This window comes from Dietzia sp. KRD202 (assembly GCF_017168155.1).
In the GTDB taxonomy this organism is placed as follows: domain Bacteria; phylum Actinomycetota; class Actinomycetes; order Mycobacteriales; family Mycobacteriaceae; genus Dietzia; species Dietzia kunjamensis.
Window position 1 is genome coordinate 192,548 of sequence record NZ_JABFAN010000019.1, and the last position, 47,952, is coordinate 240,499.

At 68.9% G+C, this 47,952-nt stretch carries 53 protein-coding genes and 4 pseudogenes; 50 read left to right on the forward strand and 7 right to left on the reverse strand.

Translation table 11 applies throughout. The features are described from left to right. Positions 1 to 121: pseudogene (locus tag J1M64_RS16525) on the forward strand (TetR/AcrR family transcriptional regulator); the annotation flags it as partial. Between the two features lie 39 nt (positions 122 to 160). On the opposite strand, the gene J1M64_RS16530 reads toward J1M64_RS16525, so the two are convergent. Next, positions 161 to 1,708 carry a long-chain fatty acid--CoA ligase gene (locus J1M64_RS16530; protein ID WP_119193391.1) on the reverse strand — a complete coding sequence of 516 codons (1,548 nt, stop codon included), beginning with the start codon at positions 1,706 to 1,708 and terminating at the stop codon, positions 161 to 163. 309 nt (positions 1,709 to 2,017) lie between these two features. On the opposite strand from J1M64_RS16530, the gene J1M64_RS16535 reads away from it, so the two are divergent. The 3 genes and pseudogenes from J1M64_RS16535 to J1M64_RS16545 all read left to right on the forward strand — a co-directional run. Then, positions 2,018 to 2,545, forward strand: coding sequence for an enoyl-CoA hydratase-related protein (locus tag J1M64_RS16535; RefSeq protein WP_228549152.1), 528 nt, complete (start codon positions 2,018 to 2,020; stop codon positions 2,543 to 2,545). A gap of 67 nt (positions 2,546 to 2,612) precedes the next feature. Beyond that, on the forward strand, positions 2,613 to 3,746 hold the full coding sequence (locus J1M64_RS16540; protein ID WP_095719419.1) for an NDMA-dependent alcohol dehydrogenase: 1,134 nt from the start codon (positions 2,613 to 2,615) through the stop codon (positions 3,744 to 3,746). A gap of 11 nt (positions 3,747 to 3,757) precedes the next feature. Continuing rightward, positions 3,758 to 4,015, forward strand: a pseudogene (locus J1M64_RS16545) (TetR family transcriptional regulator); the annotation flags it as partial. A 535-nt stretch (positions 4,016 to 4,550) separates the two neighbouring features. On the opposite strand, the pseudogene J1M64_RS16550 reads toward J1M64_RS16545, so the two are convergent. Then, a pseudogene (locus J1M64_RS16550) lies at positions 4,551 to 5,501 on the reverse strand (NAD(P)/FAD-dependent oxidoreductase); the annotation flags it as partial. A gap of 129 nt (positions 5,502 to 5,630) precedes the next feature. Between J1M64_RS16550 and J1M64_RS16555 the strand changes: the two are divergent. The 13 genes from J1M64_RS16555 to tuf all read left to right on the forward strand — a co-directional run bounded on the left by J1M64_RS16555 (position 5,631) and on the right by tuf (position 21,670). Further along, positions 5,631 to 6,449 carry a TIGR03084 family metal-binding protein gene (locus J1M64_RS16555; protein WP_206474877.1) on the forward strand — a complete coding sequence of 273 codons (819 nt, stop codon included), beginning with the start codon at positions 5,631 to 5,633 and terminating at the stop codon, positions 6,447 to 6,449. Beyond that, the gene (locus J1M64_RS16560; RefSeq protein ID WP_206474878.1) at positions 6,446 to 8,254 is read left to right on the forward strand and encodes an acyclic terpene utilization AtuA family protein; all 1,809 of its coding nucleotides are present in this window, start codon (positions 6,446 to 6,448) and stop codon (positions 8,252 to 8,254) included. Before J1M64_RS16555 ends, J1M64_RS16560 begins: the two co-directional genes overlap by 4 nt. Continuing rightward, complete coding sequence (locus tag J1M64_RS16565; protein WP_120284067.1) at positions 8,251 to 9,429, forward strand: acyl-CoA dehydrogenase family protein; 1,179 nt, start codon at positions 8,251 to 8,253, stop codon at positions 9,427 to 9,429. Before J1M64_RS16560 ends, J1M64_RS16565 begins: the two co-directional genes overlap by 4 nt. After that, a complete protein-coding gene (locus J1M64_RS16570; RefSeq protein WP_206474879.1) occupies positions 9,426 to 11,024 on the forward strand; it encodes an acyl-CoA carboxylase subunit beta in 1,599 nt (532 codons plus the stop codon). The genes J1M64_RS16565 and J1M64_RS16570 overlap by 4 nt, the downstream gene beginning before the upstream one ends. A gap of 11 nt (positions 11,025 to 11,035) precedes the next feature. Continuing rightward, positions 11,036 to 13,093, forward strand: coding sequence for a biotin carboxylase N-terminal domain-containing protein (locus J1M64_RS16575; RefSeq protein WP_206474880.1), 2,058 nt, complete (start codon positions 11,036 to 11,038; stop codon positions 13,091 to 13,093). Positions 13,094 to 13,098: 5 nt separating this feature from the next. Next, the gene (locus J1M64_RS16580; protein ID WP_206474881.1) at positions 13,099 to 14,280 is read left to right on the forward strand and encodes an acyl-CoA dehydrogenase family protein; all 1,182 of its coding nucleotides are present in this window, start codon (positions 13,099 to 13,101) and stop codon (positions 14,278 to 14,280) included. Positions 14,281 to 14,290: 10 nt separating this feature from the next. After that, on the forward strand, positions 14,291 to 15,094 hold the full coding sequence (locus tag J1M64_RS16585; protein ID WP_374220865.1) for an enoyl-CoA hydratase family protein: 804 nt from the start codon (positions 14,291 to 14,293) through the stop codon (positions 15,092 to 15,094). A gap of 65 nt (positions 15,095 to 15,159) precedes the next feature. After that, the gene (locus J1M64_RS16590) at positions 15,160 to 16,293 is read left to right on the forward strand and encodes an NDMA-dependent alcohol dehydrogenase (RefSeq protein ID WP_067716701.1); all 1,134 of its coding nucleotides are present in this window, start codon (positions 15,160 to 15,162) and stop codon (positions 16,291 to 16,293) included. An 11-nt stretch (positions 16,294 to 16,304) separates the two neighbouring features. Beyond that, positions 16,305 to 16,955, forward strand: coding sequence for a TetR/AcrR family transcriptional regulator (locus J1M64_RS16595; protein ID WP_206474883.1), 651 nt, complete (start codon positions 16,305 to 16,307; stop codon positions 16,953 to 16,955). Positions 16,956 to 17,155: 200 nt separating this feature from the next. Then, positions 17,156 to 17,527 (forward strand): 30S ribosomal protein S12, encoded by a 372-nt coding sequence (gene rpsL, locus J1M64_RS16600; protein WP_010541164.1) that lies wholly within the window; start codon positions 17,156 to 17,158, stop codon positions 17,525 to 17,527. Then, the gene (gene rpsG / locus J1M64_RS16605) at positions 17,527 to 17,997 is read left to right on the forward strand and encodes a 30S ribosomal protein S7 (protein WP_067716696.1); all 471 of its coding nucleotides are present in this window, start codon (positions 17,527 to 17,529) and stop codon (positions 17,995 to 17,997) included. Before rpsL ends, rpsG begins: the two co-directional genes overlap by 1 nt. Positions 17,998 to 18,192: 195 nt before the next feature. Next, positions 18,193 to 20,304 carry an elongation factor G gene (gene fusA, locus J1M64_RS16610; RefSeq protein ID WP_206474884.1) on the forward strand — a complete coding sequence of 704 codons (2,112 nt, stop codon included), beginning with the start codon at positions 18,193 to 18,195 and terminating at the stop codon, positions 20,302 to 20,304. Positions 20,305 to 20,479: 175 nt separating this feature from the next. After that, entirely contained in the window at positions 20,480 to 21,670 is a 1,191-nt protein-coding gene (gene tuf, locus J1M64_RS16615) for an elongation factor Tu (RefSeq protein WP_067716691.1), read from the forward strand. Between the two features lie 143 nt (positions 21,671 to 21,813). Here the strand turns inward: tuf and J1M64_RS16620 are convergent, their stop codons facing one another. Beyond that, entirely contained in the window at positions 21,814 to 22,086 is a 273-nt protein-coding gene (locus tag J1M64_RS16620) for a hypothetical protein (RefSeq protein WP_206474885.1), read from the reverse strand. A 552-nt stretch (positions 22,087 to 22,638) separates the two neighbouring features. Between J1M64_RS16620 and rpsJ the strand changes: the two genes are divergently transcribed. From rpsJ to rplQ, 31 genes are all read left to right on the forward strand, one after another. After that, positions 22,639 to 22,944 (forward strand): 30S ribosomal protein S10, encoded by a 306-nt coding sequence (gene rpsJ / locus J1M64_RS16625; RefSeq protein WP_003938093.1) that lies wholly within the window; start codon positions 22,639 to 22,641, stop codon positions 22,942 to 22,944. Between the two features lie 52 nt (positions 22,945 to 22,996). Beyond that, positions 22,997 to 23,662 carry a 50S ribosomal protein L3 gene (rplC, locus tag J1M64_RS16630; RefSeq protein ID WP_206474886.1) on the forward strand — a complete coding sequence of 222 codons (666 nt, stop codon included), beginning with the start codon at positions 22,997 to 22,999 and terminating at the stop codon, positions 23,660 to 23,662. Then, on the forward strand, positions 23,659 to 24,348 hold the full coding sequence (rplD, locus tag J1M64_RS16635) for a 50S ribosomal protein L4 (protein ID WP_067716681.1): 690 nt from the start codon (positions 23,659 to 23,661) through the stop codon (positions 24,346 to 24,348). Before rplC ends, rplD begins: the two co-directional genes overlap by 4 nt. Next, on the forward strand, positions 24,345 to 24,647 hold the full coding sequence (gene rplW, locus J1M64_RS16640; RefSeq protein WP_067716678.1) for a 50S ribosomal protein L23: 303 nt from the start codon (positions 24,345 to 24,347) through the stop codon (positions 24,645 to 24,647). The genes rplD and rplW overlap by 4 nt, the downstream gene beginning before the upstream one ends. 31 nt (positions 24,648 to 24,678) lie before the next feature. After that, the gene (rplB, locus tag J1M64_RS16645) at positions 24,679 to 25,515 is read left to right on the forward strand and encodes a 50S ribosomal protein L2 (protein ID WP_067716676.1); all 837 of its coding nucleotides are present in this window, start codon (positions 24,679 to 24,681) and stop codon (positions 25,513 to 25,515) included. 14 nt (positions 25,516 to 25,529) lie between these two features. Next, positions 25,530 to 25,811, forward strand: coding sequence for a 30S ribosomal protein S19 (gene rpsS, locus J1M64_RS16650; protein ID WP_007628126.1), 282 nt, complete (start codon positions 25,530 to 25,532; stop codon positions 25,809 to 25,811). Beyond that, positions 25,808 to 26,245, forward strand: a complete 438-nt coding sequence (gene rplV / locus J1M64_RS16655) for a 50S ribosomal protein L22 (protein ID WP_120284053.1) — start codon at positions 25,808 to 25,810, stop codon at positions 26,243 to 26,245. The genes rpsS and rplV overlap by 4 nt, the downstream gene beginning before the upstream one ends. Then, positions 26,246 to 27,079, forward strand: coding sequence for a 30S ribosomal protein S3 (rpsC, locus tag J1M64_RS16660; RefSeq protein ID WP_067716670.1), 834 nt, complete (start codon positions 26,246 to 26,248; stop codon positions 27,077 to 27,079). It begins immediately after the preceding gene. A gap of 2 nt (positions 27,080 to 27,081) precedes the next feature. Then, positions 27,082 to 27,498 (forward strand): 50S ribosomal protein L16, encoded by a 417-nt coding sequence (gene rplP, locus J1M64_RS16665; RefSeq protein WP_010541175.1) that lies wholly within the window; start codon positions 27,082 to 27,084, stop codon positions 27,496 to 27,498. Next, on the forward strand, positions 27,498 to 27,728 hold the full coding sequence (gene rpmC, locus J1M64_RS16670) for a 50S ribosomal protein L29 (protein WP_017838199.1): 231 nt from the start codon (positions 27,498 to 27,500) through the stop codon (positions 27,726 to 27,728). Before rplP ends, rpmC begins: the two co-directional genes overlap by 1 nt. Beyond that, the gene (rpsQ, locus tag J1M64_RS16675) at positions 27,725 to 28,021 is read left to right on the forward strand and encodes a 30S ribosomal protein S17 (RefSeq protein ID WP_172812145.1); all 297 of its coding nucleotides are present in this window, start codon (positions 27,725 to 27,727) and stop codon (positions 28,019 to 28,021) included. Before rpmC ends, rpsQ begins: the two co-directional genes overlap by 4 nt. A gap of 526 nt (positions 28,022 to 28,547) precedes the next feature. Next, entirely contained in the window at positions 28,548 to 29,603 is a 1,056-nt protein-coding gene (locus J1M64_RS16680; protein ID WP_240341252.1) for an alpha/beta hydrolase family protein, read from the forward strand. A 143-nt stretch (positions 29,604 to 29,746) separates the two neighbouring features. Beyond that, positions 29,747 to 30,115: a 50S ribosomal protein L14 gene (rplN, locus tag J1M64_RS16685; protein ID WP_007628112.1), complete on the forward strand. Its 369-nt coding sequence runs from the start codon at positions 29,747 to 29,749 to the stop codon at positions 30,113 to 30,115. 1 nt (position 30,116) lies between these two features. Further along, complete coding sequence (gene rplX, locus J1M64_RS16690) at positions 30,117 to 30,431, forward strand: 50S ribosomal protein L24 (RefSeq protein ID WP_007628110.1); 315 nt, start codon at positions 30,117 to 30,119, stop codon at positions 30,429 to 30,431. Positions 30,432 to 30,433: 2 nt separating this feature from the next. Continuing rightward, positions 30,434 to 31,006, forward strand: a complete 573-nt coding sequence (gene rplE / locus J1M64_RS16695; RefSeq protein WP_067716660.1) for a 50S ribosomal protein L5 — start codon at positions 30,434 to 30,436, stop codon at positions 31,004 to 31,006. 273 nt (positions 31,007 to 31,279) lie between these two features. After that, on the forward strand, positions 31,280 to 31,678 hold the full coding sequence (rpsH, locus tag J1M64_RS16700) for a 30S ribosomal protein S8 (protein WP_067716657.1): 399 nt from the start codon (positions 31,280 to 31,282) through the stop codon (positions 31,676 to 31,678). Positions 31,679 to 31,690: 12 nt separating this feature from the next. Next, positions 31,691 to 32,227, forward strand: coding sequence for a 50S ribosomal protein L6 (gene rplF / locus J1M64_RS16705; protein ID WP_067716654.1), 537 nt, complete (start codon positions 31,691 to 31,693; stop codon positions 32,225 to 32,227). A 2-nt stretch (positions 32,228 to 32,229) separates the two neighbouring features. Next, positions 32,230 to 32,625 carry a 50S ribosomal protein L18 gene (rplR, locus tag J1M64_RS16710; RefSeq protein WP_067716997.1) on the forward strand — a complete coding sequence of 132 codons (396 nt, stop codon included), beginning with the start codon at positions 32,230 to 32,232 and terminating at the stop codon, positions 32,623 to 32,625. 43 nt (positions 32,626 to 32,668) lie between these two features. Further along, positions 32,669 to 33,325: a 30S ribosomal protein S5 gene (gene rpsE / locus J1M64_RS16715; RefSeq protein ID WP_067716652.1), complete on the forward strand. Its 657-nt coding sequence runs from the start codon at positions 32,669 to 32,671 to the stop codon at positions 33,323 to 33,325. Between the two features lie 2 nt (positions 33,326 to 33,327). After that, positions 33,328 to 33,510 (forward strand): 50S ribosomal protein L30, encoded by a 183-nt coding sequence (gene rpmD, locus J1M64_RS16720; RefSeq protein WP_067716649.1) that lies wholly within the window; start codon positions 33,328 to 33,330, stop codon positions 33,508 to 33,510. A 2-nt stretch (positions 33,511 to 33,512) separates the two neighbouring features. Beyond that, positions 33,513 to 33,962 (forward strand): 50S ribosomal protein L15, encoded by a 450-nt coding sequence (gene rplO / locus J1M64_RS16725; protein ID WP_067716646.1) that lies wholly within the window; start codon positions 33,513 to 33,515, stop codon positions 33,960 to 33,962. Between the two features lie 206 nt (positions 33,963 to 34,168). Further along, the gene (secY, locus tag J1M64_RS16730) at positions 34,169 to 35,491 is read left to right on the forward strand and encodes a preprotein translocase subunit SecY (RefSeq protein WP_067716644.1); all 1,323 of its coding nucleotides are present in this window, start codon (positions 34,169 to 34,171) and stop codon (positions 35,489 to 35,491) included. Positions 35,492 to 35,539: 48 nt separating this feature from the next. Next, positions 35,540 to 36,085: an adenylate kinase gene (locus J1M64_RS16735; protein ID WP_206474888.1), complete on the forward strand. Its 546-nt coding sequence runs from the start codon at positions 35,540 to 35,542 to the stop codon at positions 36,083 to 36,085. A gap of 8 nt (positions 36,086 to 36,093) precedes the next feature. Next, positions 36,094 to 36,897 carry a type I methionyl aminopeptidase gene (gene map, locus J1M64_RS16740; protein WP_206474889.1) on the forward strand — a complete coding sequence of 268 codons (804 nt, stop codon included), beginning with the start codon at positions 36,094 to 36,096 and terminating at the stop codon, positions 36,895 to 36,897. Between the two features lie 119 nt (positions 36,898 to 37,016). Next, entirely contained in the window at positions 37,017 to 38,297 is a 1,281-nt protein-coding gene (locus tag J1M64_RS16745; RefSeq protein ID WP_206474890.1) for a lipase family protein, read from the forward strand. A gap of 171 nt (positions 38,298 to 38,468) precedes the next feature. Beyond that, on the forward strand, positions 38,469 to 38,690 hold the full coding sequence (gene infA / locus J1M64_RS16750) for a translation initiation factor IF-1 (protein ID WP_005140011.1): 222 nt from the start codon (positions 38,469 to 38,471) through the stop codon (positions 38,688 to 38,690). A gap of 166 nt (positions 38,691 to 38,856) precedes the next feature. Beyond that, positions 38,857 to 39,225 (forward strand): 30S ribosomal protein S13, encoded by a 369-nt coding sequence (gene rpsM, locus J1M64_RS16755; RefSeq protein ID WP_067716635.1) that lies wholly within the window; start codon positions 38,857 to 38,859, stop codon positions 39,223 to 39,225. Beyond that, a complete protein-coding gene (gene rpsK / locus J1M64_RS16760) occupies positions 39,225 to 39,632 on the forward strand; it encodes a 30S ribosomal protein S11 (RefSeq protein ID WP_067716633.1) in 408 nt (135 codons plus the stop codon). The genes rpsM and rpsK overlap by 1 nt, the downstream gene beginning before the upstream one ends. 22 nt (positions 39,633 to 39,654) lie before the next feature. Continuing rightward, entirely contained in the window at positions 39,655 to 40,260 is a 606-nt protein-coding gene (gene rpsD / locus J1M64_RS16765; RefSeq protein WP_067716630.1) for a 30S ribosomal protein S4, read from the forward strand. Between the two features lie 106 nt (positions 40,261 to 40,366). After that, entirely contained in the window at positions 40,367 to 41,401 is a 1,035-nt protein-coding gene (locus tag J1M64_RS16770; RefSeq protein WP_067716627.1) for a DNA-directed RNA polymerase subunit alpha, read from the forward strand. A 34-nt stretch (positions 41,402 to 41,435) separates the two neighbouring features. Beyond that, positions 41,436 to 42,032 (forward strand): 50S ribosomal protein L17, encoded by a 597-nt coding sequence (gene rplQ, locus J1M64_RS16775; protein WP_067716624.1) that lies wholly within the window; start codon positions 41,436 to 41,438, stop codon positions 42,030 to 42,032. A 124-nt stretch (positions 42,033 to 42,156) separates the two neighbouring features. Here the strand turns inward: rplQ and J1M64_RS16780 are convergent, their stop codons facing one another. Beyond that, positions 42,157 to 43,086 carry an SGNH/GDSL hydrolase family protein gene (locus J1M64_RS16780; protein ID WP_241261661.1) on the reverse strand — a complete coding sequence of 310 codons (930 nt, stop codon included), beginning with the start codon at positions 43,084 to 43,086 and terminating at the stop codon, positions 42,157 to 42,159. A 77-nt stretch (positions 43,087 to 43,163) separates the two neighbouring features. Between J1M64_RS16780 and truA the strand changes: the two genes are divergently transcribed. Further along, the gene (gene truA, locus J1M64_RS16785; protein ID WP_307872472.1) at positions 43,164 to 44,102 is read left to right on the forward strand and encodes a tRNA pseudouridine(38-40) synthase TruA; all 939 of its coding nucleotides are present in this window, start codon (positions 43,164 to 43,166) and stop codon (positions 44,100 to 44,102) included. Here the strand turns inward: truA and J1M64_RS16790 are convergent. Both J1M64_RS16790 and J1M64_RS16795 read right to left on the reverse strand, forming a co-directional pair. Next, positions 44,099 to 44,818: a CPBP family intramembrane glutamic endopeptidase gene (locus J1M64_RS16790; protein WP_241261662.1), complete on the reverse strand. Its 720-nt coding sequence runs from the start codon at positions 44,816 to 44,818 to the stop codon at positions 44,099 to 44,101. The genes truA and J1M64_RS16790 overlap by 4 nt on opposite strands. Continuing rightward, complete coding sequence (locus tag J1M64_RS16795; RefSeq protein ID WP_206474891.1) at positions 44,815 to 45,975, reverse strand: NAD(P)H-binding protein; 1,161 nt, start codon at positions 45,973 to 45,975, stop codon at positions 44,815 to 44,817. Before J1M64_RS16795 ends, J1M64_RS16790 begins: the two co-directional genes overlap by 4 nt. Positions 45,976 to 46,103: 128 nt before the next feature. On the opposite strand from J1M64_RS16795, the gene J1M64_RS16800 reads away from it, so the two are divergent. Continuing rightward, the gene (locus J1M64_RS16800; protein WP_241261663.1) at positions 46,104 to 47,225 is read left to right on the forward strand and encodes a DUF695 domain-containing protein; all 1,122 of its coding nucleotides are present in this window, start codon (positions 46,104 to 46,106) and stop codon (positions 47,223 to 47,225) included. Here the strand turns inward: J1M64_RS16800 and J1M64_RS16805 are convergent. After that, a pseudogene (locus tag J1M64_RS16805) lies at positions 47,179 to 47,952 on the reverse strand (hypothetical protein); the annotation flags it as partial. The gene J1M64_RS16800 and the pseudogene J1M64_RS16805 overlap by 47 nt on opposite strands.

Consider the following 47,952-nt stretch of genomic DNA (forward strand, 5'->3'; position numbering starts at 1 on the left):
CGACGCGGCCGACACCCTGGTGCGCCTGACGGTCAGTCATCTTGCGCTCCCCAAGTGGGACCGAACCGCGACAGCGCGGAAGATCTCCGAGGTCGCCGTCCGGTTCCTCTCACTCGAATAGTGACCTGCGCCGGGCGTCGGGAGCAGTCTGAACTGGGCTTCAGCGGCGCACGGCGTGTTCGTTGCCGCCGTGCTGCTGCCGTAGCACCGTCTTGAGCACCTTGCCGGTCGCTGTGCGGGGCAGCTCGGCTACGAACTCGATCCTGGTGGGGCACTTGAAGTGGGCAAGCCGCTCCCGGGTGTATGCGATGAGTTCCTCGCCGGTCGGCTCGGCGCCGTCCTGGAGCGCCACGGTGGCCACCGGGGTCTCGCCCCAGCGGACGTCGGGGACGCCGACGACGGCCACTTCACGAACGGCCGGGTGCCGGTAGAGCACTTGCTCGACCTCGATCGGGTAGACGTTCTCGCCGCCAGTGATGATCATGTCCTTTTTGCGGTCGACGAGCGTGATGAACCCCTCGGCGTCTATGCGGCCCAGGTCACCGGTGTGGAACCAGCCGCCGCGGAAGGCCTCGGCCGTGGCTTCCGGGAGACCCCAGTAGCCCGCGAACACATTGGGTCCCCGGAGGACGAGCTCTCCGACCTCGTTGGTGCGCGCGTCCTTGTCGGCGTCATCAACGATGCGCGCCTCAACGTGGAACACCGCGCGGCCGATGGATCCGGCCTTCTCCTTGACGTGATCGGCGTCCAAGACGGACACGATCGGAGCGGTCTCGGTCATTCCGAAACCCTCCTGGAAGGGCAGCCCCTTACCCTGATAGAAATCAATGACCGGCAGAGGGCAGGGCGCTCCACCGGAGACGGCGAGCTCCAGCGAGGACAGGTCGAAGTCGTCGAAGCCAGGCTCCGACATGAGCGCTGCCCACATGGCCGGGACCATGAACTGCACGGTGGCCCTCTCTCGGGACATCGCATTCAGGGTCTGCGCCGGGTCGAACGAGGGAAGCAGTACGTTGGTCCCGCCGACGTACAGCAGCGGCAGGGTGTGGATCCCGAGGCCCCCGATGTGGAACATCGGCGCCACGGTCACCGTGACGTCGGTCTCACGCAAGCCGCGCCCGAAGGACAAGCTGTTCACGACGTTCCACAGGTGATTGTCGTGGGTCAGCATCGCGCCCTTGGGTCGCCCTGTGGTTCCGGACGTGTACATCAAGCACGACACGTTGCTCCGATCGACGTCGGCGCTGACTGGACGGGCCTCACCGTTGGCCAACACGTGCTCATAGCGCAGCTCGCCGTCCTCGGGTTCGCCGCCGACGACCAGGCGGGATCGGACGCGTACTCCCTCGCCGGCCACAGCCGCGCGTGCCCCCGGAGCCAGGGGCGCCGAATACACGAACACGTCTGCGCCCGAGTCCGCCAAGAGATAGGTGATCTCGGCCGGCGCAAGACGCACGTTCATGGGCACGAACACCGCGCCCAGCTTGGCCGTGGCCAGCATCGTCTCTATGAACGCGGTGCTGTTGAGCAGGAGCCCTGCCACCCGATCGCCCCGTCGGACGCCGAGGGCGCTCAGTGCCCGGGCCAGTCGATTGGTGCTGCTGTCTAGGGCGGAGTAGGTCAGACGCCGCTCACCGTCGACGAGAGCGATCCGGTCCCCGGAGAGGAATGCCCTCGTCGTGACCCAGCTGCCGATTCCCTCGTCCATGGACATTCCTTCCGGGATGCTGTCATCTCTGCGAGTGAGTCAGATCACGTAGTTTGTCCAAACCTGACGGTGCCCACAAGCTAGTCGGACGCTACTGAGTAAGTCAAATCAAATGAGACATTTCAGGGTGTTGGAACGTAACCAGTTTTGGCTCGTCTGGCGGGGTCGTTGATGGTGGCCTTCTCTGGAAGTTTCGGCGGTTGCGGTCGTCGGCTGAACCGTTGCGGGTGGGCGTGGTAGGCGGCGTCGAGGACGGCTTGGCGTCGTGCCTGGACGTCGGTGGCGGTGCCGTAGTGGACGCTGGCCCGGATGTTCCTGGGCCTGCTCCGGGCGATCATCGCGCATCCCAAGCCGGTGATCGCGGCCGTCGACGGTCACGTCCGCGCCGGTGGGATGGGTCTGGTGGCGGCCTGCGACCTCGCCGTCGCCGGACCGTCGTCCACCTTCGCGCTCACCGAGGTCCGCCTCGGCCTGGCGGCCGTCATGATCTCCGTACCGTTGGCGGCACGCGTGAACTCACGGGATCTCGCATGCGTGCTGCTGACCGGCGAGAAGTTCGACTCCGCGCACGCCCGGCGGATCGGCCTGCTCTCGGACGCGGTGGAGGACCTCGACGCCGCCGTCGACGAGCTCGTCGACTCCTTCCGGCCCTGCTCGCCGCAGGGACTGGCGGAGAACAAGGCGCTGCTGGCCGCGCCGATGATTGCCGAGCTCGACGCCCGTGGAGACGACCTCGCCGGGGTCACCGCGCGGCTGTTCACGACGCCCGAGGTGGCCGAGGGGATGAGCGCATTTCTCGAACGCCGATTGCCCTCCTGGGCGACGCCCGACGCGTAGCGTATGCGATTGTCACAGATATATGACTCGACACACATCACAGAAACCCGCAACGAGAGGTAAAGCCATGCGTACCAAGGCCGCCATCATCCGTGAGCCCAAGCAGGACGGCTGGGAGATCGTCGACGTCGACATCGACGATCCCAAGGCGGGAGAGGTCCAGGTCAAGTTGGCCGCATCGGGCCTCTGCCATTCGGACGAGCACCTGCTCACCGGCGACCTGCAGTTCGAGTCCTACCCGATCATGGGCGGTCACGAGGGTGCCGGGGTCGTCACCAAGGTCGGCGAGGGTGTGATCGGCCTAGAGGAGGGAGACCACGTCGTCCTGGCGTTCATCCCCGCCTGCGGTACCTGCCCGCCGTGTTCAGAGGGCCTGCAGAACCTCTGCGACAACGGCGCGGGACTGCTCACCGGGCGTGCGATCAGCGACGGCGGCTTCAGGGTGCACACCGCCGACGGTGAGGACGTGGCCACCATGTGCCTCCTGGGGACGTTCGCCCCGCACGTCACCGTGCACCAGTCGTCCGTCATCAAGATCGAGAAGGACATCCCGCTGGACAAAGCCGCACTTCTCGGCTGCGGGGTGTGCACCGGTTGGGGCTCGGCCACGGAGATCGGCGGCGCCAAGGAGGGCGACATCGTGGTGGTCGTGGGAGTCGGTGGGATCGGCATCAACTCGGTCCAGGGTGCAGCGGCGGCGGGTGCGCGCGCTATCGTCGCCGTCGACCCGGTCGAGTTCAAGCGCGAGAAGGCCAAGGAGTTCGGGGCCACCCACACCTGCAGCTCCATGGACGAGGCGATGGCACTGGTCGGAGAGATCAGCTGGGGTCGGATGGCCGATCTGGTCATCCTCACGATGGGCGTGGTCGAGGGCAAAGACCTGCTCCCCGGTCTGCTCCTCACGGGCAAGGGCCGCCGGTGTGTCGTGGTGGGCCTGGGGGACATGATGGCCGTCGACGCCCAGGTGTCAATCATGGACCTGGCGATGCAGCAGAAGACACTGCAGGGCGCCATCTTCGGTGGCACCGGCCCGCGCAAGCAGATCCCGCACCTGCTGCACCAGTACCGCGCCGGGAACCTCAAACTGGACGAGCTCGTCACCAAGACGTACCGGCTCGAGGAGATCAACCAGGGGTACCAGGACATGCGCGACGGCAAGAACATCCGCGGTGTGATCATCTACGACGAGCAGGACTGGTAACAGGAGGATGTATGACGGAGCCCGAGCAACGGACCCCCAAGCAGGACCGTAGCCGCCTCACGCGGGAACGACTGCTCGGTGCCTCCATCGATCTCCTGGCGACACAGGGCTGGGCGGCGACCACCGTGGGTGCGGTGGCCGCCGCCGCCGGCGTCTCCCGGGGCGCCGCACAGCACCACTTCCCGACCCGGGAGGACCTCATCACCGCCGCGCTCGGTCACATGATCGAACAGCGGATCGAGGACGTGCGCAGGGTGGGACTGGATCTCGGCGAGGACCTCGTCCTTACGCGCCGACTCGGCCTCAGCCTTGCCGAGCTTGCGTTCCAGCTCGGCGATGCGGGCCTGCTCGGGACTGCGCGGGCTGCGGCCAGCCTTCTTCACCCCGCCCAGGGTGCCGGCGGCGATCGCGGCCCGCTATTCCTTGACGTGCGAATCATAGAGACGCCCCCGGCGCAGGACGGCGCCCTTCGCGCCGGCGGGGGCCGCATCATATTCAGCAACGATCCGACGTGTGAAGTCCGCGGTAAAGGACCGGCGCTTCGCCCGGTCGGACCACGGGCCCTGCGGATCCGCCGCCGGCGCGACGAGGCCCCAGCCTCAATCCACACTGACCGGGTGTCTCACCTCAGTGTCTCTACGACGGTCTCAACGCTGGGCAGGTGTAGGTGCGCAGCATGTGGTGCCGAATCGCTTCACACTCCGGGTCCCACCCCGCTCGACGAGGGTGGCGAATCACGGTCGTCAATTGATGTTCCTTTCCGAAACACGGTCGCTGCTCGTCGTATCCAACACCCACGATCGATCAACTGCGGGCAAGTCCGCCGAGCATCAGCTCGGCCCTATCGACGGGAAGCTGCTGGGTGATGGCTCGCTTGCTGAACATGAAATCGCGGGGGCGGTTGATGCAGTCTGCAGCAAGGAGCTCGCCACCACGGAGGTAGAAGCAGCTGAAGTCGCGGTCCCGGGTGGGGTCACCGCTGAGGACGACTTCGTCGTAACCGGTGTTGAGACCGGCGATCTGCAGCTTGAGATCGTATTGATCTGACCAGAACCAGGGAAGCGCCTCGATCTTCCTAGATTTTCCGCAGACGGTCGAGGCGGCGACCTTGGCCTGCTCCCCCGCACTCGACACGGACTCCATGCGTATACGGCAGCCGTAACGGGCGATGTCATGGCTTGTGCAATCTCCGGCGGCCACGATGTCGGGGTCCTCGGTCCGGGCATGGTCGTCGATCACGATGCCGTTGTCGACCACGAGACCCGCAGCGTCGGCGAGTTCTGTTCTCGGTTCAACACCGATGCCCACGATGACCAGATCAGCCGGGATCGACTCGCCAGTGGACAGGAGGACCTCGCGGACGCAGTCGTCTCCGACTAATGCTGCGACTTTGGCGCACGTCCGGATATCGATGCCCTCCTCTCGGTGGATCCGCTCGAAGAACGTCGAGACGTCGGGAGCAGTGACCCGCTCGAGGACGCGAGTGGTCGCCTCGAGCACGGTGACGTCCAGGTCCAGTGCCCGTAGCGAGGCGGCCGTCTCAAGTCCGATGTAGCCGCCCCCGACGATCACCACCCGCCGCCCGGGGGCGGCGGACGTGCGGATCAACTCGACGTCTGCGGCGGTCCGAAGGTAATGGACCCCGGCGAGATCGGCCCCAGGAACGCGGAGCTGACGAGGGCGGGCTCCCGTGCACAGCGCGAGCTTGTCGTATGTCAGTGTGTCGCCGGTGCTCATAACGATGTGCCCAGCCGCGTCAAAGGGGGCGGGGGGCGTCCCGCGTCGGTAGTGACGGGGATCACGATTCCCAGACTCCCAAAGCGTGTGCTCAAAAGCAAGCAAGCGCGCTTGCTTTATTCCGGGGGAGGTGGGATCGTTCTCGCCATGACCAACCCCCAGCCCTCCGAGACGGAGGATCCGCACGCGGCCCTCGCCGCACTCAGCGCCCGGGTGGACGAGCTCGTCGAGACCGCCGGGGCCGATCGCTGGAACACCGACACCCCGGCCGAGGGCTGGGACGTCGCCATGCAGATCGCCCACCTGGCCTGGACCGACGAGGTCTCCGTCACCGCCATCCGCGACGCGGAGGCCTTCCAGGCCGTGGTGGACAAGGCCATGACCGACCCCACCGGCTTCGTCGACGCCGGCGCGGCCGAGATCGCCGCCACCGGCCGCGACGAGGTCCTCGCGCGCTGGCGCCTCGCCCGGGGGGAGCTCGCCGACGCCCTCAAGGCCGCGGACCCGGGGGAGAAGATCCCGTGGTTCGGCCCGCCCATGCGGTCCAAGTCCATGACCACCGCCCGCATCATGGAGACCTGGGCACACGGCGTGGACGTCGCGGACGCGCTCGGAGTGGCCGTCGACACCGACCCGGCCTTCCTCGGCGCTCTCCCGCACGTCGCCCGCCTGGGCTGGAAGACCCGCGACTTCGCCTACATGATGAACGGGCTCGAGGCCCCCACCTCCGAGGTCCACGTCGCCCTCACGCAGGCCGATGGCACCGTCCTGGAGTTCGGGCCCGCCGACGCCGAGCAGCGCGTCACGGGCCCGATCCTCGACTTCTGTCTGCTGGTCACCCAGCGTGTGCACCTCGACGACACCGCTCTCGAGGCGGACGGCGAGGACGCGCTGGGCTGGCTCCGCATCGCCCAGGCCTTCGCCGGACTCCCCGGCGGCGGCCGTGAGAAGGGAGCACGAGCATGACCTCGTCCACCTCAGCGTCGTCCACCCGCGCCCCGCTCCGCGTCGGCAACATGTCCGGGTTCTACGGCGACCGCATCTCCGCGATGCGCGAGATGCTCGAGGGCGGCGAACTCGACGTCCTCACCGGCGACTACCTGGCCGAGCTCACCATGCTCATCCTCGGTCGCGATCGGATGAAGAGCGCCGAGCTCGGCTACGCCAAGACCTTCCTGCGCCAGCTCGAGGACTGCCTCGCACTGGCCCTGGAGAAGAACGTCAAGATCGTGGCCAACGCGGGCGGCGTCAACCCGGCCGCCCTGGCCGACGCCATCCGCGAGCTCGCTGCCCGTCAAGGGCTGTCGGCGAAGATCGCCCACGTCGAGGGCGACGACCTCATCGCCCGGATCGGTGAGCTCGACGTCCCCTCCGACGCCGGGTTCCCGGTCACGGCCAACGCCTACCTGGGCGCCTTCGGCATCGCGCGCTGTCTCGACGCGGGGGCCGACATCGTGGTCACCGGCCGCGTCACGGACGCGTCCGTGATCGTCGGGCCGGCCATCAGCCACTTCGGCTGGGGGCGAGACGAACTCGACGCGCTCGCCGGCGCCACCGCCGCGGGCCACGTCATCGAGTGCGGCACGCAGGCCACCGGCGGGAACTACGCCTTCTTCAACCGAGGCGAGATCGCCGATCCGGTGAAGCCCGGCTTCCCGATCGCGGAGATCGCCGCCGACGGCACCTCCGTCATCACCAAGCACGCGGGGACCGGAGGCGCCGTCACCGTCGGCACCGTGACGTCGCAGCTGCTGTACGAGGTCACCGGCGCACGCTACGGCGGCCCCGACGTCGTCACCCGCCTCGACACCGCCGTGGTGGAGCAGGAGGGCCCCGACCGCGTCCGCATCTCCGGAGTCGTGGGCGAGACGGCCCCGCTCACCACCAAGGTGTCCGTCACCTGCCTCGGTGGCTTCCGCAACGAGATCACGTTCCTGCTCACGGGCCTGGACATCGAGGACAAGGCGGCCCTGGTCGAGCGACAGTTCCGCGCCGGGCTCGAGCGCGAGCCCGCGCAGCTGGACTTCCGGCTGCAGCGCACCGACCACCCCGACGCCGACACCCAGGCCGCCGCGACCGCGATGATGACCATCGTCGCGTGGGACCCCGACAAAGATGTCGTCGGGCGTGCGTTCTCCGACGCCGCGGTAGCCATGACCCTGTCCAGCTACCCGGGCGCCACCCCGAGCGCCCCTCCCGGACGCGGGGGACCGTACGGCGTGTACATCCCCGCCTACCTCGACCAGAACGAGGTGCCGCACATCGCGGTCCTACCCGACGGGACCCGGGTCGACATCGACCCGCCCGCCGTGATGGAGGAGATGGGCGACGGCCACGCCTCCGACGGCCTGGATGCCGAGGGCAACCCGCTCGGTTCGGCCGGCCCGGTGACGGGTCCGACCACCCGGCGCCCGCTGGGCGACGTCCTCGGGGCCCGCTCCGGCGACAAGGGCGGCACGGCCAACATCGGGCTGTGGGCCGGCGACGCCGAGGCCTACGCCTGGATGCGCGACACCCTCACCGTCGACGAGGTGCGCCGCCTCCTGCCCGAGGCCGCCGACCTGCCGATCGAGCGCTACGAGCTGCCCAAGCTGGGCGCGGTCAACTTCGTCATCGACGGGCTGCTCGGCAAGGGCGTGGCCCACGGCTACCGCTGGGATCCGCAGGCCAAGGGCCTGGCCGAGTGGCTCCGCTCCCGTGTCGTCGACATCCCCGACCACATCAACGCCCCCGTGACCGCCGCCTCGGCCCACGCGAAGGAGAACGAGTGACCATCCCACCGCACGTACCCGGTGACCCCTGGTACTCCGACGAGCGCCTCGCGCTGCGCGAGACCACGACCCGCTTCGCCGAGCGGGAGATCCTGCCCCACCTCGACGAGTGGGAGGCCGCGGGCTCGATCCCGCGGGAGTTGCACCGCAAGGCCGGCGAGCTGGGCCTGCTCGGGGTCCCGTTCCCCGAGGGGGTCGGCGGCGGTGGCGGCGACGCGATCGATTCGATGATCGTGTGCGAGGCGCTGCACGAGGCCGGTGTGTCCGGCGGCGTGTTCGCGTCACTGTTCACCTGTGGCATCGCGACCCCGCACCTGGCCCAGTCCGGTACCCCGGAGCAGGTCGAGCGCTGGGTCAAGCCGACCCTCGCCGGCGAGATGATCGGCTCCCTGGCCATCACCGAGCCCGGTGGCGGATCGGACGTCGGTCACCTCACCACCACGGCCCGACGGGACGGTGACCACTACGTCGTCAACGGTGCCAAGACCTACATCACCTCCGCGACGCGCGCCGACTTCGTCGTCACCGCGGTCCGCACCGGGGGCGACGAGCTCAAGGGCGCCGCGGGTGTGAGCCTGCTGGTCATCCCCACCGACACCCCGGGATTCCATATCTCGGCGCCGCTCGACAAGCTCGGCTGGCGCGCCTCCGACACCGCCGAACTGACGTTCACCGACTGTCGGGTGCCGGTGGAGAACCTCGTCGGCGCGGAGAACGACGGCTTCGCGCAGATCGCGATCGGCTTCGTCGGCGAGCGCGCCGCGCTGGCCGCCCAGGGGTACTCCCAGGCACAGCGCTGCCTCGACCTCACGCTGGACTGGGTCCGCGAGCGGGAGACCTTCGGGCGCCCGCTGCTGTCCCGGCAGGCCGTGCAGAACACGGTCACCGAGATGGCCCGTCGCATCGACCTCGCCCGCACCTACACGCACCACTGCGTGAACCTGGCGGTGTCGGGACACGACGCCATCGCCGAGGTCTGCTTCGCCAAGAACACCGCCGTCGAGTGCGCCGAATGGGTCGCGGGCCAGGCGGTGCAGCTCTTCGGAGGGCTCGGCTTCATGTCCGAGTCCGAGGTCAGCCGCCAGTACCGCGATGTCCGACTCCTGGGCATCGGTGGCGGCACGACCGAAATCCTGACCACCCTCGCTGGACGACGTTTGGGGTACACGGCATGACAATCCTCCGTTCCACACTGGACACCACCAGCGCCGAGTTCGACGCCGCGAGGCAGGCCATGGCGGGCAAGCTCGACCAGCTCGCCACGGACCTCGAGCCGGCGCTGGCCGGCGGCGGCGAGCGCAAGGTCGCCCGCCACCGCGAGCGCGGCAAGTTCACCGCCCGCGAGCGGATCGACATGATCCTCGACCGGGAGTCCCCGTTCCTCGAGCTGTGCGCACTCGCCGCGTGGGGGTCCGACTTCCAGACCGGCGCCTCCGTGGTGGCCGGGATCGGCGTGGTCGAGGGCGTGGAGTGCCTCCTCATCGCCAACGACCCCACGGTCAAGGGCGGCACGTCCAACCCCTGGACGCTGCGCAAGATCCTGCGCCTCAACGACGTCGCGCAGAAGAACCGACTCCCGGTCATCAGCCTCGTAGAGTCCGGCGGCGCCGACCTGCCCACGCAGAAAGAGGTGTTCGTCCCCGGTGGCGCCCTCTTCCGCGACCTCACACGACTGTCCAAGGCCGGCATCCCCACCATCGCCGTGGTCTACGGCAACTCCACCGCCGGCGGCGCGTACGTGCCGGGCATGAGCGACCACGTCGTGATGATCGAGGAGCGCTCCAAGGTCTTCCTCGCCGGCCCGCCGCTGGTCAAAGCCGCGACCGGTGAGATCGCCGACGAGGAGACCCTCGGTGGCGCAGAGATGCACGCCCGCGTCTCCGGTCTCGCGGACCACTTCGCCCACGACGAGGCCGACGCCGCCCGCATCACGCGGGGCATCGTTCGCCGGCTCAACTGGTCCAAGCAGGGACGCACCCCGCGCGCGGAGGTCATCGAGCCGCTCTACAGCGGCGAGGACCTGCTCGGGATCGTGCCCGAGGACCTCAAGATCCCGTTCGACCCGCGTGAGATCATCGCCCGGGTCGTGGACGGCAGTGACTTCGACGAGTTCAAGCCGATGTACGGCGCGAGCCTCGTGACCGGCTGGGCGGAGATCCACGGCTACCCCGTGGGCATCATCGCCAACGCCCGCGGCGTCCTGTTCAGCGAGGAGGCCCAGAAGGCCACCCAGTTCATCGAGCTGGCCAACCGCTACGACACCCCGCTGCTGTTCATGCACAACACCACCGGGTACATGGTCGGCTCCGAGTACGAGCGAGGCGGCATCATCAAGCACGGCGCGATGATGATCAACGCGGTCTCCAACTCCGAGGTGCCGCACCTGTCACTCATCACGGCCGCCTCGTACGGCGCCGGCCACTACGGCATGTGCGGCCGCGCGTTCGACCCGCGGTTCCTCTACACCTGGCCCAGCGCCAAGTCCGCGGTCATGGGCGGGCAGCAGCTCGCCGACGTGGTCACCTCCGTCGCCGCGGCCGCGTCCGCCGCCCGTGGTCAGGAGATGGACCAGGAGACCATCGACGGTCTCAAGACCGCGATCGCCGACCAGATCGAGAAGGAGTCTCTGCCGGCGTTCCTGTCCGGGATGCTCTACGACGACGGCGTCATCGACCCCCGCGACACCCGGACGGTGCTGGGCCTCAGCCTGTCCGCGATCCACTCCGGAGAAGTCGCCGGAACCGACCGCTTCGGCGTCTTCCGGATGTGAGGAACGAAACCATGCAGAATTCATCAACCCCGTCTCCAATCACTTCAGTCCTGGTGGCCAACCGCGGCGAGATCGCCCGACGCGTCCACCGCACCGCCCGCGCACTCGGCATGACCACGGTCGCCGTCTTCTCCGACGCCGATGCCGATGCGCCCCACACCCGCGAGGCCGACGCCTCCGTCCGCCTCCCCGGCAACACGCCGGCCGAGACCTACCTGCGCGGTGACCTCGTCATCGCCGCGGCCAAGGCGGCCGGCGCCGACGCGATCCACCCGGGATACGGCTTCCTGTCCGAGAACGCCGGGTTCGCCCGCGACGTGATCGATGCCGGCCTGACCTGGGTCGGCCCGCCGGTCGCCGCCATCGAGGCCATGGGCTCCAAGATCGAGGCGAAGAAGATGATGGGCGAGGCCGGCGTGCCGATGCTCAGCGATCTCGAGCCCGCCGACGTCACCGAGGACATGCTCCCGGTGCTGGTCAAGGCCTCCGCCGGTGGCGGCGGACGCGGCATGCGGATCGTCCGCACCCTCGACTCGCTGCACGACGAGATCGCCAATGCGCAGCGCGAGGCACAGTCCGCCTTCGGCGACGACGCCGTCTTCTGCGAGCGCTTCCTCGAGCGTGGCCGCCACATCGAGGTCCAGATCATGGCCGACTCGCACGGCACCGTCTGGGCGGTGGGGGAGCGCGAGTGCTCCATCCAGCGCCGCCACCAGAAGGTCATCGAGGAGGCCCCCAGTCCCCTCGTCGAGCGGACCCCGGGGATGCGGGAGGCGCTCTACGAGGCGGCCCGCGACGCCGCCTCCGCGATCGGGTACACCGGCGCCGGAACGGTCGAGTTCCTCGCCACCGACGACGGCGAGTTCTTCTTCCTCGAGATGAACACCCGCCTCCAGGTGGAGCACCCGGTCACCGAGGCCACCACCGGTCTCGACCTGGTCGCTCTGCAACTCGACGTGGCCGCCGGACTGCCGCTGGCGTCCGCCGAGCCGCCGGCCGCCCACGGTTGGTCGCTGGAGGCCCGCCTGTACGCCGAGGACCCGGCGAACGACTACACGCCGGGGTCGGGAACCCTCTGGGCGCTCGACGTCCCCGGGGTCTCCTCGAGCTTCGAAGGGCCCCACCGCCCGGGCATCCGGGTGGACAGCGGTGTCGAGCCGGGTCCCGACGGCGCGCTCATCGGCGTGCACTACGACCCGATGCTCGCCAAGGTCATCTCGTACGGCCGTACCCGAGCGGAGGCGTGTGCCTCCCTCGCCGGCGCCCTGGCCCGGGCACGGGTCCACGGGCTGACCACCAACCGGGCCCAGCTCGTCCGCGTGCTGCGGCACCCGGAGTTCATCGCCGGGAACCTGTCGACGGCGTTCCTCGACGACCACGGTGCCGAGTCGCTCGCCGCGCCGCTCGCGGACGACGAGACCGTCGCCATCTCGGCGCTGGCCGCGGCAGTGGTCTCCGGCACCGCCGACCACCTCGCCGGACCGGTGGCACTGGCCCAGGCCGGGTTCCGCAACGTCGGACGCACACTGCAGAAGCGGACGTTCCGTCACGGCGAGGACGAGCTCGAGGTGGCCTACATCCGCGAGCGCTCCGGCGCCCGCCCCGACGGCGACCTGGCCGACGTCGTCACCGTCGAGGAGGTGGGCCCCGACTCCGCCGTGCTCGAGGTCAGGGGAGTGCGCCGCGTCTTCACCGTGGCCCGCTACGAGACCCCGGGCGCGGACACCGTGGTCGAGGTCGACTCGCCGCTCGGCTCCGTCTCGCTCATCGAGCCGCCCCGCTACACGGACCCCGCCGCGGAGGTCGCCGCCGGATCGCTGCTCGCGCCCATGCCCGGTGCGGTCATCCGCGTCGCGGTCTCCGTCGGTGACACCGTCACCGCCGGCCAGCCGCTGCTGTGGATGGAGGCCATGAAGATGGAACACACCATCTCGGCCGCCGTCGACGGCATCGTCACCGAGCTCCCCGTGGAGGTCGGCACACAGGTCGAGTCGGGGACGATCCTCGCCGTCGTCTCCGATCCCGACACCGACACCGACAGCACCGACACCACCAGCGTCCAGGAGTGACCACGATGACCGACATCTCACAGATCCCCAACCCCGTCATCGACACGGAGGAGCAGATGCAGCTCCGCCAGGTGGCCTTCGAGCTGGGCTCGCGCTACGGCATCGAGTACATGCGGGAGAAGTCCGACGCCGGGGAGACCACCGACGAGCTGTGGACCGAAGCCGGCAAGCTCGGCCTGCTCGGCGTGAACCTGCCCGAGGAGTACGGCGGCGGTGGAGCCGGGATGACCGAGCTCGCCATCGTGGAGGAGGAGCTCTCCGCCGCGGGCGCCGGCCTGCTCATGATGGTCGTCTCGCCGGCCATCAACGGCACGATCATCTCGCGCTTCGGCACCGAGGAGCAGAAGAAGCGCTGGCTGCCGGGCATCGCCTCCGGTGAGACCATCACCTCCTTCGCGATCACCGAGCCCGACGCCGGGTCCAACTCGCACGCCATCACCACCACGGCCCGCCGCGACGGCTCCGACTTCCTGCTCAGTGGGCAGAAGACGTACATCTCCGGTGTCGACCAGGCCGACGCCATCCTCGTCGTCGCCCGCCTCGAGGGCGCCACCAGCGGCAAGCTCCAGCCGGCCCTGTTCATGGTCCCCACCGACGCCCCGGGCCTCGCCAAGACACACATCCCCACCGAGGTGCGGACCCCCGAGCGGCAGTTCCAGCTGTACTTCGACGACGTCCGGCTGCCCGCCGAGGCACTCATCGGCGACGGCGACACCGCGCTGCTCATGCTGTTCGCCGGCCTCAACCCCGAGCGCATCATGGCCTCGGGCATGGCCGTGGGCACCGCCCGCTTCGCCATGGACCGGGCCACCAAGTACGCCAACGAGCGCACCGTGTGGAAGACCCCCATCGGCGCGCACCAGGGCGTGTCGCACCCGCTGGCGCAGTGCAAAATCGAACTCGAGCTGGCGCGCCTGATGATGCGCAAGGCCGCGGCCCTGGTGGACGCCGGCCGAGACGACCTCGCCGGCGAGGCCGCCAACATGGCGAAGTACGCCTCCGGTGAGGTCTCGGCCCGCACCGTGGACCAGGCCATCCAGACCCTCGGTGGCAACGGGCTGTCGGTCGAGTACGGACTGGCCGGCATGCTCGCCGCGTCGCGTCTGCCCCGCATCGCCCCGGTCAGCCGGGAGATGATCCTCAACTACGTGGCCCAGCACTCGCTCGGGCTGCCGAAGAGCTACTGAGGTGGCCGCGGTGAGTGATCAGACGGCTGGCGACCAGACCCTGGTGCACTGCGAGGTCCGTGGAGGCGCAGCCCACGTCACCCTGGACTCGCAGCACAACCGCAACGCCATCTCGACCGCCCTGGTCGAGCAGCTCCATGCGGCGCTCGACCGGGCCGCCGGGGACGACGCCGCCCGCGTCGTCGTCCTCGGACACGCCGGCGGCACGTTCTGCGCCGGGGCGGATCTGTCGGAGGCCTCCGCCAGCCAGGGGAGCCCCGAGGAACAGGCCGCCGAGCGGACCCGGATCTTCCTGGGCCTGCTGCGAGCGATCCTCTCCCATCCCAAGCCGGTGATCGCCGCGGTCGACGGCCACGTGCGCGCGGGCGGAATGGGCCTGGTGTCGGCGTGCGATTTCGCGATCGCCGGCCCGGCCTCGTCCTTCGCGCTGACCGAGGTGCGCCTCGGGCTGGCGGCGGCGATGATCTCCGTGCCGCTGGCCGCGCGCGTGGGTTCGAGGGACCTCGCGCGAGCCCTGCTGACGGGGGAGAAGTTCGACTCCGCGCACGCGCTGCGGATCGGGCTGCTCTCCGAGGCGGTCGAGGACGTCCAGGGCGCGGTCGACGAGCTCGTGGCCGCGTTCCGGCCCTGCTCACCCCAGGGACTCAGGGAGAACAAGGCGCTGCTCGCGGCACCCGTGCTCACCGAACTCGACGCGCGTGGAGAGGAGCTGGCGGGAGTCACCGCCCGCCTGTTCACCACCCCCGAGGTCGCCGAGGGGATGACCGCGTTCCTGGAACGCAGACAGCCCTCCTGGGCGACCGCCACCGAGTAGCGTGTGATGTGGCACTGGTCACGTGACCAGTGTCACATCACCCCCTTCGCACGAGGAGCACACGCATGCGTACCAAGGCCGCCATCATCAGGGAGCCCAAGCAGGACGGCTGGGAGGTCGTCGAGGTCGATCTGGGCGATCCCCGGGTCGGTGAGGTCCAGGTCAAGCTGGCCGCGTCCGGCCTCTGCCACTCGGACGAGCACCTGCTCACCGGCGACCTGCAGTTCGAGACCTACCCCATCATCGGCGGGCACGAGGGTGCCGGTGTCGTCACCAAGGTCGGGGAGGGCGTCACCGGGATCGAGGAGGGCGACCACGTCGTCCTGGCGTTCATCCCCGCCTGCGGCACCTGCCCGCCCTGCGCGGAGGGGCTCCAGAACCTCTGCGACAACGGTGCCGGCCTGCTGACCGGTCGCGCGATCAGCGACGACACCTACCGGGTCCACACCGCCGCGGGTGAGCCGGTCGCCTCGATGTGTGTACTCGGGACGTTCTCGCCGTACGTGACCGTCCACCAGTCCTCCGTCGTCAAGATCGAGAAGGACATCCCGCTCGACAAGGCGGCCCTGCTGGGCTGCGGCGTCGCCACGGGCTGGGGATCGGCGACCGAGATCGGCGGCGCCAAGGAGGGCGACGTCGTCGTCGTCGTGGGCATCGGCGGGATCGGTATCAACTCGGTCCAGGGCGCCGCAGCCGCAGGAGCGCGCGCGATCGTCGCCGTCGACCCGGTCGAGTTCAAGCGCGAGAAGGCCATGGAGTTCGGGGCCACCCACACCTGCGCCTCCATGGACGAGGCGATGGCACTGGTCGGGGAGATCAGCTGGGGTCGGATGGCCGATCTGGTCATCCTCACCATGGGGGTCGTCAACGGTAACGATCTCCTGCCCGGTCTCACCTTGACGGGCAAGGGGCGACGGTGTGTGGTCGTGGGGCTCGGGGACATGATGGCCGTCGACGCCCAGATCTCCATCCTCGACCTGGCGATGCAGCAGAAGACCCTCCAGGGCGCCATCTTCGGGGGCACCGGCCCGCGCAAGCAGATCCCGCACCTGCTCCACCAGTACCGCGCCGGGAACCTCAAGCTCGACGAGCTCGTCACCAAGACGTACCGCCTCGAGGAGATCAATCAGGGGTACCAGGACATGCGCGACGGCAACAACATCCGCGGAGTGATCATCTACGACGAGCAGGACTGGTAACAGGAGGACACATGACGGCACCCGAGCAGCGCGCCCCCAAGCAGGACAGAAGCCGTATCACGCGGGAGCGTCTGCTCGGTGCCTCGATCGACCTCCTCGCGACGCAGGGCTGGGCGGCGACCACCGTGGGTGCGGTAGCCGCCGCCGCCGGCGTCTCACGGGGCGCCGCCCAGCACCACTTCCCGACGCGCGAGGACCTCATCACCGCCGCGCTCGGGCACATGATCGAACAGCGACTCGAGGACGTCCGGAGCGTGGGTCTCGACCTGCCCGAGCCCGGACCCGAGCGGACGGTCGCCGTGGTCCGGCTCATAGTCGGGCACTACACGTCCGACCTGTTCAAGGCCGCGCTCCACGTCTGGACCGCGGCGGCCTCCGATCCCGCCCTCAGGGACCGCGTGCTCCCGCTCGAGAACCACATGTCGCGTGAGGTCCTGTCCATCGCCGCCGCCGCCCTGGGGCGCGACCCGGGTGACGTCCGGATCCGGCGCGCACTCCAGACCACCCTGGACCTCGCCCGGGGCCTGGGGCTCGCGGACGTCCTGTCCGACGACTCGGCGCGGCGTGACAAGATCGTGCGATTCTGGGCCCACACGTTGGACATGGTCCTCGAGGAGGCCGGCGCGACGCCCGCGCGCGACGCCGCGAACGGCCCATTTTGACCACTGCATCCCCCGGCGGTTAGGCTTGACCATCGTGCTCGCAGTACGCGAGCTGGAGGATCGTGCCCGGTAGGCCAGCGAGAGCGGCTGACGTGGTCGGCTGTGCGCGGCGACAGGCGCGCGAGAGTCCGGATACGAGCAACGTCCCAGTGACCGGTGGTCGCCCCCAGTGGAGGCCGCCAGCTAGAGAAAGTCGGTTCATGCCAACCATCAACCAGCTGGTCCGCAAGGGCCGCCAGGACAAGAAGTCGGCGACGTCGACGGCTGCCCTCAAGGGTTCGCCTCAGCGTCGCGGCGTGTGCACCCGCGTGTACACCACGACCCCCAAGAAGCCGAACTCCGCGCTCCGTAAGGTCGCCCGTGTGCGCCTGACCACCGGTATCGAGGTCTCCGCCTACATCCCCGGTGAGGGCCACAACCTGCAGGAGCACTCCATGGTGCTCGTGCGTGGCGGTCGTGTGAAGGACCTCCCGGGTGTGCGCTACAAGATCATCCGCGGCTCGCTCGACACCCAGGGTGTGAAGGACCGCAAGCAGGCCCGCTCCCGCTACGGCGCCAAGAAGGAGAAGTAATGCCTCGTAAGGGTCCCGCCCCCAAGCGCCAGCTGATCAACGACCCGGTCTACGGGTCGCCGCTGGTCACCCAGCTCGTGAACAAGATCCTCCTCGACGGCAAGAAGACGACCGCCGAGCGCATCGTCTACTCCGCGCTGGAGATCTGCCGCGAGAAGACCGGAACCGATCCGGTCATCACCCTCAAGAAGGCGCTCGACAACGTCAAGCCGGCTCTCGAGGTCCGCTCCCGTCGTGTCGGCGGCGCCACCTACCAGGTGCCCGTCGAGGTCCGCCCCGGTCGTTCGACGACCCTGGCGATGCGCTGGCTGGTGACGTTCTCCCGGCAGCGTCGTGAGAACACGATGGTCGAGCGTCTGGCCAACGAGATCCTGGACGCCTCCAACGGTCTGGGTGCCGCGGTCAAGCGCCGCGAGGACACCCACAAGATGGCCGAGGCAAACCGGGCGTTCGCTCACTACCGCTGGTGACGCGTCGGGACCCAGGCCGGGGCGTGGGTATCCACGTCCCCCCGGCCAGGGTCCCGTTGTCACCCGCCGGGTGGCATCATTGATCAAGGCCCGTACCTCACGCCCCGCGTGCAGGTACCGGCAGCACTACCGACCCGGTTCGGACGGTCGACAGCGACCGCACGGGCCACCGACGACTCACATTCGGGAGAATCCGTGGCACAGGACGTGCTGACCGACCTCAACAAGGTCCGCAACATCGGCATCATGGCGCACATCGACGCCGGTAAGACCACCGTCACCGAGCGCATCCTGTTCTACACGGGTGTCAACCGCAAGGCAGGCGAGACGCACGACGGTGCGTCGACCACCGACTGGATGGAGCAGGAGAAAGAGCGCGGCATCACGATCACGTCCGCCGCCGTCACCTGTTTCTGGTCCAACAACCAGATCAACATCATCGACACCCCGGGCCACGTCGACTTCACCGTCGAGGTGGAGCGGTCCCTGCGCGTCCTGGACGGCGCCGTCGCCGTCTTCGACGGCAAGGAGGGCGTCGAGCCCCAGTCCGAGCAGGTCTGGCGTCAGGCCGAGAAGTACGACGTGCCCCGCATCTGCTTCGTCAACAAGATGGACAAGATGGGCGCGGACTTCTTCTACACGGTCCAGACCATCGTCGACCGTCTCGGCGCGAAGCCGCTGGTCCTGCAGCTCCCGATCGGCGCCGAGGACGAGTTCGACGGTGTCGTCGACCTCGTCGAGATGAAGGCGCTCGTCTGGCCCGGCAAGACCGACATCGGCACCGAGGCGCAGGTGCAGGACATCCCGGCCGACCTGCAGGAAAAGGCCGAGGAGTACCGCGAGAAGCTCCTCGAGACCGTCGCCGAGAGCGACGAGGCGCTGATGGAGAAGTACTTCGGTGGCGAGGAGCTGACGAAGGACGAGATCCAGGCGGCGATCCGCAAGATGGTCGTCAACGCCGAGATCTACCCGGTGCTGTGTGGTTCGGCGTACAAGAACAAGGGCATCCAGCCGCTGCTCGACGCCGTCATCGCCTACCTCCCCAACCCGCTGGACGTCGGCGAGGTCCACGGCCACAAGGTCGGGGACGAGGAGACGGAGATCCTCCGCAAGCCGTCCAAGGACGAGCCGTTCGCGGCGCTCGCGTTCAAGATCGCGGTGCACCCGTTCTTCGGCGAGCTGACCTTCGTGCGCGTCTACTCGGGCCGGATCGACCCGAGCACCCAGGTGCAGAACGCGACCAAGGGCAAGAAGGAGCGCGTCGGCAAGCTCTTCCAGATGCACGCCAACAAGGAGATGCCCGTGGAGGAGGCCGTCGCCGGCCACATCTACGCGTTCATCGGGCTCAAGGACACCACCACGGGTGACACCCTGTGCGACCTGAACAACCAGGTCATCCTCGAGTCTATGACGTTCCCGGACCCGGTCATCGACGTCTCGATCGAGCCCAAGACCAAGGCCGACCAGGAGAAGCTCGGCACGGCCATCCAGAAGCTGGCCCGTGAGGATCCGACGTTCTCGGTGCGCCTGGACGAGGAGACCGGCCAGACCGTCATCGGCGGAATGGGCGAGCTCCACCTGGACGTGCTCGTGGACCGCATGAAGCGCGAGTTCAAGGTCGAGGCCAACGTCGGCAAGCCGCAGGTCGCGTACCGCGAGACCATCAAGGGCTCGATCGACAAGTTCGACTACACCCACAAGAAGCAGACCGGTGGTTCCGGTCAGTTCGCGAAGGTGCAGATCGCGCTCGCGCCGCTGGACCAGGAGGCCGTCGAGTCCGGCGAGACCTACGAGTTCAGCGACAAGGTCACCGGTGGCCGCGTGCCCAAGGAGTACATCCCCTCCGTGGACGCCGGCATCAAGGACGCCATGCAGTACGGCATCCTCGCCGGCTACCCGATGGTCAACGTCAAGGCGACGCTGGTCGACGGTGCGTACCACGAGGTCGACTCGTCCGAGATGGCGTTCAAGGTCGCGGGCTCCATGGCCTTCAAGGAGGCCGCCCGTAAGTGCCAGCCCGTGATCCTGGAGCCGCTGATGGCCGTGGAGGTCGTCACGCCCGAGGACTACATGGGTGACGTCATCGGCGACATCAACTCCCGCCGCGGCCAGATCCAGGCGATGGAGGAGCGCTCCGGCGCCCGCGTCGTGAAGGCCAATGTGCCTCTTTCCGAGATGTTCGGCTACGTCGGCGACCTCCGGTCGAAGACGCAGGGCCGGGCCAACTACTCGATGGTCTTCTCCCACTACGCCGAGGTTCCGGCCGGCGTGGCCAAGGAGATCATCGCCAAGGCGACCGGCGAGTAACCGGTGCTGGTCCCGCCCCGCCGTCAGGCGGGGTGGGGCCGATGCCGGCGGCGCACGGTCGAACCTCCGGGTGGCCGCCGGTTCGTGCTCAACACGGCACGATGAGTAAGATCAGATCCCACACAAAGCAGTGCCCACCTACCGGTGGGGACAGACCAGTCCAGGAGGACACCAAGTGGCGAAGGCGAAGTTCGAGCGGACCAAACCGCACGTAAACATCGGCACCATCGGTCACGTCGACCACGGCAAGACCACCACCACCGCGGCCATCACCAAGGTCCTGGCGGACACCTACCCCGACCTCAACGACGCCTTCGCGTTCGACGAGATCGACAAGGCGCCGGAGGAGAAGGCTCGTGGTATCACGATCAACATCTCCCACGTCGAGTACCAGACCGAGAAGCGCCACTACGCGCACGTCGACGCCCCCGGTCACGCCGACTACATCAAGAACATGATCACCGGTGCCGCCCAGATGGACGGCGCGATCCTCGTCGTGGCGGCCACCGACGGCCCCATGCCGCAGACCCGTGAGCACGTGCTGCTCGCCCGTCAGGTCGGTGTGCCCTACATCCTCGTCGCCCTGAACAAGTGCGACATGGTCGACGACGAGGAGATCCTCGAGCTCGTCGAGATGGAGGTCCGCGAGCTGCTGGCGTCGCAGGACTTCGACGAGGACGCTCCGGTCGTCCACATCTCGGCGCTCAAGGCGCTCGAGGGTGACCCGAAGTGGGTCCAGGCCATCGTCGACCTCATGCAGGCCTGCGACGACTCCGTCCCGGATCCCGAGCGTGAGACCGACAAGCCGTTCCTCATGCCCGTCGAGGATGTCTTCACGATCACCGGTCGTGGCACCGTCGTCACCGGTCGTATCGAGCGTGGCCAGATCAACGTGAACGAGGATGTCGAGCTCATCGGCATCAAGGAGAAGGCCACCAAGACCACCATCACGGGCATCGAGATGTTCCGTAAGCTGCTCGACTACGGCGAGGCCGGCGACAACGTCGGTCTGCTCGTCCGTGGTCTCAAGCGCGAGGACGTCGAGCGTGGCCAGGTCGTCATCAAGCCGGGCGCCTACACCCCGCACACCACGTTCGAGGGCCAGGCGTACATCCTGTCCAAGGACGAGGGCGGCCGTCACACGCCGTTCTTCAACAACTACCGCCCGCAGTTCTACTTCCGTACCACGGACGTGACCGGCGTCGTGACCCTCCCCGAGGGCACCGAGATGGTCATGCCGGGCGACAACACCGAGATGAGCGTCGAGCTCATCCAGCCGGTCGCCATGGATGAGGGCCTGCGCTTCGCGATCCGCGAGGGTGGCCGCACCGTCGGCGCCGGACAGGTCACCAAGATCATCAAGTGATCCACTGACCGCTCGGTCCGGGTGAATCCCCGCGTCGATCGAGGAAGGGCGCCCCACCGTCAGGTGGGGCGCCCTTTCCGTATTGAGGAGTGGTTCACCCGCGCCCGGGGGAGTGGACGACCGGGCGACCTGCGACGATCGGGCTACCTGCGACGACCGAGGATGGTCATCGCGACCGACAACCCCACCGCGGCGACCCCGGCGAGCGCAGCCGCGGCGACGGCGGCGACCTGTTCGGCACTCGCGCCGTGCGCGTCGTACCCGGGACCGGATACCCCGTGCCGGCGGTCGACTTCCGCGAGTGCCCGGAAGAGTTCATCGGGATCGCCGCCCGCGTCCGGATGGTGGCGCAGGACCGCCTGCCGCCTGTCCCGTTTGTAGGCGGCGGGGTCCCGCGGCTCGCGTCTGCTGTTCACGATGTGGTCTCCTCCGAGTGTGGACTCTGGTCTTCCCGACGCTACCGAAGTACCCGGTCGTCGTGCCGGGGTCCGTGACGCACCCGAGGACGCCGGGACGTCCGGGATTTTGCCCTTCCGGCCGATGTACTGCATACTGGTCAAGTTGCCCGGACAAGGCGGCGATCCCGTATGGGCCCGATGGGCCCCGGGGAGAGTCGGGTTGGTCGGGCGAGCACGACCGGGGCGGGTGAGTGATCACCCGCCGGAAAAGCGGGAGGGCGACACGCCCGACCGCGTGGACGCGTCGTGACACGTCAACAGCGGCAGCGGATCGGTCCGCCGTCATCCTCGCCTCGCGCGAGCGATGTGGCACTCCGTCCTCTGGAGGTCTCGTAGTCGTGTCATGCCCGTGGGCGCGCGGCGGGGTCCTCCACGATGGAGCACCGATGCACGGGACCGGGTGGTAGACGGTCTGACGGTGTCACACATGACAAGCGAACACACAGTGTCCCCGCGCAGCGAGGGCGCTTACGACAGCCGCCCTCACGGGCGGGAGGAGAAGAGGACGAAGTGGCGGGACAAAAGATCCGCATCCGGCTCAAGGCCTACGACCATGAAGCTATCGACGCCTCGGCCCGCAAGATCGTCGAGACGGTGACCCGTACGGGTGCTCGTGTCGTCGGTCCCGTGCCGCTGCCCACCGAGAAGAACGTCTACTGCGTCATCCGCTCGCCGCACAAGTACAAGGATTCGCGTGAGCACTTCGAGATGCGTACCCACAAGCGGTTGATCGACATTCTCGACCCCACGCCGAAGACCGTGGACGCTCTCATGCGTATCGACCTGCCTGCCAGCGTCGACGTCAACATCCAGTGACCTCCGACCGCGTAGCGGTCAGCAAGCAACGTGCAGCGGAGACAGTGAACAGATGACTAACACCGAGATCAAGGGAATCCTGGGCGCCAAGCTCGGCATGACCCAGGTCTTCGACGAGAACAACCGGGTGGTTCCGGTTACCGTCGTCAAGGCCGGGCCGTGCGTCGTGACCGGGATCCGTACCCAAGAGACCGACGGCTACAACGCCGTCCAGATCGCGTTCGGCGCGATCGACCCCCGCAAGGTCACCAAGCCGGTGGCCGGCCAGTTCGATAAGGCCGGGGTCACCCCCCGTCGTCACCTCGCCGAGATCCGACTCGACAACGCCGAGCAGGCCGCCGGGTTCGAGATCGGCCAGGAGATCGGCGCCGACGTGTTCGAGGACGGTGCGTTCGTCGACGTCACCGGCACCTCCAAGGGCAAGGGCTTCGCCGGTACCATGAAGCGCCACGGCTTCGCCGGCCAGGGTGCCTCGCACGGTACGCAGGCCGTACACCGCAAGCCGGGTTCCATCGGCGGGGCATCGACCCCGGGCCGCGTCTTCAAGGGCAAGTCGATGGCCGGCCGCATGGGCAACGATCGCGTGACCACCATGAACCTCAAGGTCCACAAGGTGGACGCCGAGGCCGGCGTCCTCCTCATCAAGGGAGCCATCCCGGGTCGTAACGGCGGCCTCGTGATGGTCCGTTCCGCAGTGAAGGGCGGTGCGCGCGCATGACCACCACGGAGAACACCGTGAACCTCAAGCTGGACGTCCGTACCCCGGCGGGCAAGACCGACGGTTCGGTCGAGCTCCCCGCCGAGATCTTCGGCGTCGAGCCCAACCTGCCCCTGATGCACCAGGTCGTGGTGGCTCAGCTCGCCGCGGCGCGTCAGGGCACGCACTCGACCAAGACCCGTGGCGAGGTCCGCGGCGGCGGCCGCAAGCCGTTCCGCCAGAAGGGCACCGGCCGCGCCCGTCAGGGTTCGACCCGCGCCCCCGCCTACACCGGCGGCGGCACCGTCCACGGCCCGAAGCCGCGTGACTACTCGCAGCGCACCCCCAAGAAGATGAAGGCCGCCGCGCTCCGCGGTGCCCTCTCCGACCGGGTCTCGGCCGATCGCCTCCACGTGGTGACCGAGTTCGTCGAGGGACAGAAGCCGTCGACGGCCGGTGTCCGCGACTTCCTGGGCACCCTGTCCGACCGCAAGAAGATCCTGATCGTCGTCGGTCGTGAGGACGTCGCCGCATGGCGTTCCGTGGCCAACCTCGATCACGTCCATCCGATCGCTCCGGATCAGCTCAACACCTACGACGTGCTCCACGCTGACGACGTCGTGTTCTCGGTCGAGGCTCTGGACGCGTTCGTCACGCAGGCGAGCCGTGCGTTCGCCGGCAAGGCAGCGAAGGAGGCCGACAAGTGAGCACCGTCGCCGATCCCCGGGACGTGATCCTCGCCCCGGTCGTCTCCGAGAAGGCCTACGGCCTGCTCGAGCAGGGCGTGTACACGTTCCAGGTCGCCCCGGGCGCCAACAAGACGCAGATCAAGATCGCCATCCAGGAGATCTTCGGCGTCACCGTTGAGTCCGTGAACACCGCCAACCGTCAGGGCAAGCGCAAGCGCACCCGCACCGGGTACGGACAGCGCAAGAGCACCAAGCGCGCCATCGTGACCCTCGCGGCCGACAGCAAGCCCATCGAGATCCCGGGTCTGACCGCCTGACGGCGGGAAGAGTTAAGGACGAGAGAACCTCATGGCTATCCGCAAGTACAAGCCCACGACCCCCGGTCGTCGCGGCTCGAGCGTCTCGGACTTCGCCGAGATCACCCGCTCGACGCCCGAGAAGTCGCTGCTGCGCCCGCTGAGCAAGACCGGCGGCCGCAACGGTCACGGCCGTATCACCAGCCGCCACAAGGGCGGTGGCCACAAGCGCCAGTACCGCGTCATCGACTTCCGTCGTAATGACAAGGACGGCGTGCTCGCCACCGTCGCGCACATCGAGTACGACCCGAACCGCACCGCCAACATCGCCCTCCTGCACTACGCGGACGGCGAGAAGCGGTACATCCTCGCCCCGCGCAACCTGAAGCAGGGCATGAAGGTCGAGTCGGGTGCAGGCGCCGACATCAAGACCGGCAACAACCTCCCGCTCCGGAACATCCCCGCAGGCACCGTGGTGCACGCGGTGGAGCTCCGTCCGGGCGGCGGCGCCAAGATGGCCCGCGCCGCCGGCGCCGGCATCCAGCTGCTCGGTAAGGAGGGGACCTACGCCTCCCTCCGCATGCCCTCCGGTGAGATCCGCCGGGTCGACGTGCGGTGCCGCGCCACGATCGGCGAGGTCGGCAACGCCGAGCAGGCCAACATCAACTGGGGTAAGGCCGGCCGCATGCGGTGGAAGGGCGTTCGCCCGACCGTCCGTGGCGTGGTCATGAACCCCGTCGACCACCCGCATGGTGGTGGCGAGGGTAAGACGTCCGGTGGACGTCACCCCGTCAGCCCGTGGGGCCAGCCCGAGGGCCGGACCCGCAAGCCCAACAAGGCGAGTGACAGCATGATCGTCCGTCGCCGTCGCACCGGTAAGAAGCGTTAAGGAGGGAAACTAGGATGCCTCGTAGTCTCAAGAAGGGTCCGTTCGTCGACGAACACCTCCTCGCGAAGGTGGACGTGCAGAACGACAAGGGCACGCATCAGGTCATCAAGACCTGGTCGCGGCGCTCGACGATCCTGCCCGATTTCATCGGCCACACGTTCGCCGTCCATGACGGCCGCAAGCATGTGCCCGTGTTCGTGTCCGACTCGATGGTGGGTCACAAGCTCGGCGAGTTCGCGCCGACGCGCACGTTCAAGGGGCACATCAAGGACGATCGGAAGAGTAAGCGTCGATGAGCACTGATACGAAGAAGACCGACGACGGCACGGCGACGGCCGAGCAGAAGCTCTCCGCGCGTGCCACCGCCAAGTTCGTCCGCGTCACGCCCATGAAGGCGCGTCGTGTGATCGACCTCATCCGCGGCAAGGACGCCGCCGACGCGCTGAACACGCTGCGGTTCGCCCCGCAGGCCGCCAGCGAGCCGGTCGCCAAGGTCCTCGCCTCCGCGATGGCCAACGCCGAGAACAACCTCGACCTGGACCCCCGGACCCTCGTGGTCACGGCGGCCTACGCCGACGAGGGGCCGACCCTCAAGCGTTTCCGCCCGCGTGCCCAGGGTCGTGCGTTCCGCGTGCGTAAGCGTACGAGCCACATCACCATCGAGGTGACCAGCGTGCCCGAGAAGACCGGCTCCGGTCGGGCACGTCGCAACCAGGGAGGTGCCCGCTAAATGGGACAGAAGATCCAGCCGCACGGCTTCCGTCTCGGCATCACCTCGGACTGGACGTCCAAGTGGTTCGCCGACAAGCAGTACGCCGACTACGTCGCCGAGGACATCAAGATCCGTCAGCTCCTGTCCAAGGGCATGGAGCGGGCCGGTATCTCCGGGGTCGACATCTCGCGGACCCGTGACCGGGTCCACGTGGACATTCACACGGCCCGCCCGGGCATCGTGATCGGCCGTCGGGGCGCCGAGGCGGACCGTCTTCGCGGGGAGCTCGAGAAGCTCACCGCCAAGCAGGTCCACCTCAACATCCTCGAGATCAAGAACACCGAGGCCGACGCCCAGCTCGTCGCCCAGGGGATCGCCGAGCAGCTCTCGAATCGTGTGGCGTTCCGTCGCGCGATGCGCAAGGGCATCCAGTCGGCCATGCGTCAGCCCCAGGTCAAGGGCATCAAGGTGGTCTGTTCGGGTCGTCTCGGCGGTGCCGAGATGTCCCGTTCGGAGCGCTACCACGAGGGGCGCGTCCCCCTGCACACCCTGCGTGCCGAGATCGACTACGGCACCTACGAGGCCAAGACGACCTTCGGTCGTATCGGTGTCAAGGTGTGGATCTACAAGGGTGACGTGGTCGGCGGCCGTCGCGAGTCCGACCAGTACGCCCAGTCCAGCAACCGTGGCGGTGCCGACCGCGGTCCCCGCCGCGAGCGTGGCGCCGGTCGTCCGCGTCGCTCCGGGGCCCAGGGCACCACTGCGACCAGCACCGAGACCGGCCGCGCCGGTTCCGGCTCGGCCGCCGAGGCTCCTGCCGAGGCACCGCAGAACCAGACCAGGGAGGCGTGACAGTGCTTATCCCCAAGCGCGTCAAGCACCGCAAGCAGCACCACCCCGGCCGTAAGGGCGGGGCAAAGGGTGGCACCAAGGTGACATTCGGTGACTACGGCATCCAGGCTCTCGAGCCGGCCTACGTCACCAACCGTCAGATCGAGTCCGCACGTATCGCCATCAACCGCCACATCAAGCGCGGTGGCAAGGTGTGGATCAACATCTATCCGGATCGTCCCCTGACCAAGAAGCCCGCCGAGGTGCGGATGGGTTCCGGTAAGGGCTCGGTCGAGTGGTGGGTGGCCAATGTCAAGCCGGGCCGCATCCTGTTCGAGATGTCGTACCCGAACGAGGAGACCGCTCGCGAGGCCCTTCGCCGCGCGCAGCACAAGCTCCCGTGCAAGACCCGCATCGTGACCCGGGAGGAGCAGTTCTGATGGCTAGTGGAACCACCGCCCCCGAGCTGCGTGAGCTCGATGCGGATGCGCTGACCGCGCGTCTGCGTGAGGCCAAGGAAGAGCTGTTCAACCTGCGCTTCCAGATGGCCACCGGTCAGCTGACCAACAACCGTCGCCTGCGTGTCGTCCGCCACGACATCGCTCGCATCTACACCGTCATTCGCGAGCGCGAGCTCGGTCTGTCGGCGGCGCCGGGTGATGCCAAGTGAGTGACAAGGAAGCAGTTGTGACTGAGTCCAACGAGAACACCGAGCGCAACAGCCGCAAGGTGCGCATCGGGTACGTCGTGTCCGACAAGATGGAGAAGACCATCATCGTCGAGCTCGAGGACCGCGTGAAGCACCCGCTGTACGGCAAGATCATGCGCCGTACCGAGCGGGTCAAGGCCCACGACGAGACCAACACCGCCGGAGTCGGCGACCGCGTGCGGATCATGGAGACCCGCCCGCTGTCCGCTTCCAAGCGGTATCGCCTCGTCGAGGTGCTCGAGCGGGCCAAGTAAGCCCCCACTCGACATATGCGAACGGCCCGGCCCCGGGACTCCGGGGCCGGGCCGTTTCGCGTTGCGGGGGCGCACGGGACGGCCGAATGTAACGGATCACCGTGGTGTAACGAATTTTGAGTAGTGTGTCAGCGTCCGACGCTGGCCGAGAGGACAGGATCGTCATATGGGGAACGAACCACATTTCGGCCGACGGGGGAGTGGGCGGGGCGATTGCCGTCGTGGTCTGAGTGCGCTCGCGATCGGCGCGGTCGTGATCACGACGACGGCCACGGGGCTTCCCGTCGCCGGTGCCCAGAGCACGGGCCCGGGGTCAGTCGATCCGGGATCCCTCGTTCCCAGCGTGGCGCCCGGGAGCCTGTTGGGCGCACCATCGCTCAGTATCGCCGCGTCGACCCAGTTCGGTGCCCCGATCCCGGTCACGTCCGTCCTCGGATCCGTCGGCGCCATCGGTTCCAGCGATTTCCCCCGTCCGGGAAGCTCCCAACCCCCGGCCGGGCCCCGCGCGACACGGGACGGGTCCATCGTGTCCTCCACCGTGCAGCGGATCGAGCCTCTCTTCCCGGCGTCGACGGAGGCGGTGGATCGTCGCGCCGAGGTGTGGACCGTGACGTCTGAATCCATGCAACGGACGGTCCGCGTCGAGGTCTACCGCGCCCCGGCGGGCGTCGACGCGCCCAACGTGTACTTCCTCGACGGCGTCGGTTCCGAGGTCCCGTCCGGGTGGAGCACGGGTATGGGCTGGGGCGATCCCGCGCTGCGCGACCGCGCGGTGAACGTGATCGTTCCGACGGGCGGCCCGGCGTCGATGTGGTCCGACTGGCAGGCGGACGATCCCGTTCTGGGCCCCAACAACTGGGAGACGTTCCTCACCGAGGAGTTGCCGCCGCTGCTCGAGGCCGGTTTACCCGGGGCCGCGGGGCCGCTCGCCCACAACGGGAGCTGGGGGGTCATGGGCGTGTCGATGGGGGCGTCCGCGGCGCTTCATCTGGCCAACAGGAACGAGATGTTCGGAGGCGCCGCCGGTATCAGCGGCGCCTATTCGACCACCGACGAGCTCGGCTACCAGTACGCGCGACTCACCGTGGCCGCTCGCCACGGGGACGTCACCAACATGTGGGGGCCGCGCGGGTCCCGGGAGTGGGTGGAGCACGACACCGTGGCGGACCCCTCCGGGCTCGAGGGCAAGGCGGTCTACCTCAGCGCCGCGACCGGGCTGGTGGGTTCCAGCGAGCTCGGCCGCTTCGGCAGCAACGAACTCGTGCTCATCGACGGACATGTCCTCGAGAAGGGCTCCTACGAGAGCACCCGTGCACTCGAGGCCGCGCTCGCCTCGGTTCCCGGGGTCGACCTGAGGATGAACTACATGCCCTCCGGGATCCACAACTGGCCGGTCTTCGTCACCGAGATGCGGCCGGGGATGGATCACGTCCTCTCCGGACTGCCCGACGCCGCGCCCAACGGGCGGAGGACGACGGGGGGAGTGGCGGACTCCGGGGCTAGCGCTGCCGGCTCATCGGGATCGAGCGGTTCGACGGGTTCCCTGCGTGGATCCGGATCGGCCGGTTCGAGCGGTAGCTGACCGGGATTTGGGTCCCGGTGCATGCGCACCCTACACTGGACCAGTTGCCCGACCTGGCACGTCTCGACGTGTCGACGGGTGGCATGACCGCGTGTGTCGGGTCGGTATCCGGCACACATTGAACAGACCTGGTCAGGAGAACCATGATCCAGCAGGAGTCGCGGCTGAAGGTCGCCGACAACACGGGTGCCAAGGAGATTCTCTGCATCCGCGTTCTCGGCGGTTCCAAGCGCCGCTACGCAGGCGTGGGCGACATCATCGTCGCCACCGTCAAGGACGCCATCCCCGGTGGCAACGTCAAGAAGGGTGAGGTCGTCAAGGCCGTCATCGTGCGCACCGCCAAGGAGCGCCGTCGCCCGGACGGCTCGTACATCAAGTTCGACGAGAACGCCGCCGTCATCATCAAGAACGACAACGATCCGCGCGGAACGCGCATCTTCGGGCCCGTCGGCCGCGAACTGCGCGACAAGAAGTTCATGCGGATCGTCTCGCTGGCTCCGGAGGTGCTCTGACATGAAGGTTCACAAGGGCGACACGGTGCTGGTCATCTCCGGTAAGGACAAGGGCGCCAAGGGCAAGGTCATCCAGGCTTTCCCGGCTCAGGAGAAGGTCCTCGTCGAGGGCGTCAACCGCATCAAGAAGCACACCTCCAACTCGGCTGCCGAGCGCGGCGCCTCCTCGGGCGGCATCGTCACCCAGGAGGCCCCGATCCACGTGTCCAACGTGATGGTCGTGGACGCCGACGGCACCCCGACCCGGGTCGGAATCCGCACCGACGAGAACGGCAAGCGCGTCCGTGTCTCGCGCAAGACCGGGAAGGACCTGTGACCATGACTGAGACCGCTCTTCCCTCCGGGTACACCCCTCGCCTCAAGGACAAGTACCGCAGCGAGATCCGGCCGGCACTCAACGAGACGTTCGAGTACGCCAACGTCATGCAGATCCCGGGCGTCGCGAAGGTCGTCGTCAACATGGGTGTCGGTGACGCCGCCCGCGACGCCAAGCTCATCAACGGCGCCATCAACGACCTCACGCTGATCACCGGCCAGAAGCCGGAGGTCCGTCGGGCCCGCAAGTCCATCGCACAGTTCAAGCTGCGCGAGGGCATGCCGATCGGCGCGCGCGTCACCCTGCGCGGCGACCGCATGTGGGAGTTCCTCGATCGCCTGACGACCGTCGCGCTCCCGCGTATCCGTGACTTCCGGGGACTCTCGGGCAAGCAGTTCGACGGCCACGGCAACTACACGTTCGGCCTCAACGAGCAGACGATGTTCTACGAGATCGACGTCGACAAGGTCGACCGCCCCCGGGGCATGGACATCACGGTCGTCACGACCGCAACGAACGACGAAGAGGGCCGGGCACTGCTCAAGCAGCTCGGATTCCCCTTCAAGGAGGACTGACCTCCTCCACCGGCCGGACCGGCCGTCCCCGCCGGGGCACCGCATCGCGGTTCCCCGGCGGCGGGCAGACGGCCCAGTCGTCTGGTCGCGCCCCGGTGAGAAGAGCACCGGCCGCGGCGGGAACACCGGGATGCCCCGAGGGGCGCCGGATCCCATACAAGAGAACATTCGCACTCTTCGTGATAGGCCCACGACGTCACGTGGGCGGCCCACAGGTCGCCGTACGGGACGTGTTGCATGGGAACCGTTACGAGAAAGGAACATGGTCCATCCATGTCGATGACCGATCCCATCGCGGACATGCTGACGCGTGTGCGTAACGCCAATTCGGCGTACCACGACACCGTGTCGATGCCGCATTCGAAGCTCAAGGGCAACATCGCTGCCATCCTCCAGCAGGAGGGTTACATCGCGGGCTACAACGTCGAGGACGCAGAGGTGGGCAAGAAGCTCACCATCGACCTCAAGTACGGCCCCTCGCGCCAGCGCAGCATCCAGGGCATCAAGCGCATCTCGAAGCCGGGTCTGCGCGTGTACGCCAAGTCCACCGAACTGCCCAAGGTCCTCGGTGGCCTGGGCGTCGCGATCATCTCGACGTCCCAGGGTCTGCTCACGGACCGCCAGGCGAACAACAAGAAGGTGGGCGGGGAAGTCCTCGCCCACGTCTGGTAAGGGGGGCGAGAAATGTCACGTATCGGCAAGGCTCCGATCACCGTCCCGTCCGGTGTCGACATCAGGGTCGACGGCCAGACCGTCACCGTCAAGGGTCCCAAGGGCGAGCTCTCGCAGGTTCTGCCCGGGGCGATCTCGGTCTCGATCGAGGACGGCACCGTCACGGTGAACCGTCCCGACGACCACCGCGACAACCGGTCACTGCACGGCCTGTCCCGCTCGCTGGTCAACAACATGATCGTCGGCGTCACGGAGGGCTACAAGCAGGACATGGAGATCTTCGGCGTCGGTTACCGCGTCGTGGCCAAGGGCCAGGATCTCGAATTCGCCCTGGGCTACTCGCATCCGGTTCCGGTCACCGCTCCCGACGGCATCACGTTCGCCGTCGACGGTGCGACCAAGTTCTCGATCTCCGGGATCGACAAGCAGCAGGTGGGCCAGATCGCCGCCAACATCAAGCGACTGCGGAAGCACGACCCGTACAAGGGCAAGGGCATCCGCTACGCCGGCGAACAGGTCCGTCGCAAGGTCGGAAAGACGGGTAAGTGATCATGAGCAGCACCAAGAAGCGTTCACCGCTGGGCACCGATGTCTCCACCGCACGTCGCGAGGGTCGCGCCCGGCGCCATTACCGACTCCGCAAGAAGGTCTCCGGTACGCCGGAGCGTCCGCGGTTGGTCGTCAACCGGTCCTCGCGTCACATCCACGCCCAGATCATCGACGATCTGGCCGGCCACACGCTGGCCGCAGCCTCCACCATCGAGGCGGATGTGCGCTCCCTCGAGGGCGACAAGAAGGCCCGCAGCGCGAAGGTCGGCCAGCTCCTGGCCGAGCGCGCCAAGGCTGCCGGCATCGACGCCGTCGTGTTCGACCGTGGTGGCAACAAGTACCACGGCCGGATCGCGTCCCTCGCCGACGCCGCCCGCGAGGGTGGGCTGGAGTTCTGATGACCAACACCACTGCACTGTTCGCTAACGGAAGGACCGTCTGATGCCGGGACGTCAGCGTCGTGACGGCGGAAGCAACGGCCCCGCCGCAGACAACAAGACCACCACCGACAACGCCCAGGGCCGCGGCGGAGACCGCGGTCGTGGCCGGGGTCGCGACGATCGTCGCGGCCGCGACGAGGAGAAGTCGCAGTACATCGAGCGCGTCGTCACCATCAACCGTGTCTCCAAGGTCGTCAAGGGTGGTCGGCGCTTCAGCTTCACCGCCCTGGTGATCCTGGGTGACGGCAACGGCATGGTCGGCGTCGGGTACGGCAAGGCCAAGGAGGTGCCGGCGGCGATCCAGAAGGGATCGGAGGAGGCACGGAAGAACTTCTTCCGCGTTCCGCTCATCGCCTCCACCATCCCCCACCCGATCCAGGGTGAGGCTGCTGCCGGCGTCGTCATGCTCCGCCCCGCCTCGCCGGGTACCGGTGTCATCGCCGGTGGCGCCGCTCGCGCGGTGCTCGAGTGTGCCGGAGTCAACGACATCCTGTGCAAGTCTCTGGGGTCGGACAACGCCATCAACGTGGTCCACGCGACCGTGGCGGCGCTCAAGGGTCTGCATCGTCCCGAGGAGGTCGCGGCTCGTCGCGGCCTGCCGATCGAGGACGTCGCGCCCGCGGGTATGCTCCGTGCGCGTGCCGGACAGGGGGCCTGATCATGGCTAGCCTCAAGATCACCCAGGTCCGCGGGACCGTGGGGACCAAGAAGAACCAGCGGGACTCCCTGCGTACGCTCGGCCTCAAGGGCATCCGGAAGACGGTCGTGCGTGAGGACAACGCGCAGACCCGGGGTCTCATCAACGTCGTGAACCACCTCGTCGTGGTCGAAGAGACGGAGTGAGAATGACTATCAAGTTGCATCACCTGCGCCCGGCTCCCGGGTCGCACGCCGAGAAGATCCGAGTGGGTCGCGGCGAGGGCGGCAAGCGCGGCAAGACCGCCGGCCGCGGTACCAAGGGCACCAAGGCGCGTAAGAACGTCCCCGCGGCGTTCGAGGGCGGCCAGATGCCGATCCACATGCGGCTCCCGAAGCTCAAGGGCTTCAAGAACCGCAACAAGGTCGTCTTCCAGGTCGTCAACGTGTCCGACATCCAGCGGCTGTTCCCGCAGGGCGGCGAGGTCGGCGTGTCCGAGCTCGTGGCCGCGGGCGCGGTCCGGAAGAACCAGCCGGTCAAGGTGCTGGGCGACGGGGACATCTCCGTGGCCGTCACCGTGACCGCCGACAAGGTCTCCGCCTCGGCCAAGAGCAAGATCGAGGCCGCCGGCGGAAGCGTGTCGGAGGCCGGGGCCTGATACCCCGCCCGGCCCGTTCACGGGTCGATGACGGGTGCAGGGGTCGGGTCCGAGAGTCTCGGATCCGGCCCCTGCGCTCGTCTTGATAGAGTTTTCCCGTTGTGCGTTTCGGGGTCGGCGCCCGCCGGAAGGTCGGCCCGACTTCCCCCGGCGCATCTGCTTTCGACGACCGGCGGCCCGACGGCCGACCACGACCAGGAGGACATGTGCTCTCCGCACTCGCGTCCGCGATCAAGGACCGGGACCTGAGGAAGAAGATCTTCTTCACCCTGGGGATCATCATCCTCTACCGGATCGGCGCGCAGATCCCGTCGCCCGGCGTCGACTACCCCAAGCTCCGGGGTCTGCTCGACACGGCGATGACCGGGGACAACGCACAGTTGTTCTCCCTGGTGAACCTCTTCTCCGGTGGCGCCCTGCTGCAGTTGTCGGTCTTCGCGATCGGCATCATGCCCTTCATCACCGCGAGCATCATTGTCCAGCTGCTCACGGTGGTGATCCCGTACTTCGAGCAGTTGAAGAAGGAGGGGCAGTCCGGCCAGGCGAAGATGACGCAGTACACGCGTTATCTCACCATCGCGCTCGCCGTCCTGCAGTCCGCCGGCATCGTCGCGCTGGCCGACCGGGGGCAGCTCCTCGGCAACGGCCAGTCCGTCCTGATGGACGACAACATCCTCACGCTGCTCACCATCGTCATCGTCATGACCGCGGGCGCCGCACTCGTCATGTGGTTCGGCGAACTCATCACCGACCGTGGCGTCGGTAACGGGATGTCGCTGCTCATCTTCGCCGGCATCGCGTCCCGCATCCCGGCCGAGGGCGTGAACATCTACCAGAACTCGTCGACCATGAAGTTCGCGGCCGTCATGTTCGCGGTCGTCCTCATCGTCGTCGCCGTCGTTTTCGTCGAGCAGGGTCAGCGCCGGATCCCCGTCCAGTACGCCAAGCGCATGGTCGGCCGTCGCCAGTACGGCGGCACCTCCACGTACCTGCCGCTCAAGGTCAACCAGGCCGGCGTCATCCCGGTGATCTTCGCGTCGTCGCTGATGTACGTGCCGATCCTCATCACCCAGCTGATCCAGGGGCCCGAGCCGTCGAGCGACGGGTTCTGGCAGCGGTACGTCATGCAGTACCTGCAGAACCCCTCCAGCTGGGGCTACATCCTCCTGTACTTCGCCCTCATCATCTTCTTCGCGTACTTCTACGTGGCCATCCAGTTCGACCCGATGGAGCAGGCCGAGAACATGAAGAAGTACGGCGGGTTCATCCCGGGCATCCGCCCGGGCCGCCCGACGGCCGAATACCTGGGCTATGTCCTCAACCGGATCCTGCTGTTCGGTTCGCTGTACCTCGGTCTGATCGCGGTACTGCCCAACGTCTTCCTCGACATGGGCAGCGGGGGTGGAGATCTGCAGAACATGCCGTTCGGCGGCACCGCTGTGCTCATCATGGTCTCCGTGGGCCTCGACACCGTGAAGCAGGTCGAGGCGCAGCTGATGCAGCGCAACTACGAGGGCTTCCTCAAGTAGGCGCGGCCTCGTCCGAGCACACCAACTGTAGAAAGGCTGGTCCCCACCATGCGTCTCGTCCTCCTCGGCCCTCCCGGAGCCGGCAAGGGCACCCAGGCGGCTCTGCTCTCGGAGAAGCTCGGCGTCCCACACATCTCGACGGGTGATCTGTTCCGCGCCAACATCTCCCAGGGCACCGACCTCGGGAAGGAGGCCAAGAGCTACATCGACGCCGGCAACCTCGTCCCCGCCGAGGTGACGAACCGCATGGTCGCCGCGCGCATCGCCGAGCCCGACGCCACCGAGGGCTTCCTCCTGGACGGGTACCCCCGCAGTGCAGCGCAGGCGGACGCGCTCAAGGAGATGCTCGGCGAGGCCGGCCACTCCCTCGACGCGGTCCTCGAGTTCAAGGTCGACGACGACACCGTGGTCGCGCGCATGCTCGCCCGGGGCCGGGAAGACGACACCGAGGACGTCATCAGGAACCGCATGGCGGTCTACCGGTCGGAGACGGCTCCGCTGCTCGAGTACTACGCCGGCGAGGTCAAGAGCATCGACGCCGTCGGTGAGGTCGACGAGATCAACGCACGCGCGCTCGCCGCGCTGGGACGCTGACGCCCGCCGTGTTCGGACGGTCCCGCAAGGGCGTGGTCACCGCGCGTACCCCGGGTGAGTTGGACGCCATGGAGGCGGCCGGTCGTATCGTCGGACGGGCGTTGATCGCCGCCCGCGAGGCCGCTGTCCCGGGTGCCACCACCGGTGACCTCGACGAGGTCGTCGAGCAACTGATCCGGGACGCCGGGGCCGTGCCCTCCTTCAAGGGGTACGAGGGGTTCCCGGGATCGATCTGCTCCTCGGTCAACGACGTCGTGGTGCACGGGATCCCCGGGCCCGACACCGTCCTGGGGGACGGGGACCTCGTCTCCATCGACTGCGGCGCCATCCTCGACGGGTGGCACGGGGACTCCGCGTGGTCATTCGGGGTGGGGACTCTCGCCCCGGAGGTCGCGACCCTCAACGACGCCACGCGGGAGGTCCTCGAGGAGGGCATCCTGGCGATGCTGCCCGGGAACAAGCTCACCGACGTCTCGCACGCTCTCGAGGTGGCGACGCGGAGGGCGGAGGAGCGTCACGGCGTCAGCCTGGGCATCGTCGACGGTTTCGGGGGCCACGGGATCGGCCGCGAGATGCACGAATGGCCATTCCTCGCCAACGAGGGCAAGCCCGGACGCGGCCCCCGGCTGCAGGAGGGTTCGGTCCTGGCGGTCGAGCCGATGCTCGTGCTGGGCGGTGAGACCGACACCCGGACCCTGTCCGATGACTGGACGGTCGTCACCGTCGACGGGTCGCCGGCGGCGCACTGGGAACACACGGTCGCCGTGACGGCGGACGGCCCCCGGATCCTCACACCCCGCCCGCGCAGCTGAGGACGCACCGCGACCGGGGTCGCCACTCCGGGGGATCGGAGCGGGTCGACCGCTGACGGTCGCCCACACCGGGTTACAGTGTGTGCCGGTAGTGAACATATGCTTCGAAAGGTCCCGGCATGCTCGCTGAGCAGGAGTCCGTCGCGCGTCGATCAGTCGTACGGGGAGCCGTCGCGCTGGTCGTGACGCTCGCTGTCGCCCTCGTCCACATCTCGGGCCCGGGCGTCGCCCCCTCCACCGCCCAGTCGGTGATGGAGGGGGGCGCGGGGTCGATCGAGGCGGATCCCCAGCCGGGACCGTTCTACCACGCGGATCCGCAACACCTCGCGGACGCCCCTCTCGGTGAGGTGATCAACTCCCGGGACGTGACCATGCCGGCGTTCCTCGGATACCGGGTCACCGAGATCGCCTACCGGTCGACCGACTCCCGCGATCGGCCGCTACTGGCCACCGCGACGGTCGTCCGGCCGCACCACGCCCGCCCCGACGGTCCGGTGTTGAGCTACCAGCACTACCTCAATGCGCTCGGACAGCGATGCGCGCCCACCGAGACCCTCGTCCACCCGACGCTGGAGACCGTGCAGGACAACGCGATGGTCTTCCTGCGGACGCGTCTGGACCAGGGATGGACGATCATCATCCCGGACCACCTCGGTCCGAAGGTCGCCTATCCCGGCGGTCAGTTGTCGGGCCGGATCGTGTTGGACGGGATGCGTGCGGTGCGGGACGACCCCCGCTTCGATTCCAGGCACAGCCGGTTCGGCGCCCTCGGCTACTCCGGGGGCGGCATCGCGAGCGCGTGGGTGTCGCTCCTGCACGACGACTACGCCCCGGACGTGAATCTGGTCGGGGTGGCGCAGGGCGGTGTCCCGACCGACATGACCACGATGGCGCGGATGGTCGGCAACTGGCCGCACCCGGCGTTCGGCCTGGCGTTCGCCGCGGCTGTCGGCATGGCGCGGGAGTACCCGGAGGCGATCCGGCTCGAGGAGAAGCTCACGCCGGACGGGTGGGCGCTCTACAGCCAGCTGAAGGGGCGCTGCACCGCGACCCTGTTGACGGTCGGGGCGTTCCGGTCCGTCCCGATGGTCCTCCGGGGAGGCGACCTCCTGGCAGAGGAGGGGCTGATGCGGGCGTTCGCGGAGAACAGCATCCGTCAGAGCCCGGACGTGCCCCGGGTCCCGGTGTTCATGTGGCATTCCGGGACCGACCCGCTCGTGCCGTTCTGGGACGCGGAGGAGACCGCCAAGCGGTACTGCCGAGAGGGCGCGCCGCTGACGTGGGAGCCGGGACTCGCGCCGGAGCACCTCATGGGCGCGGTGGAGAAACTGCCCGCGGCGATGAACTGGCTCCAGCAGCGCTTCGACGGGGTGCCCGCGGGGCGGGCCTGCTACGTCTGACCGTCGGTCACCGGGACCGCCGAGGGGACGCCGAGCGGGCGGCGAGGGCCCTGTCGGTGCCCGATTGGCGCAGATCCATCACCTGACGTAGGCTTATACGTCGGTGTGCCCACCAGTGCACCGACAATCCGGTAGACGTCACCCGGGGAATCGTGGAGGACCGTAACCAGCATGGCAAAGAAAGACGGAGCCATCGAGGTCGAGGGCCGTGTCGTTGAGCCGTTGCCGAACGCAATGTTCCGCATCGAACTCGAGAACGGGCACAAGGTCCTCGCACACATCAGTGGGAAGATGCGGCAGCACTACATCCGCATCCTCCCCGAGGACCGCGTGGTCGTGGAGCTCTCGCCCTACGACCTGACCCGCGGCCGGATCGTCTACCGGTACAAGTAAGACGCTCAACTCCCCGCACCAGCCGCCGAGCCCCACAGGGGCCGGCGGGATCACACCCTCGGAAGCGGAGGCCGGGGCCCCGGACGGTTGCTCATCGTGAGATGACCATCCGACAACGGGGACGGTCGGGGAGCAGACCTACCGCACGACGAAAGAGAAACGCCACATGGCACGTCTAGCCGGCGTTGATCTCCCGCGCGACAAGCGCATGGAGATCGCGCTCACCTACATTTTCGGCATCGGTCGCACCCGGTCGCTGGAGATCCTGGGGCGTACGGGCATCAGCCCGGATCTGCGCACCAAGGACCTCACCGACGAGCAGTTGACCGTCCTTCGTGACGACATCGAGGGCAACTACAAGGTAGAGGGTGACCTCCGCCGCGAGGTCCAGGGCGACATCCGCCGGAAGATCGAGATCGGTAGCTACCAGGGCCTGCGCCACCGCCGTGGCCTGCCGGTCCGTGGACAGCGCACCAAGACCAACGCCCGTACCCGTAAGGGTCCGAAGAAGACCGTCGCCGGAAAGAAGAAGTAATGCCCCCCAAGTCACGCGCTGCGGGCCCCAAGAAGACGGGCCGTCGCAAGGAAAAGAAGAACGTGCCCCTGGGCCAGGCCCACATCAAGAGCACGTTCAACAACACGATCGTCTCGATCACCGACCCGTCCGGTGGCGTCCTCGCATGGGCGTCCTCCGGCCACGTCGGCTTCAAGGGCTCGCGCAAGTCGACGCCCTTCGCCGCCCAGCTCGCCGCCGAGAACGCGGCCCGCAAGGCGCAGGAGCACGGCGTCAAGAAGGTCGACGTGTTCGTCAAGGGCCCCGGCTCGGGACGTGAGACCGCGATCCGCTCGCTCCAGGCCGCCGGCCTCGAGGTGGGCACGATCTCCGATGTCACCCCCCAGCCCCACAACGGCTGTCGTCCGCCCAAGCGGCGTCGAGTCTGAGCCGGAAGGAACGCACTAAATCATGGCACGTTACACCGGCCCCGTCACCCGCAAGTCCCGCCGTCTGGGCGTGGACCTCGTGGGTGGAGACACCGCATTCGAGCGTCGGCCCTTCCCGCCCGGTCACCACGGCCGCGCGCGGATCAAGGAGTCCGAGTACCGCACCCAGCTGCAGGAGAAGCAGAAGGCCCGCTTCACCTACGGCGTGATGGAGAAGCAGTTCCGTCGTTACTACGAGGAGGCGAACCGCCGCGCCGGCAAGACCGGTGAGAACCTCCTGCAGATCCTCGAGTCGCGACTGGACAACGTCGTGTACCGCGCGGGTCTCGCGCGGACGCGTCGCCAGGCCCGTCAGCTCGTGGCCCACGGTCACTTCCTGGTCAACGACCAGAAGGTCACCATCCCGAGCTACCGGGTCTCGCAGTACGACATCGTCGACGTCCGTCCCAAGTCCACCAAGATGGACTGGTTCGAGATCGCCCAGGAGACCCTCGGCGAGCGTCCCGTCCCGGCGTGGCTGCAGGTCGTCCCGACGACCCTGCGGGTCCTCGTCCACCAGCTCCCCGAGCGCGCGCAGATCGATGTGCCGCTGCAGGAGCAGTTGATCGTCGAGCTCTACTCGAAGTGATCTGTCCCCCCTCGTCGCCGGGCGGGCCGCACACCGCGGCCCGCCCGGCGACGGTGGGTTCCCACGGCGTCAAATAGCGGGCGTCGAGAATCGAAAGAGGTAGCACATGCTCATCTCCCAGCGGCCCACCCTCACCGAGGAGGTCGTCTCCGAGAACCGCTCGCGGTTCGTGCTCGAGCCCCTCGAGCCCGGTTTCGGCTACACCATCGGCAACTCGCTGCGGCGCACGCTGCTGTCGTCCATCCCGGGCGCGGCCGTGACCAGCATCCGCATCGAGGGCGTCCTGCACGAGTTCACCACCGTGCCGGGCGTGAAGGAGGATGTCACCGACATCATCCTCAACCTCAAGGGCCTGGTCGTCTCGTCCGTCGAGGACGAGCCGGTCACCATGTACCTCAAGAAGCAGGGTCCGGGAGCCGTCACCGCCGGTGACATCGTCCCGCCGTCCGGCGTCGAGGTGCACAACCCGGACCTGCACATCGCCACCCTCAACGAGAAGGGTCGGCTGGAGATCGAGCTGGTCGTCGAGCGTGGCCGCGGCTACGTTCCCGCCGGGCTCAACAAGGACGCGGGCCACGAGATCGGCCGGATCCCGGTCGACTCGATCTACTCGCCCGTGCTCAAGGTGACCTACAAGGTCGAGGCCACCCGTGTGCACCAGCGCACCGACTTCGACCGTCTGGTCCTGGACGTCGAGACCAAGAACTCGATGACCGCCCGGGACGCCCTGGCGTCCGCCGGCAAGACCCTCGTCGAGCTCTTCGGCCTCGCCCGTGAGCTCAACGACGAGGCGGAGGGCATCGAGATCGGGCCGAGCCCGGCCGAGGCCGACCACATCGCCGCCTACGGTATGCCGATCGACGACCTGGACCTGTCGGTCCGGTCCTACAACTGCCTCAAGCGCGAGGGCGTCCACACCGTGGGCGAGCTCGTGGCCCGCAGTGAGTCGGACCTGCTCGACATCCGGAACTTCGGACAGAAGTCGATCGACGAGGTCAAGGTCAAGCTCGTGGAGCTCGGCCTGTCCCTCAAGGACGCGCCCCCCGGATTCGATCCCGCCTCGGTCGCCGGCTACGACGCCGAGACCGGCACGTGGACCGACGAGGGCGGCGAGGATTACGCCGAGACCGAGCAGCTCTGACGAGCGCCCGGAACACCATTCCTAGGAGAATCTGATGCCCAAGCCCAAGAAGGGCGCCCGCCTCGGCGGATCCGCCGCCCACCAGCGGCTCATCCTCTCGAACCTGGCCACCCAGCTGTTCGAGCACGACGCGATCCGCACCACGGAGACCAAGGCGAAGCTGCTGCGCCCCTACGCGGAGAAGCTCATCACCAAGGCGCGTCGTGGCACGCTGGCCGACCGTCGTGAGGCCGCCAAGGTCATCCGCGACAAGGACGTCCTGCACAAGCTGTTCGCCGAGATCGGCCCCCGGGTCGCGAACCGCGACGGTGGCTACACCCGGATCGTCAAGCTCGAGAACCGCAAGGGCGACAACGCGCCCATGGCGATGATCGCGCTCGTCACCGAGGAGCTCGCCTCCGCCGAGGCCTCGCGCGCCACCCGCGCCGCGGCGTCCAAGGCGGCCACCGCGCCGGCCGCGGCCCCCGCGGAGTCCACCGACGACGTCACGGCCGAGGCCGAGGCCAACAGCCCGATCGCCGATCAGGTCGAGGCCGCCGACGACGCACAGGTCGACGCCGCGGAAGAGACCGCCGAGGCCGTGTCCGAGGACACCACGCACGCCGAGGGCGAGGACGCCGACAAGGCCTGATCGCCAGCATCGGATCACGCCGTCAGGGCCCCGCCACCGCATCACGCGGTGGCGGGGCCCTTGTCGTCGTCGACCGGGACGACGACAGCCGCGCGGGCGGGCCCCGGCCGTGCGCGCCCGGTGGTCAGAGGACCTCGGCGACCGCGCCCGCCATCGCCCGCTGACCCTCGGCGGTGGGGTGCATCGGATGCGAGCCGGTCTCCGCACCGGTGAAGTCGGTGTACCGCTCGTCCGCCGGGGCGCAGGCGTGGCGTTCCCCGGCGTCGTCGGGGACGACGATCTCGGCGCCGGCCCGGACGGCCGCGTCGGTCACCGCGCTGTTGACCCGGTCGGTGACGTCCCGCGTCCAGGTGACGTCGCCGGGGCTGACGCGTTCGGTGAAGTCGCAGCCGCCGTCCGGCGGCACGAGTGGCATGTACGCGGTCACCACGACGCGGGCCGCGGGGGACCGCTCCCGGATCCCGGCGTGGACCGCGTCGAGACGGGCCCCGAGCCCCTCGAGTGACGACGAGACCCCCGCGGACAACCGTTCGCGGCAGGGGGCCTCGTCTGTAGCCCTGGGCGTCTGCACCACGCACCCGGCGATCGCGCCGAACCCGATGTCGTTGCCGCCGATGGAGAGCGTCACGAGGTCGGTGTCGGCGGTGAGGGCGTCGAACTGCGGTGGTGTCTGCGCGATCTGGGGCGCCGTCATGTCCACGGTCCTCGCGCCGCCACACGTGACGTCCACGAACTCGTCGGCGTCCAGCTGCCCGGCGAGCACCGACGGGTAGTTGAGCGACGATCGCAGGCACCCCGCCGGCCCGCTCGTGGGGGCGTTGGTCGGGCCCAGGGCGGCGAACGAGTCGCCCAGCGCCACGTATCGCCCGATCGCCGGCCCGGCCTCGCTGGTGGTGTCGGTTCTGGTGGTGTCGGTGGTGCCGGTGGCGGCGGCACCGGCCGCGGCGGGCGGGGCCTCGTCGTCGTCGCCGGGCGCACACGAGGCGAGGGCGAGGGCGACGGCCGCACCGACGGCGAGAAGCGCGGCGCGGTGGGGGGACGAGGACATGGACATGGTCCCCATCGTGCCGGAACGGCCCGCGGCGGGCGGTGTGGCGGGCACGCGCGGCGGTGGTCTAGCGTCTGTAGGCCGTGAGCACCCGCCGGATCCGCCTGGACGTCGCCTACGACGGCACCGACTTCTCCGGCTGGGCGCGCCAGCCCGGACTGAGGACCGTGTGCGGGGTGCTCGAGGCCGAACTCGCGAAGATCCTGCGCAATCCGGTCGTCCTCACGGTCGCCGGTCGCACCGACGCCGGGGTGCACGCGCGCGCGCAGGTGTGCCATCTCGACGTGGACCCGCAGTGGTTGGACCAGCGCTCGCTGGAGGGACGCCCTGAGGCGCTCGTGCGTCGGCTCGCGCGGTTGCTACCGGCGGACATCGCGGTGATGGACGCCCGGTGGGCCCCGGAGGAGTTCGACGCCCGGTTCTCCGCGCTGCGCCGGCACTACGAGTACCGCCTCACCACGGCGCCGTGGGGGCCCGAGCCGACCCGCGCGCGCGACACCGCCGCCTGGCAGCGCGGCGCCGACCTCGACGCGGTGCGCGACGCGTCCGAACGGCTGCTGGGGCTCCACGACTTCGCCGCGTTCTGCCGTCGCCGGGAGGGCGCCACCACCATCCGCGAGCTGCAGCGCTTCGACTGGCGTGCCGAGCCGGACCCGCGCGGTGAGGACGCGCCGGGGGCCGCCGAGGTGTGGACGGCGTCGGTGAGTGCGGACGCGTTCTGCTGGTCGATGGTGCGCAGCCTGGTGGGCGCCGTGATGGCCGTGGGGGAGGGCCGGCGCAGCCCCGACTGGATCAGCGGGCTGCTCACCGAGACCGAGCGGTCGTCGGCGGTTCCGGTCGCGCCGGCGTGCGGACTCGCCCTGGTGGGGGTGGACTACCCGGCCGATGCCGACCTGGCGGCGCGCAACCTCGTCACCCGCGAGGTGCGGCCGGGGCCGGGCGGGGCGGTGGGCACCGATGACGGAGCCGGGCCGGGCGCGGCGTCCGGGACGGGGTCCGGCGCGGGCTGCTGTGGGGATTAGACCGGCGCCGCGTCGAGGATCGGGCCCAGGGCGAACAGCATGACCATCGACCACGCCACGTGCGTGATCGCCGGGCCCAGCACTCCGCCGGTGGCCCGCCGCTGGACGGCGGTGACCAGTCCCAGGATGACGGCCGCGAGCACGAGGAGTGGGATCCCCGCGGTGGCCGTGACGGTCGCGTAGATCACCGTCGTCGTGAGGATTGGCCGCAGGTTGGCGACGGCCGAGTACACGGCACCGCGGTGGAAGCACTCCTCGGCGACGCCGTTGATCGCGGTCAGGAGCGCCACCAGGACGAGGTTGCCCACGGTGGCGTGGTCGAGCAGGGCGTCGACGGGGTCGCGCAGCGGCTCGATCCTCGCCACCACGAGCCCGCCGAGGCAGAACACCACGGCGAGCGCGGCCGCGGTGAGCACCGACGACAGGACGGGCCGGCGGGGCCGGTACGGTTCGCAGCCCACCCGGATCGGCCCGGAGGCGAACGCCCCGCCGAGCCACACCGCGGCCAGCAGTGCGGTGGCGGGGTAGAACATGGCGTCGCCGGCGGGTATCCGTAGCGCCCACGCGTTCACCGCCGCGCCGACGACGAGGGTGACGACGACGACGAGGACACGCCTCCGACCCGGCCGCGAGGGCGCGGTGTCCATCTCGCCCGATCGCAGCGCCCGCAGGTACCGGTGGGTGGGCGAGGCGGGCGCCTCTCGCTGGTCGCTCATCGCCCGCCGCGCACACGCCCGATGGTGGGCGGGCGGACCCCGGCCCAGTCGGCGTCCGAGGGCAGCAGGCGCGCGGGATCGTCCAGCGGGTCGGCCCCGTCCCACAGTGGCGGGCGAGCCGGGCCGTGGGGGACCCGCAGGGCCTCGCGCAGCGCATCCCGGTAGCTGGTCCGTCCGCCGGGCGGGGGTCCGAGCACCTCGTCGGCGTCGTCGACCAGCACCACGGCCTCGCAGCGCAGCGACTCCACCAGGGGCTTGGCCAGGCCGGGTTCGAGCGGGGTGACCAGTCCCATCCACAGGGAGGACAGCTTGGGCGTGAGGACGGGGACAGGGACCATGAGGCGGCGACGCAGGCCGGCCTCCTCGGCGTAGATCTGCATCATCTGGCCGTACGTCAGCACGTCCGGGCCGCCCACGTCGATGGCCCGTCCGTGGGCGAGGTCGCCCTCGAGGGGGCAGGTGGTGGCCGCGGCGAGGTAGTGCACCACGTCGCGCACGGCGATGGGTTGGATCCGGTTGCTCACCCACTTGGGCGTGACCATCCCCGGCAGGCGGGTGGTGAGGTGGCGGATCATCTCGAACGAGGCGGAGCCCGATCCGATCACGACGCCGGCCTGGATCACGAGCGCGGGAACGGTGGACTCCAGCATGATCCGGGCGACGTCGGCTCGGGAGCGCAGGTGCGGGGAAAGGTCCGTCTCGTCCTCGGGGTGGAGGCCGGACAGGTGGACGATGCGCTCGATGCCCGCCTCCTCGGCGGCCCGGACGAACGCCTCGGTGGTCTCGCGCTCCTCCCGCTCGAAGTCCTTGGAGTCACCCATCGAGTGCACGAGGTGACAGGCGACGTCGATGTCGCGCAGGGCGGAGCGCAGCGCGTCGGCGTCCCCGAGGCCGCCGGAGTGGATGGTCACCTCGTCGCGCCACGGCACGTCGTCGAGGCGCTTCGGCGTCCGGGCCAGCACGGACACCTCGGCACCGTCGGCGAGCAGCCGGGGAACGAGACGCGACCCGATGTACCCGGTCGCGCCGATCACGAGCACCCGCGGGCCGCTCCGGCCGTCGTGGCCGGGGCGGGGCTGCGGGCCGGGCCGCCGCGTCGGCTCCGTGCCCTCGGGCGTACCGGAGGAGAGCCGGGCCAGATCATGTGGGGTGGTCATACGCACGACACTGCCAGCGTGGGCGCGCAGGCGCACCCGCTTCAGGCCCCTCGAGTGCCCGCTCGGCACCCGGCGGGTGTGTCGGCGCGGGCACGATCGTCGGGTTATCCGGATACTGGGGTGGAGACATGTTCACGAAGACCGCGGTGACGGGAGGAGAACAGATGGCGATCCGTGCGGTGCGACCGCGGCAGCTCTCGCGATCGCTGGACTTCTCCGGCGTCCGCGTGGAGACGGCCCGACTGCGGTCGGACAGGGCCGTGACCACCTTCTGGCGATGGTGGGCGGAGGGCGGCAGGCGCCGCGCGACGGCAGCGCTCGACTCGGGTGACGCCCGCCGGGTGGTTCCGGAGATCACCTCGCTCATCGAGGCCATCGACCCGCGACTGTCGTGGGAGTTCGTCCCGGCTCATGAGGGCGGACCGCACCGCCTCACCGTCACCGCGGCCGGGGTCCCCGAGCTGCGTGGTGCCGCGCGCCGGTGGCTGGCGGCGGCGCCGGACGCCGATGAGTCGTGGTCCTTCGCCGACCTGCGCGAGCCCGTGCGGGGCTGCGCGATGTACTTCCGGGACCACCGGCTGGATTTCGACCAGGCGGAGGTGGTGGTGGACCTGGGCCTGTCCCGCGCCGACGTCACCGTGCACCACCCGGCGTTCACCGGGCTGTCCGGCGCGGACCTGGGGATCGCCGCATACCTGCTGCTGGACGCGCTGTGCGGGGAGGAGCAGGTGGAGACCTGGGTCGGACTGATCCGGGCCAACGCCACCGCGCCCGGCATCGAGGCGGTCCCGCTCTGGGAACTGCCGGAGATCCTCTGCGAGCTCGCGGCGGACAACACCGATGAGCTGGGCGACCCGGCGTGGCAGATCCTCCACGGGGAGACGGGCCGCGGGCCGCTCGTGGCCGTGGTCCGGGTCCCGCTGGTCGCGCTGTCGGCGCCGGAGTTCGACCGCCACGTCGCCGTCCACGTCCCGTATACGGATGTAGAGGACGGCGGGTTGCCCGGGTCCCTGTCCCTGCCGGGCCTACGGGACCTGGAGGACCACCTGGTGGAGCGCCTCGAGGGCAACGGGGAATGCGTGGGGGCGGAGAGCTGCGACGGGCGTCGCCTCCTGCACTTCTACGTGGACTCCACCACCCCGGCGCACGAGCAGCTTCGGGTGGCCGCGTCCGGGTGGGATCAGGGCGAGGTGACGGTCACCGTCACCGATGACCCGGGGTGGCGGAAGGTGCAGCACCTGAGGGTGTGAGACCGTCTGTCGCGCTACCGTCCGGTGACGCGAGCGGCCCGACGAACGGGCCCTCGCCCGGCCCAGCCACGACCGAGACGCGGCGGGGTTCGCCGGCCCGTGGTTCCACGGAGATCCACCCGTCGATCCGGCCGTCCAGGACGAGGTCGGGTGGCGCGGCGGCCGAGGACAGGCGGCTGGTGCCGCGCAGCTCCCAGTCGGCGTCCACCCGGATGACGGTGGGCGGGGTGACATCCGGGCCGCCCGGCCCGGCGAGCGCGTCGATCCTGCCCTCCGTCAGCGGGCCGTCGACGTCCCACATCACGGCGTCGACAGGGGCACCCACGTCGGAGGAATCGGGGTCGACGATCCGGTAGCGGGTCTCGTCACCGATCGCGGTCAGCGGGCTCCACCGGTCGGGGACATCGGTCACCACGGCCACCCGGTACCCGGCCGCGACCGCGCGGAACGCGACCTGCCGGCAGACGGCGGGCCGGGCGGCGAGCAGCACCGACCGCAGGTGGGGGCCGGCGAGCTGGATGGCGGCTGCGGCGCCGGTGCGGGTCGCGCCGAGGATCTGGCCGCAGCCGTGGGCGGGCGGAGCGAGGTCGGAGAGATCGTCGACCGCCCGCCGGGCGAGGGATCCGGCGATCGCATCGGGCAGGGTCTCGCCGGGTACGGGCGACACCCGCCCCGACGGGAGCGGGTGGCAGGCGGCGGTGGTGGTCGACGGGATCCCACCCGCCAC

Excerpts from the sequence above, each read along its gene's own strand:
- J1M64_RS16530 (WP_119193391.1), bottom strand. The coding sequence starts at position 1,708 with ATGGACGAGGGAATCGGCAGCTGGGTCACGACGAGGGCATTCCTCTCC.
- J1M64_RS16535 (WP_228549152.1), top strand. The coding sequence starts at position 2,018 with ATGTTCCTGGGCCTGCTCCGGGCGATCATCGCGCATCCCAAGCCGGTG.
- J1M64_RS16540 (WP_095719419.1), top strand. The coding sequence starts at position 2,613 with ATGCGTACCAAGGCCGCCATCATCCGTGAGCCCAAGCAGGACGGCTGG.
- J1M64_RS16555 (WP_206474877.1), top strand. The coding sequence starts at position 5,631 with ATGACCAACCCCCAGCCCTCCGAGACGGAGGATCCGCACGCGGCCCTC.
- J1M64_RS16560 (WP_206474878.1), top strand. The coding sequence starts at position 6,446 with ATGACCTCGTCCACCTCAGCGTCGTCCACCCGCGCCCCGCTCCGCGTC.
- J1M64_RS16570 (WP_206474879.1), top strand. The coding sequence starts at position 9,426 with ATGACAATCCTCCGTTCCACACTGGACACCACCAGCGCCGAGTTCGAC.
- J1M64_RS16575 (WP_206474880.1), top strand. The coding sequence starts at position 11,036 with ATGCAGAATTCATCAACCCCGTCTCCAATCACTTCAGTCCTGGTGGCC.
- J1M64_RS16580 (WP_206474881.1), top strand. The coding sequence starts at position 13,099 with ATGACCGACATCTCACAGATCCCCAACCCCGTCATCGACACGGAGGAG.
- J1M64_RS16590 (WP_067716701.1), top strand. The coding sequence starts at position 15,160 with ATGCGTACCAAGGCCGCCATCATCAGGGAGCCCAAGCAGGACGGCTGG.
- J1M64_RS16595 (WP_206474883.1), top strand. The coding sequence starts at position 16,305 with ATGACGGCACCCGAGCAGCGCGCCCCCAAGCAGGACAGAAGCCGTATC.
- rpsL (WP_010541164.1), top strand. The coding sequence starts at position 17,156 with ATGCCAACCATCAACCAGCTGGTCCGCAAGGGCCGCCAGGACAAGAAG.
- rpsG (WP_067716696.1), top strand. The coding sequence starts at position 17,527 with ATGCCTCGTAAGGGTCCCGCCCCCAAGCGCCAGCTGATCAACGACCCG.
- rplC (WP_206474886.1), top strand. The coding sequence starts at position 22,997 with ATGACTAACACCGAGATCAAGGGAATCCTGGGCGCCAAGCTCGGCATG.
- rplD (WP_067716681.1), top strand. The coding sequence starts at position 23,659 with ATGACCACCACGGAGAACACCGTGAACCTCAAGCTGGACGTCCGTACC.
- rplB (WP_067716676.1), top strand. The coding sequence starts at position 24,679 with ATGGCTATCCGCAAGTACAAGCCCACGACCCCCGGTCGTCGCGGCTCG.
- rpsS (WP_007628126.1), top strand. The coding sequence starts at position 25,530 with ATGCCTCGTAGTCTCAAGAAGGGTCCGTTCGTCGACGAACACCTCCTC.
- rplV (WP_120284053.1), top strand. The coding sequence starts at position 25,808 with ATGAGCACTGATACGAAGAAGACCGACGACGGCACGGCGACGGCCGAG.
- rpsC (WP_067716670.1), top strand. The coding sequence starts at position 26,246 with ATGGGACAGAAGATCCAGCCGCACGGCTTCCGTCTCGGCATCACCTCG.
- rpmC (WP_017838199.1), top strand. The coding sequence starts at position 27,498 with ATGGCTAGTGGAACCACCGCCCCCGAGCTGCGTGAGCTCGATGCGGAT.
- rplN (WP_007628112.1), top strand. The coding sequence starts at position 29,747 with ATGATCCAGCAGGAGTCGCGGCTGAAGGTCGCCGACAACACGGGTGCC.
- rplX (WP_007628110.1), top strand. The coding sequence starts at position 30,117 with ATGAAGGTTCACAAGGGCGACACGGTGCTGGTCATCTCCGGTAAGGAC.
- rplE (WP_067716660.1), top strand. The coding sequence starts at position 30,434 with ATGACTGAGACCGCTCTTCCCTCCGGGTACACCCCTCGCCTCAAGGAC.
- rpsH (WP_067716657.1), top strand. The coding sequence starts at position 31,280 with ATGTCGATGACCGATCCCATCGCGGACATGCTGACGCGTGTGCGTAAC.
- rplF (WP_067716654.1), top strand. The coding sequence starts at position 31,691 with ATGTCACGTATCGGCAAGGCTCCGATCACCGTCCCGTCCGGTGTCGAC.
- rplR (WP_067716997.1), top strand. The coding sequence starts at position 32,230 with ATGAGCAGCACCAAGAAGCGTTCACCGCTGGGCACCGATGTCTCCACC.
- rpsE (WP_067716652.1), top strand. The coding sequence starts at position 32,669 with ATGCCGGGACGTCAGCGTCGTGACGGCGGAAGCAACGGCCCCGCCGCA.
- rpmD (WP_067716649.1), top strand. The coding sequence starts at position 33,328 with ATGGCTAGCCTCAAGATCACCCAGGTCCGCGGGACCGTGGGGACCAAG.
- rplO (WP_067716646.1), top strand. The coding sequence starts at position 33,513 with ATGACTATCAAGTTGCATCACCTGCGCCCGGCTCCCGGGTCGCACGCC.
- J1M64_RS16735 (WP_206474888.1), top strand. The coding sequence starts at position 35,540 with ATGCGTCTCGTCCTCCTCGGCCCTCCCGGAGCCGGCAAGGGCACCCAG.
- J1M64_RS16745 (WP_206474890.1), top strand. The coding sequence starts at position 37,017 with ATGCTCGCTGAGCAGGAGTCCGTCGCGCGTCGATCAGTCGTACGGGGA.
- infA (WP_005140011.1), top strand. The coding sequence starts at position 38,469 with ATGGCAAAGAAAGACGGAGCCATCGAGGTCGAGGGCCGTGTCGTTGAG.
- rpsM (WP_067716635.1), top strand. The coding sequence starts at position 38,857 with ATGGCACGTCTAGCCGGCGTTGATCTCCCGCGCGACAAGCGCATGGAG.
- rpsK (WP_067716633.1), top strand. The coding sequence starts at position 39,225 with ATGCCCCCCAAGTCACGCGCTGCGGGCCCCAAGAAGACGGGCCGTCGC.
- rpsD (WP_067716630.1), top strand. The coding sequence starts at position 39,655 with ATGGCACGTTACACCGGCCCCGTCACCCGCAAGTCCCGCCGTCTGGGC.
- J1M64_RS16770 (WP_067716627.1), top strand. The coding sequence starts at position 40,367 with ATGCTCATCTCCCAGCGGCCCACCCTCACCGAGGAGGTCGTCTCCGAG.
- rplQ (WP_067716624.1), top strand. The coding sequence starts at position 41,436 with ATGCCCAAGCCCAAGAAGGGCGCCCGCCTCGGCGGATCCGCCGCCCAC.
- J1M64_RS16780 (WP_241261661.1), bottom strand. The coding sequence starts at position 43,086 with ATGTCCATGTCCTCGTCCCCCCACCGCGCCGCGCTTCTCGCCGTCGGT.
- J1M64_RS16790 (WP_241261662.1), bottom strand. The coding sequence starts at position 44,818 with ATGAGCGACCAGCGAGAGGCGCCCGCCTCGCCCACCCACCGGTACCTG.
- J1M64_RS16795 (WP_206474891.1), bottom strand. The coding sequence starts at position 45,975 with ATGACCACCCCACATGATCTGGCCCGGCTCTCCTCCGGTACGCCCGAG.
- J1M64_RS16800 (WP_241261663.1), top strand. The coding sequence starts at position 46,104 with ATGTTCACGAAGACCGCGGTGACGGGAGGAGAACAGATGGCGATCCGT.